Raw genomic sequence first — 57,070 nt, forward strand, 5'->3', positions numbered from 1 at the left:
GCAGCCAGTTCGACCTTGTTGGCGAACGTGGCCTGGGGCAGGTCGGCCAGGGCCGCCAGCATCTGGCCGGTCTGGTTGGCGTCGTCGTCGATGGCTTGCTTGCCCAGGATGATGAGACCGGGCTGCTCTTTGTCCACCAGGGCCTTCAAGAGCTTGGCCACGGCCAGGGGCTGCAGTTCGGCATCGGTCTCGACCAGGATGGCGCGGTCGGCGCCGATGGCCATGGCAGTGCGCAGGGTTTCCTGGCATTGGGCCACGCCGCAGGAAACAGCGATGACTTCGGTCACCAGGCCTTTTTCTTTCAGGCGCACGGCCTCTTCAACGGCGATTTCGTCAAAGGGGTTCATGCTCATCTTCACGTTGGCGATGTCCACACCCGTGTTGTCCGACTTCACGCGGACCTTCACGTTGTAGTCCACCCGTCAAAGGGGTTCATGCTCATCTTCACGTTGGCGATGTCCACACCCGTGTTGTCCGACTTCACGCGGACCTTCACGTTGTAGTCCACCACGCGCTTGACAGGGACCAAGACCTTCATTGCTGCGGCTCCTAGAGAGTTGGTTGAATTGACGTTTACGTAAACTAGAACATTCTATGTCGCACTGCAGCGAAAGCGCTACGGAGCCACCACACAGACGGCACAATCACAAAAAAAGAACGATCGTGCTTTTTGTGAATTATAGGCGAGTGCACAAGGCCAGTGTCTAGAGTGGGCTGTCGCCTGCGCTACCGGGCACCCACGAGGACATCGGCGTGCCCCCGGCTCAGCCCGCAGAAGCGGGTGCTGGCGCGGGAGTCCCGCCCGGCGACATCGCAGCCGGGACTGCGCCATCGACCTGGACATGCATGACCCGCTGGGGATAGGGAATTTCGATCTGGTGGGCCCGCAGCGCACTCAGGATGGCCCGGTTGATGTCCGAGCGCAGTCCCAACGACCCATTTTCAGGGTCCGCAATCCAGAACCCCACGGTGAACTCCAGCCCATCAGCACCGAAGGCTGACAACGCCGCACTGGGGGCCGGGTCACGCAGCACCCGCGGGCTGGCCAGGGCGGCGTTGGTGAGCAACTGGGCCACCTGGTCCACATCGCTCTCGTAGGCCACACTGACCACGGTGGACATCCACACGCGCGGGTCCGACAGCGACAGGTTTTCCACCCGCTGGGTAATCAGGAGCTCGTTGGGCACGATGGACTCGCGGCCCGACGGCGAACGGATGACGGTATAGCGGGCATTGATCTGCGTGATGCGCCCCTCGAACGTGTCGAGCTTGACGTTGTCTCCAATGCGCATGCTGCGCTCGGCCAGGATCACAAACCCGCTCACATAGTTGGCCGCCAGCTTCTGCAGGCCAAAGCCGATGCCCACGCCGACCGCACCACCCAGCACCGACAGCGCAGTCAGGTCGATGCCCACCGACGACAAGGCCACCAGCAAGCCCACAAACACCAGCAGCGCCCGCACCGCATTGCTCACTGCCTTGCGCAGCGACAGCTCGGCCCCCGTGGCCGAGCGCAGCAGGCGCGACTCGATGGCCGCCGAGATCCACAAGGCAATCAGCAGCACCGCTGCGGCGGTGACCGCCCCTTCGATGATGGTGCGCACCGACAGCGTCGCCCCGCCCACCTTCCAGTGGATCTGGTCCAGCTCGTCCAGCACCAGCGGCAGCAGCCCGGTGACCCACAGCACCATGCCCAGCCACGCCATCCAGGAGATGGAGCGCTCGATGGGCCGCACCCAGGCAGCGTCCGGGTAGGCCACCTGCAGCACCTTCACGCCGATGCGAATGACCACCAGCGCTACCAGCACGGGGATCGCAATCTTGAATGCCGCCAGCGCCACCCAATGGTGCAGCAAGGTGCGCGCGATGTAGGCCAGGCTCAGCAGCACCAGCGGGAACAGCGCGCCGTCCACAATCCGCACCCCAAACAGGATCGAGCGCGGGTCGCCTCGGCGCAGGCCGCGCTGCAGCAGCGCCACCAGCCCCCAAGCCAGGCCCACGCAGACGGCCAGAACGGCCAGCTCCACCAGCACCGTGGGGCTGAGAAAGGCCTGCACCCACAGGCCCACGTCGTCGAGCATCGGCTTGTCCATCGTACGAGGCCTCAACGCTTCCAGGCGGGCTGGCGCTTCTCGGCAAACGCACGGGCGCCCTCCTGGGCGGCCTCGTCCATCATGTTGGTGGCCATCGTCTGGCCGGCCAGCTGGTAGGCGGCATCGATGCCCAGCTCGCGCTGCTGGTACACCAGCGCCTTGCCCATGGCCACAGCCACGCGCGGCTTTTGGAGGATGGATTGCACCAGTTGCTCGACTTCGGCATCCAGCGCGTCGGCGGGCACCACGCGGTTCACCAGCCCTTGCGCCAGCGCGGTGGGCGCATCGATGAAGTCACCGGTGAGCAGCATTTCCATTGCCCGCTTGGCAGGCACATTGCGCACCAGCGGCACGCTGGGCGTGGCACAGAACAGACCGTAGTGAATACCGCTGGTCGCAAAGCTCGCGCTGTCGGCCGCCACGGCCAGGTCACACTGCGCCACCAGCTGGCACCCCGCAGCCGTCGCCATGCCCTGCACCCGCGCAATGACAGGCACGCTGAGCTTGTGGATGGTCAACATCATGCGGCTGCATTGTGCAAACAGCTTCTGGTAATACGCCAGCTCCGGGTGGGCCGCCATGTCCTTGAGGTTGTGGCCCGCGCAAAACGCCTTGCCGGCTGCCGCCAGCACCACCACACGCACCGACTCGTCGCGGCCAGCATCGTCCAGCGCCTGCTGCAGGGCTGTGAGCATCTCGCTGCCCAGCGCGTTGAAGCGGGCAGGGTCGTTCAGGGTCAGGGTGACTACGCCGCGTGTGTCGCGGGCAATGTGCAGCAGATCATTGGAATTCGTCATCATTCTTCTCCAGTGTTTTGCATGACCGGCACCGCCGAAACCGGCAGGCCTCCAGGCCAGCGCTGCCGTGGAGGCAGTCTTGCCAGAGCACCGGTAGCGCCCTCCGTCAGGGGGCTCACAGATCCGCCAGGACTCGCAGATGCGCTTCCACACTGCGCGCCAGGGGCCCCATCACATAGCCACCCTCCAGGCACGACACGATGCGGCCTTTGGAGTAGCGCCGGGCCACGTCCTTCACGCGCTGGGTGATCCAGGTGTAGTCCTGCTCGGTCAGGCCCAGCTGGCCCATGTCGTCCTCGCGGTGGGCATCAAAGCCCGCGCTCACAAAAATCATCTCGGGCTTGAAGGCCTCCAGCCGGGGCATCCACATCATCTCGATGATCTCGCGGATGTCCATGCCGCGCGTGTAGGCCGGCACGGGCACGTTGACCATGTTGGGGGCGGGATCGTGGTCGCCGCTGTAGGGGTAGAACGGGTGCTGGAAGATGCTCACCATCAGCGCACGCGGGTCATTGGCCAGGATGTCTTCGGTGCCATTGCCGTGGTGCACGTCAAAGTCCACCACCGCCACGCGCTGCAGGTTGTAGCGCTGCAGCGCATATTTCACCGCCACCGCCACGTTGTTGAAAAAGCAAAAGCCCATGGCCTTGTCGCGGCAGGCATGGTGCCCTGGGGGGCGCACGGAACAGAACGCATTTTCGACCTCGCCCGCCATCACCGCATCGGTGGCAGCTAGCGCGGCACCTGCGGCACGCAGGGACGCCTTCCAGGTATGGGCATTGATGGAGGTGTCGGTATCGATCTGCGCGTAGCTCGGGCCGCCAGCCATCAGCTCTTCGTTGAGCCGGTCGGACAGGCCACGCAGTGCCGCAATGTGCATGCGGCCGTGGGCCAGCTCGATGTCGGCCAGGGAGGCCTCAGGGGCCTCGTAGCGCTCCAGCGCGTCACCCACGCCGGTGACCAGCAAACGGTCTTCAATCGCATCCAGCCGCTCGGGGCATTCGGGGTGGCCCGGGCCCATCTCGTGCTTCCAACAATCCCGGTGGGTGAAATAGCCCGTCTTGCTCACAGTCTTGTCCCCGCGTCTCGCATTTTTTGCCGTTTTTCGGATAACGTCGTGCCATGAATGCACAGCACAAGATCAAATCGCTCCTAGATCAGCTTAACACGGTGATCGTGGGCAAAAAGGCCCAGGTTCAGGACTGCGTGGCCTGCCTGCTGGCGGGGGGCCACCTGCTCATCGAAGACGTGCCTGGCGTGGGCAAGACCACACTGGCGCACGCGCTGTCCCACACCTTCGGGCTGCAGTTCTCGCGCGTCCAGTTCACTGCGGACCTGATGCCCAGCGACCTGACCGGCGTGTCGGTATACGAACGCGGCAAGGAAGCCTTTGTGTTCCACCCCGGCCCGGTGTTTGCCCAGGTGCTGCTGGCCGACGAGATCAACCGCGCCAGCCCCAAAACGCAGAGCGCCCTGCTCGAAGCCATGGAAGAAAAGCAGGTCTCGGTCGAGGGCGAAACCCGCGCCCTGCCCCACCCCTTCTTCGTGATCGCCACCCAGAACCCGCACGACCAGCTGGGCACCTTTGCGCTGCCTGAGTCGCAGCTTGACCGCTTCTTGATGCGCATCTCCATCGGCTACCCCGACCGCGCCGCAGAGCGGCTGCTGCTGTCGGGCGACGACCGGCGTGACATGGTGAGCAGCCTGCTGCCCCTGCTGTCCGCCGAGGAGCTGGCCGAACTGCAGCGCCAGGTGCAGGCCGTGCACACCGCCGATCCGCTGCTCAACTATGTGCAGGACCTGATCGCCGCCACCCGCTCGGGCCGCTGGTTCTTGCAGGGCCTGTCGCCCCGCGCGGGCATTGCGATGCTGCGCGCGGCCAAGGCCCAGGCCCTCATCAGCGGGCGCGACTATGTGGCGCCGGACGATGTGCAGGCCGTGCTGCCGCAAACCATTGCCCACCGCCTGGTGCCCGTGGGCGACGCCGGGCGCGGCGCGGTCGAGCAGGTGCGCGCCATGGTCGACGCCGTGCCGCTGCCCTGACCAATGGAATCCGCCGCCCACCCATCCCTCGCAACGCCCACGGGCTGGCGCAGCCTGGCCGCGCGGCTCAGCCCCGTGGCGCGCCTTCGCAGGCGCTTCCAGCGCTGGTGGCAGGCACGCCTGCCGCTGTCCGACACGCTGCAGCTCACCCAGCGCAATGTCTACATCCTGCCCACCGGCTCGGGCTGGATGCTGGCGCTCACGCTCGTGGTGCTGCTGGTGGCCTCCATCAACTACCAGCTCAACCTGGGCTACCTGCTGACCTTTTTGCTGGCGGGCAGCGCGGTGGTGGGCATGCACATCTGCCACGCCAACCTGCGCGGGCTGACGCTGCACCTGAAAGCGCCCGAGCCGCATTTTCTGGGCACCAGCACGGCGTTTGAGATCCAGCTGTCCAGTGATCGCAAGTCGCCGCGCTATGGCATTGCCCTGGCGGTGCACGGCGCCGGCAAGGCCGAACACCACTGGGCCTGGACCGACGTGCCTGCCCAGGGCCAGGCCAGCGTGCAGGTCGCCTTCCAGCCGGGTCGCCGGGGGCTGCACCGCGTGCCCACCTTGACGGCCGAGACGCGGTTTCCGCTCGGCACCTTCCGCGTGTGGACCTACTGGCGCCCCGCTGCCGAGGTGCTGGTGTACCCGGCACCCGAAGTGCCGCCGCAGCCCCTGCCACCGGGCGAGCCCCGCGCCGGGGGCACGGGCAATGCGCCGTCGCAGGGCATTGGCGAATTCGACGGTGTACGGGCCTACCGGCGGGGCGACCCGCTCAAGCTGGTGGTCTGGAAGAAGGCCGCCAAGTCGCTGGCCACCGGCACCGACGATCTGGTGAGCCGTGACGCGCAACAGGCGCAGCGGCACGAGCTGTGGCTGGACCTGGCCCACGCCGCCCTGCCCAACCACGAGGCACGCGTGTCGCGACTGACGGCTTGGGTGCTGCAGGCCGACCGCCTGGGCCTGGACTATGGCCTGCGCTTGCCCAGCACCGAGATCGCGCCCGACACCGGTGCGGCCCACCGCCGCCGCTGCCTGGAGGCATTGGCCCTGTGTTGACCCGCTGCCGCTTAATTCAGTCCATATTGGCCACAAGCGCATGTTCATATTGCCTTAATAGCTATCAAATTAGTAGCAAAATGAAATCCATCGCCCTCCACACCGCCGCGCAGCCATGACCCTGCGTCAGACGCTCAACGCACTGCCGCGCGACGCGCGCGACACGCTGTTCCTGCTGGTCGTGATTGCGTGGGTCATCGCCCCGCAGGTCAACGTGTTGCCCGCCTGGGCGAGCCTGCTGGCGGCCGGATTGATGCTGTGGCGCGGCTGGCTGGCCTTCAAGGGCCGCCCACTGCCCGCACGCTGGGTGCTGGCCATTCCGCTGGTGCTGGCTGTGGCAGGCACGCTGTACACGCACCGCACCATCCTGGGCCGCGACGCGGGAGTAACGCTGATCGTGATGCTGCTGGCGCTCAAGATGCTGGAGCTGCGCGCACGGCGCGATGCGCTGGTGGTCTTCTTCCTGGGCTTCTTCACGATGCTCAGCAACTTCTTCTTCTCGCAGTCGCTGTTCACGGCCGCCGCCATGCTGGTGGCGCTGCTGGGGCTGCTCACGGCCCTGGTCAACGCCCACATGCCCGTGGGGCGGCCTCCCCTGTCGCAAGCGCTGCGCACGGCGGGCACCATGGCGCTGCTGGGCGCGCCCATTATGGCGGCGCTGTTCATGCTGTTCCCACGCATGGCGCCGCTGTGGGGCATGCCCAGCGACACCATGAGCGGGCGCAGCGGCCTGTCGGGTGTGATGAAGGTCGGCAACATTGCCGAGCTGGCGCTGGACGACACCGTGGCCATGCGCGTGCGGTTTGACACTCCTGACGGCGCCGCGCCTCCCCAAAGCGATCTGTACTTCCGCGGCCCGGTGTTCGGTACCTTCGACGGTGTCGAGTGGCACCCGGTATCGCCCCGCCCGGGCGACTTGTCGCAGGCGCGCGCCAGCACTGCGGCCAACCTGCGCGTGCGCGGCCAACCCGTGCGCTACGAAGTGACGCTGGAGCCTCACCAGCGCCCCTGGCTGCTGCTGCTGGACGCCGCCGTGGACAAACCTGCCGTCGCGGGCATGGACACCTTCATGACGCAGGACCTGCAGTGGCTGACCAGCCGTGCCATCAACGACGTAGTGCGCTACAAGGCAGAAAGCTATACGCAGTTCGAGCATGGCCCCAGTGCCCCCAACGCGGCTCTGCGCGTCTACACCGAGCTGCCTGCGGGCTTCAACCCCCGCACGCTGGCGTTGGCGCAGGAGCTGCGCAGCAACCCGCAGCTCAACCCCAACCCTTCGCAGGACAACGCCGAGGCGCTGGTCAACGCCGCCCTGACCCGCCTGCGCACTGGCGGATACGTGTACACGCTGGAACCCGGCGTGTACGGCCAGCACACAGCCGACGAGTTCTGGTTTGACCGCAAGGAGGGGTTTTGCGAACACATTGCCTCGGCCTTTGTGGTGCTGATGCGCGCGCTCGACATTCCGGCCCGCATCGTCACCGGCTACCAGGGCGGCGACCGCAACCCCGTGGACAAGCTCTGGACCGTGCGTCAGAGCGACGCCCACGCCTGGGCCGAAGTCTGGCTCTCCGGCCGGGGCTGGGTGCGGGTGGACCCGACGGGCGCGGTGTCGCCCGGTCGCACCGGCGCCTTCCAGCGGCTGCGCGCGCCCCAGGGAGCCTTTGCCACTGCCATGGGCACGGTCATCAGCCCGGGCGTCGCGCAGAACCTGCGCGCCGTGTGGGAGGCCGTCAACAACAGCTGGAACCAGTGGGTGCTCAACTACACCCAAAGCCGCCAGCTGGACCTGCTCAAGTCTCTGGGCTTTGAGTCGCCCAGCTGGCAGGACCTGACCATGGTGCTGGGCATCCTGATCATCGTGGCAGCGCTTGGGGGCATGGGCTGGAGCCTGTGGGAGCGCAGCCAGCACGACCCCTGGCTGCGACTGCTCTCCCGAGCGCGCCAGCGCCTGGCTCGCGCCGGGCTGGTGGTGCCCGACACCCTGCCGCCGCGGGCCATGGCTGAGCGGGTGCAGGCACAATTCGGCGCACCCGCTGCGCCGGTAGCCGACTGGCTGCTGCGGCTGGAGCGCCTGCGCTACGCCCCCCACCCCGAGGCCGCCCTGGGCGATTTGCGGCGGGAATTCCGCAGCATTGCCTGGCCGAAGCAGTGAAGCATCCCCCTGAGCGGCTGCGCCGCCTCCCCCTTCTCTCGCGCTTTGCGCGGGAAGGGGGACGATGCCCTCGCTGCGGGGCGGCCCTTGCTTGGCATCCCTGGTCTTGGAGCGCGCCGGTATCGGACGCTCGAGGGAGCCACAACATGACGAACCATTGACATGAAGAAGACAGCACCATGGACCGCAGCAGCTATTTTTTTGATAGCTGCCTGTGCATTACCCGCTAGCGCAAAGCCCGAAAACCAGTCCAAACCAGCAGCCCAGAAGGCTCATGCCAAAGCCGGCCAGGCCCACCAGGGGCGGGCCAGTGCCAAGGCCCCGGTGCTCTATGCATCGCGCCCCGAGGCCATGGACTTTGCCGACGACCTGGCCGCGCGCCGCGACCTGGACCGCGAATGGGTGCGTCAGGCCATCGGCCAGGCGCATTTTCTGCCCCAGGTGCCGCGCCTCATGCTGCCTCCGGCCAAGGGCACGGCCAAGAACTGGCGTGTGTACCGCAGCCGTTTCATCGACCCCATTCGCATCCGTGCAGGCGTGCGTTTCTGGCAGGAAAACCAGGCCACGCTGGAGCGTGCCGAACGCGAGTTTGGCGTGCCCGCCGAGATCATCGTGGGCATCATCGGGGTGGAGACCATCTACGGCCAGCAGATGGGCACCTTCCGCGTGATGGACGCACTGGCTACGTTGGCGTTTGACTTCCCCTCGGCCCACCCGCGCGCCAAGGAGCGCACCGAGTTCTTCCGCCGCGAGCTGGAGCAGTTCCTGAGCCTCACCAACCGCAGCAATACCGACCCCTTCGAGCCACGCGGCAGCTACGCTGGCGCCATGGGCCTGGGTCAGTTCATGCCATCGAGCTGGGTGCGCTACGCGGTGGACTTTGATGGCGACGGCCGCGTGGACCTGTTCAAAAGCCCGGCCGATGCCATTGGCTCGGTGGCCAACTACTTCCGCGGCCACGGTTGGACGCCCGGCATGCCCACGCACTATGGCGTGCAGTTCGACAATGCGCGCCTGCAGCTGGACGACCTGCTCGCGCCCGACATCCTACCCACCTTCAGTGCCGCCAGCATGCAGGTCAAGGGCGCCGTGCTGGATGCCCAGGGTGCGCAGCACACGGGCCCGCTCGCACTCGTGGAGCTGCAAAACGGCAGCGAGCCCGCCAGCTATGTGGCGGGCACCGAGAACTTCTATACGGTCACGCGCTACAACTGGTCCAGCTACTACGCCATGGCCGTGATCGAGTTGGGGCGCGAGGTGGCGGCGGCGCGCTGACCGCTAACCCACTGCCGCGAACCACTCGCTAAACGGCTGAACCCGGGGAGGCTCTGCGGGCACGGAGCCCGCGCCCAGCACGCTTGCGCAAGTCAGTCCACAATGCCCGGCTTTGACCGCTTGCACAGCGGCCCGGCCAAGGCGGCGCGCCCTGGTCCTCCAAGAGAACCTTCCCCATGCCTGCATCACCTTCTCCAGCACCCGACCCGGACGCCATCGTCCGCGTACGCGGCCTGAGCAAAACCTACGCCGGCGGCTTTCAGGCACTCAAGAACATCGACCTGGACATCCGGCGCGGCGAGATCTTTGCCCTGCTGGGCCCCAATGGCGCGGGCAAGACCACGCTGATCAGCGTGATTTGCGGCATGAGCAATGCCACGGCAGGGTCCGTCACGGCAGATGGGCACGACACGGTACGCGACTACCGCGCAGCACGTGCTGCGATTGGCCTGGTGCCCCAGGAGCTGCACACCGACTCGTTCGAGACGGTGTGGGCCACGGTGAACTTCAGCCGTGGGCTTTTCGGCAAGGCCCCCAACCCCGCGTACATCGAGAAGATCCTCAAGGACCTGTCGCTGTGGGACAAGAAGGACAACAAGATCCTTGCGCTGTCGGGCGGCATGAAACGCCGCGTGCTGATCGCCAAGGCACTGTCGCATGAGCCCAAGATTTTGTTCCTCGACGAACCCAGCGCGGGTGTGGATGTGGAGCTGCGCCACGATATGTGGCGCCTGGTGCGGGCGCTGCGCGACGCGGGCACCACCATCATCCTGACCACCCACTACCTGGAAGAAGCCGAGGACATGGCCGACCGCATCGGCGTGATCCGCAAGGGCGAGTTGATCGTGGTGGAAGAAAAGGCCGTGCTGATGCGCAAGCTGGGCAAGAAGGAACTTGCCATCACACTGCAGCAGCCCATGGAGCAGGTGCCCGCAACGCTCGCCCGCTGGCCGCTGTCTTTGAGCCAGGGCGGCACCGTGCTGACCTACACCTTCGACACGCAGCGGGAAAACACCGGCATCGCCGCCCTGCTGCGCGCCCTGACGGAGCACGGCATCGACTTCAAGGACCTGCATTCCAGCGAAAGCTCGCTGGAGGACATCTTCGTGAGCCTGGTGCACCAGGACAAGGCCCCCACCCCTTCGGCCCAGAAAGCGATCCCAGCATGACCGGTGTGAACCTGCATGGCGTGCGCGCCATCTACCGCTTTGAGATGAACCGTGCCTTCCGCACATGGATGCAGAGCCTCATTGCGCCGGTGCTCACCACCGCGCTGTACTTCATCGTCTTCGGCTCCGCCATCGGCTCGCGCATGGGCGACATCGGCGGGGTGAGCTATGGCGCCTACATCATCCCCGGCCTGCTCATGCTGTCGCTGCTTTCCGAGAGCATTTCCAACTCGGCCTTCGGCATTTACATGCCCAAGTGGTCGGGCACCATCTACGAGCTGCTGAGCGCGCCCGTCAACTGGGTGGAGGTGCTGCTGGGCTACGTGGGCGCGGCAGCCAGCAAGTCGCTGCTGGTGTCGGTGCTCATCCTGTCCACCGCCCGGGTGTTCGTTCCGTACGAGGTGGCGCACCCTGTGTGGATGGTGGGCTTTCTGGTGCTCACGGCCGTCACGTTCTGCCTGTTCGGCTTCCTGATTGGCCTGTGGGCCGATAGCTTTCAGAAGCTGCAGGTGATCCCGCTGCTGGTGATCACGCCGCTCACCTTTCTGGGCGGAGCGTTTTACAGCATCAGCATGCTGCCGCCTTTCTGGCAGACCGTGTCGTTGTTCAACCCGGTGGTTTACCTCATCAGCGGGCTGCGGTGGGCGTTCTATGGCCACGCCGACGTGCACATTGCGGTGAGCACCAGCATGACGCTGGTGTTCATGGCCCTGTGCCTCACCGTGGTGTGGTGGGTGTTCAAGACCGGACACCGTATCCGGCGCTAAGCGCCGTCGCCCCGGTCGCCCCGGCCGCCCGGGGCGGACCCACGCATCAGTAGCGCTGCATCAATAACGCTGCATTTGGCAGCTGTGCGGCTGCTGCGCCTTGGCCGCTGCAATCTGCCGCACCACGCGGAAGCCGTAGCCCGAGCCTTCCACGTCGAACTTCACGCCAGGCGCGCCTTTCTTGTCCATCACGCCCACCGCCAGCGCCTGCTGGAACTGGTGGTCAGCCGCGCGCATGGTGCCGCCCTGGCCGGCCAGCTGCACGTTGGCCGACTCCATCTGGCGCGCAACGGCCACTACATCGGTGCTGCCCGCACGCTCGATGGACTGGGCCAGCGCCTCCACCATCAGCTGCATGCGCATGTGCACATAGTCGTCCTGCGGCTTGGGAAAGCGTGTACGAAAGGACTGGTAGAACGCCTCGCTCTGCGCCCCTGGCACATTGGGCAGCCAGTCAGCAACGGCCACCACCTTGCCGATGCCTGCGTCGCCAATCGCAGCGGGCGCACCCAGCGCGTTGCCGTAGAAGGTGTAGAAGCTGCCCTCGTAGCCCACGTCCCGCGCGGCCTTGACCAGCAGCGTGAGATCGTTGCCCCAGTTGCCGGTGACCACGGCCTGCGCGCCACTGCTCTTGATCTTGACAGCGTAGGGGGCAAAGTCCTTCACGCGGCCGATGGGGTGCAGCTCTTCGCCCACCACGGCCACATCGGGGCGCTGGACGGCCAGCTGCTTCTTGGCCTCGCGCAGCACGGCCTGGCCAAAGCTGTAGTCCTGGCCGATGAGGTACACGCTCTTCAAGGCCTTGTCCTCACGCATCACCTCCATCAGCGCGGCCATGCGCATGTCGGCATGGGCATCAAAGCGGAAGTGCCAGAAGCTGCACTTCTCGTTGGTGAGGATGGGGTCCACCGCCGAGTAGTTGAGGAACAGCACGCGCTTATTCGGCTCACGCTCGTTGTGCTTGTTGATGGCCTCGATCAGCACGGCGGCCGTGGACGACGAGTTGCCCTGCAGGATGACCTGCGCACCATCGTCGATCGCAGCGCGCAGCGCGGACAGGGCTTCTTCGTTCTGGCCCTTGCTGTCATAGCGCTCCAGCACCAGCGGGCGGGGGCCACCGCTACCGGCAGGCAGCTGCACGCCGCCGCGCGTGTTCACGCGCTCCATGGCCCAGTAGATGTTGCGGTACACGGCCTCGCCGGTGTTGGCGAACGGGCCCGAGAGGCTTTCGATGAGTGCCAGCTTGACCGGCTTGGCCTGGGCCACGGCGGCGGGGGCTGGCGCCTGCGCCTGCGCGGCGGGCGCCAACGCCACGGCACCGGCGAGGGCCACTGCGGCCGCCCAAACGGTGTGACGTAATGCCGCAGCGCCTGATTTCAAGCCCACGGATTGCAATTTATTCATGGCATTTTTCCCTTGAAATGCGGCGTGGCCGCACACACCTCTCTGCCATGCGGCGACCACGTCGAGAGCCGCGCAGTGTATAGGAGTTACCCATGATCTTCGCCCCCGTGATCCGCCGCGCCGCTTATGCCCAAGCCCCCCGTTCCGCCGACCTGGCGCTGCAACGTTTTCTGATGGGCGCGCTGGCACAGCCTGCATCCGCAGCGGTAGCACCCGCCGCCGGCTGCACCGTGACGCAGGACGAAAAAGCCACCACCCTGCAGCTGGACGTGCCCGGCCTGGCCCGCGAACAGCTCTCAATCAGCATTGAAGGCCAGGTGGTGCAGGTGCAAAGCGTGGACGGCGCACCGCGCAAGGTGCAGCGTGCGTGGGAGCTGCCCACCGAGATCGATGCCAGCGCCAGCACCGCCAAGCTGGAAAACGGTGTGCTGACCCTGACGCTGGTCCGCCTGGAGCCCGTGAGCAAGGCCACCACGCTGACCATTCACTAAATCTGGCCGTTCCCCAAGCGATGGCGCGTGACGGCCATCGCTATATTTTCAATAGCAATCAAGGCATGATGCACTGGCGCTTCATGCCTTTTTTGCTTGTATTTCCGCTCAGAACTCCCTGCAAACGCCCTCACTCATGCCGCAGCGCATCGATGGGGTCCATGCGCGCCGCACGCCGCGCCGGGAAATAGCCAAACACCACACCAATACCGGCGGAGAACAGGAACGACAGCAGGTTCACCCCCGGGTTGAACAGGTAGGGCACCCCCATCAGCCCCGACAGCGCGAGCGACGCGCCCGTGGCCAGCACGATGCCGATGAGCCCGCCCAAGGCGGCCAGCACCACGGCCTCGATCAGGAACTGCAGCAGCACCTCGCGCTCCAGCGCGCCAATGGCCAGGCGCAGGCCGATCTCGCGCGTGCGTTCGGTCACGCTCACCAGCATGATGTTCATGATGCCGATGCCGCCCACCAGCAGGCTCACCGCCGCCACCGCGCCCAGCAGCGTGGTCAGCACCTTGGTGGTGCCCGAGAGCGTGTCGGCCAGCTGCTTGGTGTCGAGCACGTTGAAGTTGTCTTCGTCCGAGTCCGACAGTTTGCGCAGCTCGCGCAGCAGTTGCGTGAGGCTGGCCTTCACCCGCTCGGGGTCGCTGCCATCCTTCATCGACACCAGCAGCGTGTTCACCCGCGTGTTGCCGGTCACACGGCGCTGTAGCGTGCGCAGGGGCACCAGCACAGTGTCGTCCTGGTCGTTGCCAAACGCGCCCTGCCCTTTGGACGCCAGCACGCCCACCACTTCGCACGAAAACGCCTTCACGCGCAGCTGGCCGCCCACGGGATCGGCGGTGCCAAACAACTCCCGCCGCACGGTCTCGCCGATCAGGCAGACGGCAGCGCCCGCGCGCAACTCAGCATCGGTAAAGACGCGGCCAGTGCGCACCGTCCAGTTGCCGGTCTCCAGCCAGGCGTTGGTGCTGCCGATCACACTGGTCGTCCAGTTGCGCCCGCCCACCACAGCCGTGGCGGCAGCACGCGCCTCAGGCGCCACGGCCAAGATGCCGCCGATCTGCTGCGCGATCACGTCGGCGTCGGTGTCCTTGAAGGCCGGGGCGCCCGTGCCGCCGCCGGGCCCCATGCGCTGGCCGGGGCGCACCTGCAGCAGGTTGGTGCCCAGGCCCGAGATCTGGTTCTGGATGGCCAGCGTGGCGCCGTTGCCCAGCGTGACCATAGTGATCACGGCGCTCACGCCGATCACGATGCCCAGGATGGTGAGGAACGAGCGCATGAGGTTACGCCGGATGGAGCGTAGCGCCAGCAGCAGGGTGTTGAGCAGCATCAGTGGCCTCCTGCATCCGAGCTGACCACAGCCGCTGCGGTCGATGCCTTCGATACCGCATCCGCGTCCAGCCCCTTGGGGTGCGGGTTGGCCGCATCGCTGTCCACCACCCCATCCACAAACCGCACGATGCGCCGCGCATACTGCGCCATGTCGGGCTCGTGCGTGACCATCAGCACGGTGATGCCGTGGTCGGCGTTCAGGCGCCACAGCAGCTCCATGATCTCGACGCTGCGTTGCGTATCGAGGTTGCCGGTGGGCTCATCGGCCAGCAGCACATCGGGCTCGGTGACGATGGCGCGCGCAATGGCCACGCGCTGCTGCTGCCCGCCCGACAGCTCGGCGGGCGTGTGGTGCTCCCAGCCCTTGAGGCCCACCGCATCCAGTGCCCGGGCCGCAGCCGCATGGCGCGCCGCGGCCGACTCGCCCCGGTACAGCAGGGGCAGCTCCACGTTCTCTTGCGCCGAGGTGCGCGCCAGCAGGTTGAAGCCCTGGAACACAAAGCCAAAGTAGCGCCGTCGCAGCCGCGCCCGCTCGTCGCGCGAGAGCGATTCCACATGCACGCCCTTGAACAGGTATTCGCCCGTGGTGGGCCGATCCAGGCAGCCCAGCGTGTTCATGGCCGTGGACTTGCCCGAGCCGCTGGGGCCCATGATGGCCACGAAGTCGCCCTGCGCAATGTCCAGGTCCACGCCCTTCAGGGCCTGAAAGGCCAGCGCCCCTTCGCCATAGACCTTGGTCACGCCGCGCAGGCGGATGATGGGGGTGTCGCCCGCCACGCTCATGGCTTGGCCCCGGCTGCGCGCTGGTCGGTGATCACGGCCATGCCGGGCGTGAGGCCGTCGCCCGTGACCTCGGTATGGCGGCCATCACTGATGCCCACCTGCACGTCAATGGGCTTGGCCGTGCCCTCCTGCAGCACCCACACCTGTCGCGTCTTGCCCGCGCCATCACCTGCCTCGCCCCCCGCACCCGGTTTGCGTGGGCCCGAGCCCGAGCGGGGCATGCGCGGCATGAGCTGCGACATGATGCCGCCACCACTGCCGCTGCCCGATGCGGCAGGCTTGGCGCCAACCGCCCCGGGTTTCGCATCGGCCCCGGCAGCCTGCGCGGGCGTGAAGCGCAGCGCCGTGTTGGGCACCAGCAGCACGTCCTTGCGCTCGGTGGAAGTGATGGTGGCCGCCGCCGTCATGCCGGGGCGCAGGCTCATGTCGCTGTTGTTCACCTCCAGCCAGGTGATGTAGGTGACCACGTTGTCCGTCTTGGTGGAGCCAAACGACACGCGCGTGACCTGGGCCGGGTAGCGGCGAGAGGGGTAGGCGCTGACCGTGAAGCTCGCGTCCTGCCCCACCTTGACCGAGCCCACATCGGCCTCGTCCACGCTCACATCCAGCCGCAGCCGCGTGAGGTCTTCGGCCACGGTGAACAAGGTCACCGCCTGCAGCGATGCGGCCACCGCATTGCCGGGTTCTACCGTGCGGGTCAGCACCACGCCGTCGATGGGCGAACGGATGGAGGCCTTGGACAAATTGGTTTCGTCGGTGGACAGCGCGGCGCGTGCGTCTTCCACCGTGGCACGCGCACTGGTTTCGTCGGCGCGGGCGCGGTCCAGCGTGGCGCGGCCTGCGTCCAGCTCGGAGGCTGAGGGCACCTTGCCGCCGGACAGGCGGGCGACTTCTTCGAGCCGACCAAAGTTGGCAATGGCTTCCTTGGTGGTGGCCACGGCCTGGGCCAGGCGGGCCTGCGCCGACGCGAGAGAGGCACGCGAGCGCAGCACCTGCGCTTCGAGCTTGGCGGTGTCCAGCTCTACCAGCAGCTGCCCCTTCTTGACCTTGTCGTTCACATCCACCAGCACATTGCGCACCGTGCCCGACAACTCGCTGCCAATGGTGACCGAGCGCGTGGGCTGCAGCGTGCCATTGGCCGACACAGTGAGTGTGAGATTGCCCCGGCGCAGCTCTTCGGTCACATAGGTGGGTGCAGTGCTGGCGCTCTGGCGCGATTGCCAGGCGTACAAGCCACCGCCCACCACGACGAGCGCCGCCACCCCCAGCCACACGGTGGTGCGCTGCCACCAACGGCGGGGCCGGTCGGCGCCCAGCAAGGCGCTCAGGTCAGCGGGTGCCGTGTTGGCGGGCGTAGCGGAGGTAGAAGTCACGGAGGTTTCGGTATTGGGCATGGGAGGTGATTCAGAAAATGGGGCAGGCAGCGGGGCGACGGGGCTATGGGGCCGGCTGCCATCCGCCCCCGAGCGCCTTGTAGAGGCGCACATGGTCTGCCGCGACAGCAGCCGTGGTGGTGGCCACGCTCTCTTGGGTGGACAGCAGCGTGCGCTGGGTCTCCAGCACCGCCTGAAAGTCGATGAGCCCGCTGCTGTAGCGCTGCTGCGCCAGCAGGGCGGCGTTGCGAGCAGCGTCTGCGGCGGCCGTGAGGCGTTCCAGCTTTTCGCGGTCGCCGCGCAGGGCCACCAGCGCGTTCTCCACATCCTGCAGGGCCGTGAGCACCGTGGATTCGTAGGCCACGCGGGCCTGCTCCAGCGCGGCAGACTGCACCCGCACCTGCGCGCGGGCGGCGCCACCGTCGAGCAGCGGAATGGATACGCTGCCCAGCAAGGCACTGGTCACCGCACTGCCACCCGATAACGCCCCGAGCGTGAGGGCACGCAGGCCCAGCGAGCCACCGAGGGAGAAGCTGGGGTAGCGCGCCGCATCGGCCTGCGACACGCGCGCCAGGGCGGCGGCAATGCGTTGTTCGGCAGCCCGCACATCGGGGCGCTGGCGCAGCGTCTCGGCCGGTATCGCCAGCGCCAGTTCTGCCGTGGGCTGCGGCACGGGCGCGCTGGCGGCTAGGGTGGCGTCGAGCGCCCCAGGCACCTGGCCGGTCAGCACAGCCAGGCTGTAGCGCGACTGCGCCAGGCTGGCTTCGAGCGAGGGAATCTGCGCGGCCGTCTGCTCGGCCGCTGCGAGGGCCTGCTCGGTGACGAGCGAGGTGGTCAGCCCCGCCTGCAGGCGCCACTGCGTGAGCTGCAGGGTCTCCTGCTGGCTGGCCAGGTTGCTGCGCGCAATGGCCAAACGCTCCTGCAGCCCGCGCAGCTCGATGTAGTTGACGGCCACCTCGGCAGCCAGCGACACCTGCACGTCGGCCAGGCTGGCCTCTGCCGCGCGCGCATCGGCCTCGCTGGCGCTCACGCCGCTGCGCACGCGGCCAAACACATCGGGCTCCCAGCTTGCGTCAAAACCGGCCTGGAAGGTGTTGCCTGTGCTGTTGTTCGCCCGGCTGCGCTGTGCCGAGGCAGATGCACCCACGCTGGGCAGCAGGCCAGCCGATTGCACGTCCACCTGAGCACGCGCTTGCTGCAAGGCGGCCTGAGCGGTGCGCACGCTAGTGTTGGCCTTCAAGGCCTGCTCCAACAGTGTGGTGAGCAAGGGGTCATTCAGGCGCTGCCACCATTGCGCAAGATTGAATCCCTGCGGGGTGGCTACGGCGCCTTGTGGACCACTTGTGCCCGCTGCCGACCAGGCCGCGGGAACGGCCACCACGGGCGGGGTCCCGTCCAGCGGGGCGAGGCTGGCGCATCCGGTGGCGGCCAGCACGACGCACAGCGTCAGGGCCATGTGCCGCCAGGGCACATCGTGCGATGGACTCAGGGGACGCTGAGGGCGCAGGGGGCGCGCTGCCCGGGCAGTGGGCGCAGCGGCTGGAGAGGCCGGGTGGATAAAACGCATGGGCTGTAGCGGCGCAAGGGAAAACCCCATTGTGAGCAGCGATTGCGCACAAAAGGTACCCCGTGGGTCAAGCCAGCGTAAAGAAATGATGCAACGCACCAACCACCGCGCCGCGCCGCGCCCGCGGGCGGCTACGCCACCGGCCCCGCATCCACCGCTCAATGCGCAAGCAGCGGTGGATCGAGCAACACCATGGAGGGCCCCCACGCCCTGGCGCGGTACTCACTGGGGCTGCAGCCCACATGCGCACGAAACGCCCGGCTGAAATGCGCGCTGTTGCTGAAGCCCCAGGACAGCGCAATGTCGGTGACGGAGCGCTGCGCGTGCGCCGGGTGGCGCAGGTCGCGCAGGCAGGCCTCCAGGCGGCGACGCTGGATCATCGCGGCCAAGGTTTCTTCGTCATCCGACACCGCGTTGTACAGGTGCCGCTTGCTGCAGTTGAGCGCCTGGGCCATGCGGTCGATGGTGAGGTCGGGGTCACCCAGGTGGCGGTCAATGTACTGGCTGATGCGGTCGCGCAGCGCCTCGCGCTGCGACAGCAGGCTTTGCTGGCCATTGCGCTCCAGCAGCGACAGCTGCACCAGGTGCGTAATCACATCGGCCACGCCGTCGGCGGCGGCGTCGGACATGGTGGGCAGTTCACAGAAGGCGGCGCGCATGGTGTCCCACGCCAGACGCGATACGCCCGATGTGCCCGAAAAGCGCTGCACCATGAGGTCGTCGAGCTTGAGCTTGCGCTCGGGCAGTTGCTCCTTGGGGATCATCAGCACCATCTGGCGCACGGCTTCGGGGTTGCTCACCGCGTAGGCGCGCGTGGTGTCGTACACGCTCCATTCGCCGGGCGACAGCCACACCTGGCGGCCGTTCTGCTCAAAGCAGGCGCGCCCTTCGAGTTGGGCCACCACCTTGATGTAGGCGCGGTCGCTGCCGCGGATGAGGCTGGGCGTGCGCACCACGCGGTGGCGGCTCACGTCCAGCTGGCACAGGTTCACGTACCCCGCCTGGCCCGAGGTGATGTGGCCCGCAAACGCCTCGTCGCCAAACGCATCGGACTCCAGCCCGCCAATGAGGCGCCATACCGCATCGCCCCACAGGTGCAGGCGGTCGCGCGGTGCCACGGTATCGGTGGATACCTCCATCAGGGGGTGGGCCATGGTGTCTCCAGGTCAGCGGCTGGCGCCACTGGTCGTGCAGCGATTATCGGACGCACGCTTTGTCCCGCGCCCACTGTGGAAATCCGGGTAAACCCGCTGCCGCCTGCACGCTGAGGCAAGCGTTTTGTGCACGCTGAGCGCAGCAGGCGCCAGCCCCTCTGCCTACGATCCCCGCACGGTCTGCACCACGCAGGCTCCATCCGAGGAGACACACAATGACAGCACACCAACCCTCCAAGCGCCAGTGGATCAAAGGCGCCGCCGCTACGGTCGGCACCCTGGCCGTGGCCCCCCAGCTGTGGGCTCAAACCGGCAGCGCAGCCCCCATCCGCATCGGCTATGCCATCGCCCGGACAGGCCCGTGGGCGGCCGGCGCGCAGGTGAGCCAGGAGCCCAACTACCTGCTGTGGGCAGAGCAGGTGAACGCAGCGGGTGGCCTGAGCGTCAAGGGCACCAAGCGCCCCATTGAACTCATCGGCTACGACGACCGAAGCGAGACGGAGACCTGCGTGCGCACCTACGAAAAGCTCATGGGCAGCGACAAGGTGGACCTGATCCTGCCGCCCTGGGGTTCGGGCGCCAACTTCGCCATTGCACCGCTGGCCAACCGCTTCGGCTACCCGCTGCTGGCGCCCACGGCGCTGTCGCGCAAGCTGATCGACATGAACCTGCCCTACTTCTTCTCGCTGCTGCAGCAGCCCGACAAGATGATGGGCGCGCTGGTGGAGATGCTGGTGGCCAACAACGTCAAGACCATTGCCATCGTCTACATGGACGACCTGTTCGGCCTCGAAAACTTTGCCGCGCTGAACAACGCGCTGAAGAAGACCAGCATCCAGGTGCTGGAGCGCAAGAGCTACCCGCTGGGCGTGAAGGATCTGGCGCCCGTGCTGCGTGGCATCAAGGACCAAAACCCCGACGCCTTCATCGGCATCACCTACCCGCCCGACACCATCCTGGCCAGCCGCCAGGCACGCGAAGTGGGGCTGAACCCCAAGTTCTTCTACGCCTCGGTGGGCACGGCCTTCCAGCTCTACAAGAACGTGATGCAGGCCAACACCGAGGGCGTGATCGGCATGGGCTCGTGGAGCGTGAAGGCCAGCCCCGAGGCCAAGGCGTACTTCGACGCCCACGTGAAGAAGTTCAACAAGGAACCCGACCGCTGGGCCAGCGGCCACGCCTGGGCGGGCCTGCAGATCCTGCAACAGGCCGTGGAAAAGGCGGGCCTGGACCGCAAGGCGCTGCGCGAGCACATCGCCAAGAACGAGTTCCAGACCATCCTGGGTGGCATTCGATTCCAGGGCAGCGAGAACGCGTCCATCCCAGGAACCGTGAGCCAGTGGCAAGGCAGCGATTTCGAGGTCGTGTGGCCTAAGGACCGTGCCACAGCGCAGCTGAACACATCCAAACCAGCCTGGAAATAACACTGTGTCTCTGACTTCCTGGGCCGAACTGGTCGCCAGTGGCCTCATTACCGGCGGTATCTACGCGCTGGTGGCCATGGGCCTGAATCTGCAGTACGGGCTGATGCGCATCATGAACATCTCGCATGGCGAGTTCCTGATGCTGGGCGCCTTCCTCACCTGGTCGGCGCACAGCCTATGGGGCATCTCGCCGCTGCTGCTGATGCCGCTGGCTTTCATCGCGCTGTTCGCTCTGGGCGTGGTGGTGCATGCGCTGTGCTTCAAGCGCTTGGCCGCCCGCGCGCCCAATGTGGACGTGTTCGAGGCGCGCAGCCTGATGGTGGGCTTTGGCCTGATGTTCCTGGTGCAGAACACCGCCCTGCTGATCTGGGGCGGCGACCTGCGCGGGTACGAATACCTGGCCGACCCGGTGCAGATTGCGGGCATGCGCTTTACTGAAAACAAGCTGGTGCTGTTCGGCGTGGCGCTGGCGCTGTCGGCCGGGTTGATCGCGCTGCTCAAGCTCACGCTGCTGGGTAAGGCCGTGCGGGCGCTAATGCAGTCGCCCACGGGCGCGCAGCTGGTGGGCATCAACACCCGGCGCCTGCACCCCATGATGTTTGGCATTGGCCTGGGCCTGTCGGGCGTGGCGGGGACGCTGCTGTCCATGACGTATGAGATTTCGCCATCCATGGGCGAGCCCTATACCGTCACGGCGCTCATCGTCATCACGCTGGGCGGCTTTGGCAGCCTGGCGGGCAGCCTGGCCGGGGGCCTGCTGCTGGGCGTGGTCGAAGCCTTGGGCATGCACTTCAGCAGCCCGTCTCTCAAGATGCTGCTGAGCTATGCAGTGTTCATCGGCGTGCTCATCTGGCGCCCCAACGGACTGTTCTCGAAAAAATGACTTCCTTACATTCCAACAAGCCCTGGCTGGCGCTGGCTGCGGGGGTGGCGGTGGTCGCCACCCTGCCGTGGCTGGTGTCCGAGTTCATGGCCTCGGTGCTGCTCAGTTGCTTGATGTACATCGCGCTGGCGACCAGCTGGTCCTTGTTCTGCGGTGCCACGCGCTACCTGTCGCTGGCCACCTCGGCCTTCTTTGGTGTGGGTGCGTACACCAGCGCGATGCTGCTGGGCGTGCTGCCCTGGCCGCTGGTGATTCTGAGCGGCGCGCTGATCGCCACCATCGTGGCCGTGGTGATGGGCGCAGCGGTGCTGCACCTGCGCGGCACCTACTTTGCGGTGCTGACCTTCGGCATGACGGAGCTGATCCGCCACGCTGTGACCTTTGTCGAAAAGCAGGTGTCGGGCACCGTGGGCCGCGTGCTCACGGTGGTGCCCAGCAACGAGACGGTGTACCTCACGGTGCTGCTGATTGCGGCGGGCGCCATTGCCACGGCGATTGCCATCCAGCGCAGCCGCTTTGGCCTGGCGCTCTCGGGCATTGGTGCCGACGAGCAACGCGCACAGACGCTGGGCGTGGACACGCGCCTGGCAAAGATCATGGGCTTTGGCATCACCGCCGCCTTTGCAGGCGCCGTGGGCGCGGCCATGGCCGTGCGCTGGACGTACATCGAACCTGCGGCCGTGTTCAGCCCCTTCATCGGCTTCCAAACGGTGCTGATCGCGCTGATCGGCGGCGCCACCAGCCTGGGCGGCCCCATCCTGGCGGCCATCGTGTTCAGCCTGCTGGCCGAAACGCTGCGCCTGCAGCTGCCCTACGGCTACATGATGGTGCTGGGACTGCTGCTGATTTTGTGCGTGATGTACCTGCCCAACGGCCTGGCCACGCTGTGGCAACGGCGCAAACCTGCGGCGGAGGCACGCCATGGCTGAAGCCCTGTTGACCATCGACGCCGTGACCGTGCGCTTTGGCGGCCTGACTGCTGTGGATGGGGTGAGCGCCACGCTGCACACGGGTGAGCTGATTGGCATCATCGGCCCCAACGGCGCGGGCAAGACCACGTTCTTCAACGCCATCTCGGGCGTGCAGCCGCCCACCTCGGGCACGTTGGTGAGCGGCGCCGACAACCTCACCGGCAAGGGCCCGCACCACTATGCGGCCCACGGCATTGCGCGCACCTTCCAGACGCCGCGCGTGTTCCCCGACATGACGGTGCGTGACAACGTGCGCTTTGGCATGCAGTTCGCAGGCCGCCACCGCCAGGGGCCCGAAGGCCTGCGTAGCGAGGAGGAAATTCTCTCCATGTTGGGCCTGGCGCACCTGGCCGACCGCCCCGCCGCCGACGTGACACCGTCGCAGCAGCGCTTGCTGGAGATCGGCATGGCCCTGGGCACGCGCCCGCGCCTGCTGCTGCTCGACGAGGTGGCTGCGGGCCTGACCGAATCCGAAGTAGATGCCATGGCCCAGCGCATCCGCCGCCTGCGGGATGACTGGGGGCTGACGGTGGTGTGGATCGAGCATGCGGTGACCACGCTGCTCAAGTATGTGGAGCGCGTGCTGGTGCTGCACCAGGGCCGCAAGATTGCCGACGGTACACCCGCCGAGGTGGTGCGCGATCCGCAGGTGATCGAAGCCTATCTGGGTGACGAAATGGCCAGCGGCAAAGAACAAGGAGCCACGGCATGAGCGGCGCCCACCTCACCGTGCAGAACCTGACCACGGGCTACCACGGCTTTCAGGTGCTGCAAGACCTGTCGCTGCAGGCCGCGCCCGGCATCACCGTCATCGTCGGTCCCAACGGCGCGGGCAAGACCACGCTGCTCAAGGCGCTGGCCGGGCTGCTGCCGCGCACAGGCACCGTGGCGCTGGACGGCAGCGATCTGCCCGCGATGAACGCCACCGCCTGCGTGCAGCGCGGCCTGGCCCTGGTGGCCGAGGGCCGCCAGCTGTTCCCCCAAATGACGGTGACCGAGAACCTGGAGCTGGGCGGCTGGCTGGCGCCCTCACGGGTGCGTGCCGAGCGGTTGCACCGGGCGTTCGAAGACTTCCCTCGCCTCAAGGAACGCGCCACGCAGCTCGCGGGCACCATGAGCGGCGGCGAGCAGCAAATGGTGGCCGTGGCCCGCGCCATGATGAGCGGCCCGCGCCTGCTGATGCTGGACGAGCCCTCGCTGGGCCTGGCACCGCGCATGGTCGATGAATTGCTGGCCATCGTGCAGCGCATCGCCGCGCAGGGCGTGACGGTGCTCATGGTCGAACAGAACGTGCGTAAGGCGCTGCAGATTGCGCAGCGCGGCTATGTGCTGGAGCGCGGACGCATCGTGGCCTCAGGCGAAGCATCGACCCTGCTGCAATCCGACGTGGTGCGCCAGGCCTATCTCGGCGTCGCTTGAATACCTCTTCCGACCCTTTTTCATCTGTTCTTTTTCAGGAGCTTTCATCCATGACTGCCATTTCCATGCTGATCAACGGCGAGCGCGTGCAAGCCACCGGCGGCGCCACGTTTGAGCGCCGCAACCCGCTCGACGGATCGGTCGCCACCACGGCCCCCGCCGCCAGCGTGGCCGATGCCAAGGCCGCTGCCGACGCGGCTGCCAAGGCCTTCCCGGCCTGGTCCGCCCTGGGCCCCAACGCCCGCCGCGCGTTGCTGCTCAAGGCCGCACACGCGCTGGAGGCCCGCACGGCCGACTTTGCGGTGGCCATGGCGGCCGAGACCGGAGCATCCGGCATGTGGGCCGGCTTCAACGTGCACCTGGCCGCTGGCCTGCTGCAAGAAGCCGCCGCGCTGACCACGCAGATTGCGGGCGAGGTGATTCCGTCCGACGTGCCCGGCAGCCTGGCCATGGGCGTGCGCCAGGCGGCGGGCGTAGTGCTGGGCATTGCACCGTGGAACGCCCCGGTCATCCTCGGCGTGCGCGCCATCGCCACGCCACTGGCCTGCGGCAACACGGTGATCCTGAAAGGCTCGGAGCTGTGCCCTGCCACGCACGGCCTCATCATCGAGGCACTGCAGGAAGCCGGTCTGCCCGCTGGTGTGGTGAACTTTGTGACCAACGCCCCGGCCGACGCCGGTGCAGTGGTCGAGGCCATCGTGGCCCACCCGGCGGTGCGCCGCATCAACTTCACCGGCTCTACCAAGGTGGGCCGCATCATTGCGCAGACCTGCGCCAAGTACCTCAAGCCCGTGGTGCTGGAGCTGGGCGGCAAGGCGCCGCTGCTGGTGCTGGATGACGCGGACATCGACGCCGCCGCGGCGGGCACCGTGTTTGGCGCCTTCGCCAACTCGGGCCAGATCTGCATGTCCACCGAGCGCATCATCGTGGACAACGCCGTGGCCGACGAATTTGTGGCCAAGCTGGGCGCGCGCGCGAAGGCACTGCCCCTGGGCGACCCGCGCAAGGGCCCGGTGGTGCTGGGTTCGGTGGTGGACATGGCCACGGTGCACCGCTGCAACGCCCTCATCGACGATGCACTGGCCAAGGGCGCGAAGCTGGTCTGCGGCGGCAAGAGCGACAGCACGCTCATGCAGGCCACGGTGCTCGACCATGTGACGGCCGAGATGGACATCTACCGCGAGGAATCGTTCGGCCCCGTCAAGCCTGTGGTGCGCGTGAACGGTGTGGAAGAAGCCATTGCCTGCGCCAACGACAACGAGTTCGGCCTGTCATCCGCCGTGTTCAGCCGCGACGTGGCCAAGGCCTGGAACGTGGCCGCGCGCATCGAGTCAGGCATCTGCCACGTCAACGGCCCCACGGTGCACGACGAAGGCCAGATGCCGTTTGGGGGCGTGAAGAGCTCGGGCTACGGCCGCTTTGGCGGCATGGCCGGGGTGCGTGAGTTCACCGAACTACGCTGGGTGACGGTGCAGACCACGCCACGCCACTATCCGTTCTAAACATCAAAAAAGATAGCAGCTAGCGCATGATTTACCTGCGCTAGGGACCCTCTGCACGAATCTCGCTGGCCAAGTGAGCGCAGCGGATCGGGAGGGTCTGCAAGGCGCAAAACACAGCAATAGCCGTAGCTATTGCGAGTATTTGCAACGCGGCAGACCGCCCGAGGCCCCTGATGCACACGGCGCGCTGATTCGTGCAGAGGGTCCCTCGCTGCCTTTTTTATTCAGAATCACACCGTGATGGCATCCAGCGGCCAGCGCGGCTTCACGTCAAAGGCGTACTCGGTGCTGGCCTGCTGCTGCCCGGCCTGCAGGCGCATCGCAGCAGCCATGGCGATCATGGCGCCGTTGTCGGTGCACAAGTGCAGTTCGGGGTAATGCACGCGCACCTTGGCCGCCGCGCAGGCGGCGTTGAGCTGGGCGCGCAGGTGCCGGTTGGCTCCCACCCCACCGGCCACCACCACGCGCTTGAGGCCCGTCTGCTTCAGAGCGGTCAGCGTCTTCTTCACCAGCACGTCGACAATCGCGGCCTCGGTGCTGGCCGCCAGATCAGCCTTGCGTGCTTCCAGCTCATCGCCCAGCTTCTTGGCCTGCGTGAGCACCGCCGTCTTGAGCCCGGCAAAAGAGAAGTCGAGGTTGCCGCTGTGCAACAGTGGGCGCGGCAGCTTGAAGGCCGCCGCATCGCCTTGTTCGGCCAGCCGGGACAGCGCCGGGCCACCGGGGTAGCCCAGGCCCATGAGCTTGGCAGACTTGTCGAACGCCTCGCCTGCCGCATCGTCAATGGTTTCGCCCAGAATTTCGTAGCGGCCCACGCCGTCCACGCGCATCAGCTGCGTGTGGCCGCCTGAGACCAGCAGGGCCACAAAAGGGAATTCAGGGGGGTCGGCGCTGAGGAAGGGCGACAGCAAATGCCCCTCCAGGTGGTGCACGCCCAGCACCGGCTTGTCCAGCGCTGCGCCCAGCGCGCAAGCCACACCCGCCCCCACCAGCAGCGCACCGGCCAGGCCCGGGCCGCGCGTGTAGGCCACCACGTCCACGTCCGCCAGCGTCTGGCCGGACTCAGCCAGTACCTGTGTGGCCAGCGGCAGCACGCGGCGAATGTGGTCGCGGCTGGCCAGCTCGGGCACCACGCCGCCATAGGCCTGGTGCATCTCGATCTGGCTGTGCAGCGCGTGCGACAGCAGCGTAGGCACGGCATTGCCCGTGGAACGGACCAATGCCACGCCGGTTTCGTCGCACGAAGATTCAATACCCAGGATCAGCAAGCTCATGCCCCGAGTGTAAAACCCGGGGCTGGCCTGCCATGGCAACGCGGTTTACCAGCGGTCGGACCGCATGCGCAACTCCCAGTTGCCGCTGCGCAGTTCGTACACCCCCACGGCGCCATAGCGCTGCTCGCCCTTGTCATCCCAGGTCATGGTGCCGATCACCGGGGCGTAGCCGTTGATGCTGTGCAGGGCCTTGGTGATGTCCTTGGGGTCAGCAGACTTGGCCTTCTGGATGGCGGCCGAGAGCACGTAGGTGCTGTCGTAGCTGTAGTGGCCGCCATAGGCCGGGGGCTTCTTGAAAGCGGCGATGTACTTTTCAAGGAAGGGCTTGCCGGTGGTGAACTCCTTGGCCTCCAGCACGGGCGATGTGGCATACACGCCCTGCACGATGCCTGCGCCCTTGGTCATGTCGGTGGTCTTGATGGTGTCGCCCCCCAGCAGGCTGACCTTGGTGTGGCCCACCTTCTGCAGGGCTTCGAGCAGTGCCAGCGCCTGGAAGTCGTTGAGGGTCGAAACAATCACCTCCACATTGGCGGCCTTGAGCTCCCCGGCCAGGCCATCAAAGGCCACGGTCTTGTCGTCGAACGACTTGCGCACCACCACCTCTTTCTTCTCGGCCTTGAGCTGTTCGGCCGCGCCGTCGGCCAGGCCCTTGCCATAGGGCGTGCCATCGTCCAGCGCTGCATAGCGTGCGGCGCCCAGCTGGGTGGCGGCAAACGAGCCAATGGCGCGGGCCTGCAGGGTGTCGTTGCCCACCATGCGGAAGGTGGTCGGAAACCCGAGCTGTGTGAACTTGGGGTTGGTAGAGATGGCGATCTGCGCGATGTCCTTGGCAGCGTAGATGGGGGCGGTCTCGATGCTCACGCCCGAGTTGAGGTGGCCCACCACCGCGACCACGCCCGCATCCACCAGCTGCTGCGCCACGGCCTTGCCGGTGGTGGCGTCGGCCTTGTCATCCACGGACACGACCTCCAGCGTCACGCGCTTGCCGTCCACCGTGTAGCCGGACTTGTTGAGTTCCTCCACCGCCAGCTTGACGCCATTGAGCAGATCCTGCCCCAGCGCACCCAGCGGGCCAGAGAGAGGCTGAGCCACACCAATTTTGATGGTGTCCGGCACTTTGCCGCATCCGGTCAGGAGTGCGGCAGTCGCCACTGCGGTCAAGGCCAGGCTGGCCGAGAAGCGGCGCCGGTTGATGTGCTTGTTCATGCAAAAAACTCCATTTCAGTGTGTCTGTGTGACCAGATGTATATGCGACGCCCTACCGGGCGAGCTACCGGGTATGCCCTCCCACGGTGTCAGTATTAGCAACTTTCAGGCCCCGCAACGCAGAGCACGGCACCCCGACCTGGCGGGCTTGGGATGGGTGCAGCCCCGGAGCGAGGGGACATCGCCGGGCCTTCAAAGGCCGTGCACCACCCCGGCGCACCAATTTGTGGCGTAAAAATTGCTTATGCTCACGGGTATGAATGAGGCTTTGCGCATCGTGGTGGTTGCCCCGGATCTGGCAGTCACCGACCCCGACGACGACCACGCTGTGGAACAGGCGGAGCGGTCGCGGGCGCTGCGCATCGGGCTGCTGGAGAACAACTTCAACCTGGTGGCCACGCTGCCGGCCGACGTGTTCCTGAGCGAGCGCATCGCGCAGTTGCAGCCCGACCTGATCATCGTGGATGCCGAGAGCGAGGCCCGCGACGCGCTGGAGCATGTGGTGATGGCCACGCGCGACGAGCGCCGTCCCATCGTGATGTTCACCAACGACGAGGACACCTCGCACGTGAAGGATGCAGTGGCGGCAGGCGTGTCTGCCTACATCGTGGCGGGGCTGGCACCGCAGCGCATCCGCCCCATTCTGGATGTGGCCATGGCCCGCTTCCAGCATGAACAGGCCTTGCGCGCCGAGCTCGCCGACGCCAAGACCGAACTGCAAGGCCGCAAGACCATCGACCGCGCCAAGGGTTTGCTCATGCAGCGCCAGGGCCTGACCGAACAGGCCGCCTACGAAAAGCTGCGCAAGACGGCCATGGACAAGGGCCTGAAGCTGGTGGACGTGGCCCAGCGCATGCTGGACGTGATGGACCTGCTGGGGTAACCCTCACCCTCTCCCATCGCGGGGCCCACGCTCCGCGCAAAACACGGCCCACCCGCCTCATTCGCGCAGCGACGCCGCTGCGATCCCATGCACAGTGGTACCGCATTACCCCCTGCAACCCGTTGGCACGGACCACCATGCGCCTGCCGCGTGCACGGCGGCCCCGATGCCTGGACTGCGATGGTGCAGCGCACAACGGCAGTGCAATGCACCGCACCGACCAAGCAGGGGCGAATTGAAACCAAATCGCCTTGAAGCGCCAATCCAATATGCCTTCTTTGCTATCAAATTTGAATAATTCATTCATCCCAACCCCATAAAAAAAAGGCTGGCACGCGCTTTGCATTGCTCAGTGCAAGACCAATGCAGGTCTGACCACTGACAGCACTGACCCAACGGCGGGCCGGTGCTGACAAGGAGCCCCGGACCCGTTCCAGGCTCCACCACGGACAAAGGCGTCCCCACCCGCATCCGGCGTTGCTTTGCTGCAGCCCGGCGCGGTGTGAGGACGCCTTTTTTGTTTTTCACGCCACCAGGGATGCCCCATGACCGATCTGTTGAAAACCAGCCTCAATCGCCGCACCGTGCTGCAGGCCGCCACCGTGGGCGCTGTGGGTGTGAGCCCCGCGCTGCGCGCGCTCGTCCACGCAGCCGGCTCCGACGCCCCCGAGAAGAAGGAAGTCAAGATCGGCTTCATCCCGCTGACCGACTGCGCCAGCGTGGTCATGGCCTCGGTGCTGGGCTTCGACAAGAAATACGGCGTGACCATCGTCCCCAACAAGGAAGCCAGCTGGGCCGGCGTGCGTGACAAGCTGGTCAACGGCGAGCTGGACTTCGCCCATGTGCTCTACGGCTTGGTCTATGGCGTGCACCTGGGCACCGCCGGTCCCAAGAAGGACATGGCCGTGCTGATGAGCCTGAACAACAACGGGCAGGCCATCACCCTCTCCAAGACGCTGGCCGACAAGGGCGCGGTGGATGGCCCGTCCCTGGCCAAGCTCATGGCCAGCGAGAAGCGCGAATACACCTTTGCGGGCACCTTCCCCACCGGCACCCACGCGATGTGGATGCACTACTGGCTGGCAGCGGCGGGCATCAACCCGCTGTCGGGCGCCAAGCTCATCACCGTGCCCCCGCCGCAGATGGTGGCCAACATGCGCGTGGGCAACATGGACGGCTTTTGCGTGGGCGAGCCCTGGAACCACCGCGCCATCATGGACGGCATCGGCATCACGGCCAACACCACGCAGGACATCTGGAAGGACCACCCCGAAAAGGTGCTGGGCACCACGGCAGAGTTCGTCAAGAAGTACCCCAACACCACGCGCGCAGTGATGATGGCCGTGCTCGAAGCCAGCCAGTGGATCGATGCCAGCCTGTCCAACAAGATGAAGATGGCCGAAACCGTGGCCGGCAAGGCGTATGTGAACACGGGCGTGGACGCCATCAACCAGCGCATCCTGGGCCGCTACCAGAACGGCCTGGGCAAGACCTGGGACGACCCCAACCACATGAAATTCTTCAACGACGGCGCGGTGAACTTCCCCTACCTGTCGGACGGCATGTGGTTCCTGACCCAGCACAAGCGCTGGGGCCTGCTCAAGAGCCACCCCGACTACCTGGCCGTGGCCAAGGAAGTCAACCAGGTCGAGCTGTACAAGTCGGTCGCCAGCGCCATGAAGATCAGCGTACCCAAGGACGTGATGCGCACCAGCAAGCTCATCGACGGCGTGGTGTGGGACGGCAAGGACCCCGCCAAGTACGCCGACGGCTTCAAGATCAAGGCCTGACGGCGACCCTGCTCCAGCGCCCGCCCGACCACCCAGCCAGCAAGCCCTGCACAGGAGAAAACCATGGTCAGTGCCGTCTTTCACTCCCCGTTGGATGCAGCCCCCGTGGCCGCACAGAATGCTATGAATACTGCAGCTGCAAGCGCAACATCCACCAGCGCAAGAAGCCAAAAGGCTGCGACATCTGCCCCCAAGGCACCTGCAGCGCCCGCCACCACGGCTGCAGGCCGCGACTGGTCGGCCGTCTCGCGCAGCTTCTGGCTGGCCGTGCTGCCGCCGCTGTGTGGCCTGGGCCTGCTCGTCGGCCTGTGGGCGGTGGTCTCCACCACCACGGGCGGCAGCATCCCCAGCCCCAAGGACACCTGGCTGCAGGCGCTGGAGGTGTTCAGCAACCCGTTCTACCGCAACGGCCCCAACGACCAGGGCGTGGGCTGGAACGTGCTGATGAGCCTGCAGCGCGTGGCCATCGGCTTTGGGATGGCAGCGCTGGTGGGCATTCCGGCGGGCTTCGTGATCGGGCGCTTCAGCTTCCTGTCGCGCATGTTCAACCCGCTCATCAGCCTGCTGCGCCCCGTGTCGCCGCTGGCCTGGCTGCCCATTGGCCTGTTGGTGTTCAAGGGCGCCAACCCGGCCGCCATCTGGACCATCTTCATCTGCTCCATCTGGCCCATGATCATCAACACCGCTGTGGGCGTGCAGCGCGTGCCGCAGGACTACATGAACGTGGCCCGCGTGCTGAACCTGAGCGAGTGGAAGATCGCCACCAAGATCCTCTTTCCCGCCGTGCTGCCCTACATGCTGACCGGCGTGCGCCTGGCCGTGGGCACCGCGTGGCTGGTGATCGTGGCGGCCGAGATGCTGACCGGTGGCGTGGGCATCGGCTTCTGGGTGTGGGACGAGTGGAACAACCTCAACGTCAAGAACATCATCATCGCGATCTTTGTGATCGGCATCGTCGGGCTGCTGCTGGAGTACGCGCTCATCAAGCTGGCCACCGCATTTACGTTCGAAGAGGTCAAAACTTGATCCACCCCTGAGCCGCGCCTGCGGCACGTCACCCCCTCAAGGGGGCACCACCCGTGGCCCGGCAAAGCCGGTTCCACGGTGGTCCTCGAAAAAACCAGGAGTTCCTAATGCATGCATCTCTCACCACCAAGTTCATCGAGATCCACGGCGTCGAGCAGACCTTCAAGACGGCCAAGGGCCTTTTCCCCGCGCTGAAGGACATTCACCTGACGATTGCCAAGGGCGAGTTCGTGGCACTCATCGGCCACTCGGGCTGCGGCAAGTCCACCCTGCTCAACCTGATCGCGGGCCTGACCACTCCCACCAACGGCGCACTGCTCTGCGCCAACAAGGAGATCAAGGGCCCGGGGCCGGAGCGCGCGGTGGTGTTCCAAAACCACTCGCTGCTGCCCTGGCTCACCTGCTTTGACAACATCTACCTGGCTGTGGAGCGCGTGTTCGGCGCCAAGGAGACCAAGGCCCAGCTCAAAGCCCGCACCGATGCCGCGCTGGCGCTGGTGGGCCTGACCCACGCGAGCCAAAAACGCCCCGGTGAAATCTCAGGCGGCATGAAGCAGCGCGTGGGCATTGCCCGGGCGCTGAGCATGGAGCCCCAGGTGCTGCTGATGGACGAGCCCTTCGGCGCGCTCGACGCCCTGACCCGCGCCAAGCTGCAGGACGAGCTGCTGGAGATCGTCACGCGCACCCAAAGCACCGTGGTGATGGTGACCCACGACGTGGACGAGGCCGTGCTGCTGTCCGACAAGATCGTGATGATGACCAACGGCCCGGCCGCCACGATTGGCGAGGTGCTGACCGTGGACTTGCCCCGCCCGCGCAAGCGCGTGGAACTGGCCGAGGACCCGCAGTATGTGCACTACCGCAAGGCCGTGATCGACTTTCTGTACACGCGCCAGGGGCACGTCGAGAAGGCGGCTTGAGCGGCCCAGTCGAAAGCAGCGCAGACAACCAAAACAAAAGGGCTCTGACCAGATCGGTCAGAGCCCTTTTTCTTTACGTCCCCATGCCAGGGCCGTAGCACCCGCGCAAGGGCCGCCCCGTCGCGCCGGGTGCGCCCCCATTCGCGAATGGCGCAGCCCTTCGAGAGAAGAAGGGGGAAGGCGCGCCGCGCCTCAGGGGGTTGCCCCTCAATGCGTTCCGGTGATGTAGTTCTCCAACTGCTCAATGATGAATTTCTGCTCGGAGATGATGTCCTTGACCAGATCGCCGATGGAAATCATGCCCACCAGCTTGCCGTTGTCCACCACGGGCAAGTGGCGCAGGCGGTTATTGCTCATGAGCTGCATGCACTGCTCGCTGGTCTGGTCCGGGCGCACAAACATCACAGCCGAGGTCATCACATCCTTGACCTGGGTGACGGCCGACGTGCGCCCCATGAGGGCAATTTTGCGGGCGTAGTCCCGCTCGGTGAAGATGCCGACGATGGACGCGCCCTCAGTCACGATGAGCGCGCCAATGCCCTTGTCAGCCATGAGCTGAAGGGCGTCCAGCACGGATGCGGCGGGGCTGATAGTGTGGACGATGGCGTCGGGTTTGGACTGAAGAATCTTGGCGACTGCGGTCATGGAAACCTCCCTCGTGAAAACGGAAACGGGCACAGAGAGATTTCAGCCCATAAGCCCCGTGCGCGCAACCCACGCAAGCCCGATATGCGGCGCTTTTTGATCATCCTGTTGCAGGGTGAATGCAACTCATGTTTCTGCGCTGTTGCATACCGCCGCACCCGAAACAAACTGAAAAGAAGCGAAACCGCAGCGAGACGACGCCATCTGCCCAGCCCGGCACGATGAAGCCCATGTTCAACGCACCGGCCACGCACTCTTCACCGGCTTCTGTAGCCTGTCGGCGATCAGCGACATTCCAGGCAAAACGCCCTGGCTTCGAGGGCAACCAGGAATCCCAGAGCCCTCGGTCGATTGTTTCCAATACTGGAACAGTTAGTTCGCGACTAGGTGGTTTTTCCCTGAACACCATCGGCGTACAGTTCATCCCATCGATGAGCCGAACCCGCAAGGCGACTCACCGAACCCGGTGCGACGCAAGTTGTTGTGAATCTTCACCCCGGTTTTTTTGAGACGCTTTTTTAACTTCAAGGACTTTCATCATGAACAAGACCGCACGTTTCCTCTCCCTCGCCGCCGTGGCTGCCTTTGCGTCGTTTGGCGCCCAGGCTGACGAAGCCGACGCTTCGCAGTTCGCCACCAAGTTCGAAACCAGCCGCACCCGCGCAGAAGTATTGGCAGAAGCCACCACCGCTGCGCAGATGCGCAGCCAGGAGCCCGCTGGCTCCCGCGTGGTGACCTACAAGTCCACGGCCGACCGCGCCACTGTGCGTGCCGAAGCCGCCGCACAAGCCATGCGCACTGGCCGCGTGGGCCCTGCAGAAGGCGGTTGATTCAACTTCTTGAATCCACGGCTTCACCCCTCGCGTATTCCAGACACCTCGTCCATATTTTTTGAATTTCACAGGAGTTTCATCATGAACAAGACTGCCCGTTTCCTCTCTATCGCTGCTGTGGCTGCCCTCGCTTCTTTTGGTGCCCAGGCTGACGAAGCCGATGCTTCGCAGTTCGCGACCAAGTTCGAAACCAACCGCACCCGCGCTGAAGTGCAAGCCGAAGCCGCTACCGTGGCCCAGACCCGCTCGATCGAACCCGCTGGTTCGCGTGTGGTGACCTACAAGTCCACCGCTGACCGTGCTGCCGTGCGTGCCCAAGCTGCTGAAGCCCTGCGCACTGGCCAGATCTCTTCCGGCGAAATCGGCTCGCTGTAATTCGCTCCGCCTGCGCCACGGTGCAGGTAGAAGATTGCAAATGCCAAAAGGCCGAGGCCCCATTGCGGGGCCTCGGCCTTTTTTTCGCCTGTGTCTTGCGGGTATGGGTAGCACCGGGGCCGCCACCCCCTGACGTCAGAACTTACTTGCCAGCGCGCGCCTGGGCTACCGCTGCCTGCACATCCTTCCACAGCGCTTCGCCTACGTTGGCGGCAATGCTGGCGTTCACGGCGCCCAGCTTTTCGCGCATGCGGTTGGCTTCGGCAGCCGGCAGTTCATTGACCTGCATGCCCTTGCCCTTGAGGTCGGCCAGCGCCTTGTCGGCCTCGGCACGGGTGTCCTGGCGCTCGAAGTCACGGCTCTTCTTGGCGGCGTCGAGCAACACCTTCTGCTCGGCCTTCGACAGGCCATCCCAGTACTTCTTGCTGACCAGCACAATCCAGGGGCTGTAGACGTGGTTGGTCACGGTGAGGTACTTCTGCACCTCATAGAACTTGCTCGACAGGATGGTGTTGTAGGGGTTCTCCTGGCCGTCCACCGTCTTGGTTTCCAGCGCGGTGAAGAGCTCCGAGAACGGCAGCGGCACGGCATTGGCGCCCAGGGTCTTGAAACTGTCGAGGAACACGTTGTTCTGCATCACGCGCAGCTTGATGCCGTCCATGTCTTCCAGCTTGTTGACCGGGCGCTTGCTGTTGGTGAGGTTGCGAAAGCCGTTCTCCCAGTACACCAGGCCCACCAGGCCCTTTTCCTGCAGCTTGTCCATCACCTTCTGGCCCACGGGGCCGTCCAGCACTACGTCGGCTTCCTTGGCGTTGTTGAACAGGAAGGGGGTGTCCCAGATGGCCATCTCTTTGGTGATGCCCACCAGCGTGGCGGTGGAGCCCACCATCATCTCCTGAGCGCCACCGATCAGGGCCTGCTGCATCTGCACGTCCGAGCCCAGTGCGGCTGCGCCAATGGCGCGGAGCTTCATCTTGCCGCCAGAGGCTTTTTCCACTTCTTGGGCAAACAGCTTGGTGGCCCGGCCCTGGTTGGAGTCTTCGTTGAGGCCATAGCCAAAACGGATGATGCGCGGCTTGAAGTCTTGCGCTGCGGCCTGGAACGAGCAAGTGATGGCAGCGACCGACAGGGCGGCCAGCAGGGTGCGACGGAAAGTTTTCATGGTTGTCTCCATTGGCAAGAAAAACGGGAAAGGGGAACAGGCAAACGGCTAGCGCAGCCAGACGACGGGCGCAGTCACGATCTGCGGGAACACGACCAGCAGCGCCAGAATCAGCACATAGGTGATGAGAAACGGGTTCACGCCCTTGATGACGCTGTGCATCGAGATGCGCCCCACCCCGGCCACCACGTTGAGCACCGTGCCCACGGGCGGGGTGATGAGGCCGATGGCGCCGTTGAGCACGAACATCAGACCGAAATACACCGGGTCGATCCCAGCCTTGACCGCGATGGGCAGCATGACGGGCGCAAAGATCAGGATGGTGGGCGTGAGGTCCAGCGCCGTGCCGATCAGCACCAGCACGATCATCATCACGGCCATCAAGAGGCGCGGGTTCTCCACCAGCGGGCCCAGCCAGTTGGTGAGCACGTTGGGCAAGTCGGCCAGCGTGATCATGTAGCTGGCCACCTGGGCGCCAGCGCACAAAAACATCACGATGGAGGTTGTCTTGGCTGCGCGCACCAGCACACCGTAGATGTCGGGCAGCTTCATCTCGCGGTGCACGAACAGCGCCACAACCAGCGCGTAGAACGCGGCGACCACGGCGGCCTCGGTGGGGGTGAACACGCCGGTCTTCATACCGCCGATGATGATGAGCGGCATCAGCATGGCCCAGAAGGCGCGCACCGTGGCGCGCAGGCGGTCCTTGATGGGCAGGGGTTCGCCCTGGGGCAGATCCATGTCCCGCAGCACCCAGCGCCAGGCAAAGATGAGGCCCACACCCATCATCAGCCCCGGCACGATGCCCGACACAAACAGCGCAGAGATCGAGGTGTTGGTCGTCACGCCGTAGATCACAAAGGGCATGGACGGCGGAATGATGGGTGCGATGATGCCGCCCGAAGCAATCAGCCCGGCCGAGGTGTTCATCGGGTAGCCCTGCTGACGCATCATGGGCAGGAGGATGGTGGCCAGCGCGGCGGTGTCGGCCAGGGCCGAGCCGCTCATGCTCGCCATCAGCACTGCGGCGCCGATGGCCACATAGCCCAGCCCGCCCCGGATGTGCCCCACCCAGGCCTGCGCCATGTCGATGATGCGGCGGCTGATGCCGCCCGAGTTCATCAGCTCACCGGCCAGGATGAAGAAGGGCACGGCCAGGAGCGGAAAGCTGTCCACCCCGGCCACCAGGTTCTGGGCCAGCAGCTGCGCGTCCCAGAAGTCGAGCACCCAGGCCATGCCGGCGCCGGTGAGCACCAGGGCCAGACCCATGTTCATGCCGGTGCCCATGAGCACCAGCATGCCCAATGAAAAAACAAGAAAAGCCTGTGCTTCGGGTCCCATGGTCACTCCACCTCAGCGCCATGACCGAGGTCCAGCGGCTTGCGTTGAATCAATTCAATGGTCGCCATCACCCCGATGGCCACCGCACACAAAAAAGCCGGCAGCGGCAGCAGCGCTGCCGGGTAGGCCATGACCACCGAGCGGCTGCCCATGCCCACCACCACCTGCTGCCACGCGCCCCAGGCCAGCATGGTGCTGGCGGCTATCACCAGCAGCCGGATCACGGCCGTCAGCACGCCAAAGGCCACCGGGCGTTTGGCCAACAGGCCCGCCAGGCTGGTAAAGGCCATGTGCTCGCCTGCCGGGTAGGCAGCGGCAGCGCCGATGAACACCATCCAGACAAACAGCAGGCGTGACAGCTCTTCACTGGCCGCCACGCCGCTGCCAAAGCCGTAGCGCAGCACCACGTTGATGAACACGGCGACGGCCATCACGCCCAGGCTCCCGGCCATCAGCATTTGCGAGACTCTGGCAAACCGGCTGAGCGGCTCGTGCGGGTGTGCGGGGGAATTCATACCGTCTCCTGTGTGGCAACCCAGGCCGATGCCTGTTGCTGCAGTGTGGGCAGGTCCAGCAGCGCATTGAGACGCAGCACGCCGGCCTCGCCCACAGGCGACTCCAGCGTGGCGAACTGGCTGTCCACCAGAGCGCTGGAAAAGAAATGGGTATCTGCGCGGGCCGCCACGCGTTGGCCTGCGCTGGCGCGGTCAATCTCCAGAAAGACGAAGCGCAGGCCGGGGCAGGCGTTGCGCAAGCGGTCCCGGTAGGCCCTCTTCAGCGCAGAGCAGGTCAGGACCACGCCATGGGGCTGGGCCTGCAGCAATTGCCCCAAGGTGGCCAGCCAGCCTTCACGGTCTGCATCGGTCAAGGCAATGCCCTGGCGCATCTTTTCGCGACTGGCGGGGCTGTGGTGGTCATCCCCTTCGATCAGGGGCAGGCCCTCGGCCTGTGCCAAGGCCGAGCCCAGGCTGGACTTGCCGCAGCCCGCCACGCCCATGACGACCAAAAAAGTCGGTGACGCTTGAAAACTCATATTGGTAGCGCTATCCAAACAATTCATAAAAAAGGCACCCGGTGTGGATGCCGCACAAACTGTCGCAACTTCTGCAACTTCGTCCAAAATGGCTGCCGTTGCCTTGCCCTTCAGTTTGGACAGCGCTATCCTAATCAAATCAACCCCAAGCCCCATGAGGGTTAACCCTTGAACAAACCTGAGACAAAACGCCGCTCCAGCGGCCGCATCACGCTGAGCGACGTGGCCAAGGCCGCCGAGGTCAGCCCCATCACCGCATCCCGCGCCTTGCGCGGCGAGCGTGGTGTGGCGCAAGAGCTGGTGCAGCGCGTGAAAGCTGCCGCAGAGCAACTGGGCTATGTGCCCGACCCCGCCGCCCGCGCACTGGCCTCGCAACGCAGCGTGCAGGTGCCGGTGCTGGTGCCCTTGCTATCCAACGCGCTGTTTGTGGACGTGCTGGAGGCCGTGCATCGCACCCTGTTTCCTCAGGGTTACCAAGCGCTGATCGGCGTCACGCACTACGACCCGCAGGAGGAAGAGCAACTGCTGCGCACCTACCTCGCACACCGCCCTGCCGGCTTGCTGGTCACCGGTTTTGACCGCACCGAGGCTTCGCGCCACCTGATTGCCGCCAGCGGCGTGCCCTGCGTACACCTGATGGAGATGACCTCGGCCCCCGGCGTGTTCTGCGTGGGCTTTTCGCAGCAGGATGCGGGCCACAGCATGACGGCCCACCTGCTGGCGCGGGGCTACCAAAAGATCGCTTTTGTTGCGGCCCAGCTGGACCCTCGCACCATGCAGCGCGCCGAAGGCTACCGCCGCTGCCTGCGCGAAGCAGGTCGGTACGACCCCAAGCTGGAGCTGCTGAGCCCGCAGCCCTCGTCGATGCGGCTAGGGAGTGAACTGCTGGAAGAGCTGCTGCGCACCCGCCCCGGCGTCGATGCCGTGTTCTTCTGCAACGACGACCTGGCCCAGGGCGGCCTGCTGGCGGCACAGCGCCTGGGCTTGTCGGTACCCGGCCAGGTAGCGATTGCAGGCTTCAACGACCTGGCGGGCAGCGACCAGATGCTGCCACCACTGACCACGGTGCGCACGCCCCGCGCAGCCGTGGGCGAGGCCAGCGCGCGCATGCTGCTGGCGCTGATGCGTGGTGAGGTGCCCGAGCACAACTCGGTGAATCTGGGGTTTGAGCTGACAGTGCGCGAGAGCACATAGCGCCTGCCTCGCCGCATCGCGCCCGGCCCCTGGCAAGACGCCGACCGAGTTCATGGGCCGCCCCCAATGCGGAGCGGCTTCGCAAACTCAGGCCGGCGCCAGCGCCCGGCTGCTGGACGAGGCCTTCATCTCCTTGCGCAGCGCCACCGCATCGCGCGAGTGGGCAGGTGCCGAGGCGTCGATGCGGAACACCTGCACGGTCTCGGTCATGGTCTGCGCCTGGCCGTTGAGCTGCATAGCCGATGCCGCGTTCTCTTCCACCAGCGCGGCGTTCTGTTGCGTGATGGTGTCCAGCTGCGCCACCGCCGAGTTGACCTGCGAGATGCCGCTGAGCTGCTCGTTCGAGGCACTGTGGATCTCGCCGATCAGCGTGTTCACACGGCGCACCAGCTCCAGCGACTCGGTCATGGTTTTCTGCGCAGCGTCGGTTTTTTCATGGCCCTCGGTTACCTTGGTGGCCGAGTCGTCGATGAGCTGACGGATCTCCTTGGCGGCCGAGAGCGTGCGGTGCGACAGGCTGCGCACCTCGGAGGCCACCACCGCAAAGCCCCGCCCCTGGTCCCCGGCCCGCGCAGCCTCCACCGCCGCATTCAGGGCCAGGATGTTGGTCTGGAAGGCGATGGAGTCGATGAGCTGCGTGATCTCGCTGATGCGGCCCGATGCGGCCTGGATCTGCTTCATGGTGCTGGCGACACCGTCCACGGCCGCGCTGCTGCGTTCGGTGACCTGGGTGGCCTGCGTGGCCAGCACCGCCGCCTGGCGCGCGGACTCGGCGGTCTGTTTGACGGTGCCGGTGATCTCCTCCATGGACGCAGCCGTCTGCTGCAGGTTGCTGGCCTGCGCCTCGGTGCGGGATGACAGGTCCTGGTTGCCCTGGGCAATCTCGCGGGTGGAGACCTGCATGTGCTCGCTCTCCTGACGGGCATCACGCACGATGGACAGCAGGTTCACGTTGAGCTGCGCCAGCGCCTTTTGCAACTGGCCCACGGTGTCGCTGCGCGATGCAGAGATCTTCTGGGTGAGGTCGCCCGCCGCCATGCGGTTGGCCCACAGCAGCATCTGCGACAACGGCGCCACCGTGACCTGGTGCAGGTACACCGCCATGCCCAGCGCCAGCACCACCACCCCCAGCCACGCAGCGCCCGAGGCCAGCGACACGGTATGCCCGCCCAGCAGGGCAGCGCACCACGAGGCCACCACCAGCACCAGGGTGCACGCCATCATCTTGCCCAGCGGGCCCAGCGACAGCGCCCGGGCCACGCGGCCCCACAAGGTGTCTTTGACCAGTTGCCCGGCCGACAGCCTGTGCACCAGCGTGCCCGACTGCTTCTCGGCCTGCATCTGCTGGTACAGCGCCTCGGCCGCCTGGATCTGTTCGCGCGTGGCTTCGGTGCGCACCGACATGTAACCCGTGGGCTGGTCGCCCTGCATGAGCGGGGTGACGTTGGCCATCACCCAGTAGAACGTGCCGTCCTTGCGCCGGTTCTTGACCGGGGCCGACCAGGGAACACCTCTGGCAATGGTTTCCCACATGTCGCGGTAGGCCTCCTCGGGCATGTCGGGGTGCCTCACGATGTTGTGGGGCTGGCCCAGCAGCTCTTCCTTTTCGTACCCGCTGACCTCGATGAACATCGGGTTGCAGTAGAGGATGCGGCCCTTGAGATCGGTGGTGGAGACCAGGGTCTGGCCCTTGGGGAACGCATATTCATGCTGACTGACTGGAAGATTCATTCTCATCGGAAAACTCCTAGAAAAAGTCCTACCCCTGCACCGCCGCTGGTCCTGCGTGAGAACCATCTTAAGGACGCAACCGTGACAAAAGCAAACGTTAATTGCGTAATTTCACGAGACCTGGGGGAAAAACAATTCCGCACAATTGATAAATTTTCATCAATTTTACATCATTAATATCATTTATGCAGAATATTCCATTGCGCAATGCTGAGGTAGAAGGTGTGCCCGGCTTTGGCAATGCCCCTTGCGCAGTGCCACGCACCAACACAATGCAAAAAGGCAAGGGCGCAACCGCCTAGCGTTGCGGCATCAGCGCATGCAAGGTATGCCGCCCAGGGGGCTGGCGCACGCGGGCACCGGGTTGGTGCAATCCATCTGGCACAGGCATTGCAAGCACCTCCTGCAGCGGCCTCTACAGGGCTGCGCATGCCCTGTGCAACGGCGCACACAAGGGCGGCAAGGACGAAGGCGTCCCCACCGGCTGTATCGGTTTACCGATTCCGCCTGGTGTGGTCGCCTTTTTTGTTTTATGGCCGACGAAGGCCGTGAACACCGCTACCTTTATTTGTGCAAATCCCATGCTTTCATTCCGCCAGTTCCTCCAATCCGGCCACGCCCCCACGCTGTGGGCGTCGTTTCTGTACTTCGGCTTTTCGTGCGCGGTGTGGGTCATCAACGGTGCGATGGCGCCGTTCATCCGCGAGAGCTTCCAGCTCTCCCCCACCCAGATGGGCATGATGCTGTCCATCCCCATCTTTGCGGGGGCGCTGATGCGGTTTCCGTTGGGCATCCTGGCGCAGTACATCGGCCGCAAGCGCGCCACCCTGGTCGAGATGGCGGGCATCTTTCTGGCCATGGGCTATGGCTACCTGTTCGTGCACACCTTCAACGACCTGCTGGCGCTGGGCATCCTGCTGGGCGTGGCGGGTGCGAGCTTTGGCGTGGCACTGTCGCTGGGCTCGGGCTCGTTTCCGCCTCGCTACAAGGGCCTTGCCATGGGCATCGTGGGCGCGGGCAATGTGGGCACCGCCGTGGCCGCGCTGCTGGCACCTGCACTGGCCCAGAAATTTGGCTGGCAGGCGGTCTACGGCTTTGCGGCCGTCGGCGTGGCCGTGCCCGCCGTGGTGATGGCAGTCTTTGCCAAAGAGCCACCCGACCTGGCGCCCCATGCCACGTTCCGGGAGCACATTGCCTGCCTGTTTGAAAAGGACGGCTGGGCATTCAGCCTGATCTACGCCGTGACGTTTGGCGGCTTCATCGGCCTCACGGCCTTCTTGCCCAGCTACTTCTACGACCAGTTTGGCGTGAGCAAGGTGCAGGCGGGGCAACTGACCATGCTGGCGGCCTTTCTGGGGGCGGCGCTGCGGGTGATGGGTGGCTGGCTGTCGGACCATTGGGGTGGCGTCAACACGCTCACGGGCGTACTGGCCGTCACTGCCGTGAGCATGGTGCTGTGCGGCCTGGCCGAAAACTCCTTGCCGGTGACGATGCTGCTGTTCCTGGTGTGTTTTGCGGCACTGGGCGCGGGCAACGGCGCGCTGTTCCAGCTGGTGCCGCTGCGCTGGCCGCTGTCCACGGCCGTAGCGGGCTCGATGATTGGCGAGATCGGCGCACTGGGCGGTGGCCTCATCCCCAACGGCATGGGCTTCTCGCGCCAGTACACCGGCACCTACCTGTGGGGCTTTGTGGGCATCGCGGTGTGCGCCGCTGCCATGCTGGTGCTGCTGCGGGTGATGCAGATCCGCTGGACCCGCACGTGGGCGGAGAAGGGTGGACGTGCGCGCAGCGCATGACCGGCGTAGCCGGTGAGCGCGCAAGCGCTCGCCACCTTTCCAGCGAAGGCTCACGTTGCGAAGCAAAGTGAAACGAAGTGGGCCGAAGCTAAAAGGGTGGACGCGCACGCAGCGTGAGCGGCGCATGGCCAGTCAACGCACTGCGCCACGGCACATTTCAAGTCCAATCACTGTCCAGTGCTTTTGCCATCTGCACAGATAGCTATATTTTCAATAGCAAATCAACCGCCTCACCTCGGCAAAAACAGCAGCCAGTACACCAGCAACAGGTTCACCAGCACGCTCACCGCCAACGCGATCTTCCACAGCGCCGTGGCATCGCGCTGCATCAGGGGCTGTGGGCCAGGGGCGGACAAAGGGCGTGACGCACCCCGCTCCAGCGCCAGCAGCAGCTCCTCCGCTGTTTCAAAGCGCTGCGACCGCTGGCGGGCCACGGCCTTCAGTGCGATGTGGTCGAGCCAGATGGGCACGCCCGGGTGGTGGCGGCTGGGGGCCACCGGGTCGCGGTGGTAGCGGCCCAGCTGGTAGGGCACCACCTCGCCATAGGGCAGGCGGCCGTGCGTCAACAGCTGGTACAGCGTGACGCCCAGCGCATACAGGTCACTGCCCGCATCGGGCAACTGGCCGGCCGGGTCTCCGTTCTTTTCGTAGCCCGGCCACTGCTCGGGGTTCATGTAGCTGGGGGTGCCCGCGTGCAGGCGGCGCGTGGCCTCGGGCTCGCGGCCCGACAGGGCCACGCCCAGGTCCAGCACCCGCAGCACGCCGTCGTCGCCCAAGTGCAGGTTGTCGGGTTTGATGTCGCGGTGCACCACGCCTTGCCGGTGCAGCCAGCCCAGCACCTGCGCCGCCTGCATCACCACCGACACGACCTGCGGCACGCCCAGGTGCTGGCGTCCGCGCAGGCGCTGGCCCAGGGTCTGGCCCGCATGCCATTCGTACAGCAGATAAAACGCGCTGGCTCCGGGGGCTGTGCCGCCCTGCTCCGGGGGCCAGGTGGTAAGGCGCGCCAGGTGCACGGCCGCGTGGCCGGACTGCATGCGCCGGGCCACCCAGGCCTCATGCGCCAGGGTGGCGCGCTCTTGTGCGTCGTGCGCGCGAGCGGGCACCAGGGTCTTGAGCGCATACAACCGCTGGGTGGCCGGGTCGCGCACCTGGTAGATGCGGTGGATGCCGCTGTCGGCCACCAGCGCCGTCACCACCAAGCCATCCACCGGCTCACCCACCTTGAGCAGCGGCAGCACCGGCAGCTGCTGAGCCCGGCGCGACTCGTCCTGCAAGGTGGCCTCCAGCGCCCCCTGCACCCGCACCACCAGTGCGGTCACGTTGTCGGTGCTGCCCCGGCGCAGGGCTGCCCGCGTGATCTCCTCGCTCAGGGCCTGGGCACTCGCGTCCGCCTGCAGAAGCTGGCGCAGCTCGCGCTCGGGCAGGCTGCCGTGCACGCCGTCGGACAGCAGCACCAGCAGGTCGCCGCTGTGCAGTTCGCCCTGGCTGTAGTCCACCACCACATGGTCGTCCAGCCCCATGGCGCGGGTGAGCTGGTGCGCAAAGTCGCGCTGCGCCATCACATGGTCGGTGGTCAGCAGTTGCAGCCGGCCGCCCCGCAGCAGATAGGCGCGCGTGTCGCCCACATGGGCCAGCGTGTACGACTGGCCGCGCAGCACGATAGCGGTGAGCGTGGTCAGGCCCACGGCAGGCTGGCGGCGCCGGTTCATCGACGCGAGCCAGCCGTTGTGCGCGCTCAGGATGCGATCCAGAGCCACCGTGGTGTCCCAGGTGTCGGGCGTGGCGAAGTAGTCGTTCACCAGCGTGTTCACCGTGGTCTGGGCGGCTTCGCGCCCCTTGCCGCCGCTGCTCACGCCATCGGCAATGGCGGCAATGGCGCCACGCTCTCGGTCGCGCCCCTGCCCCAGCACCAGGGCTGCAAAGTCCTCGTTGACTTCGTTGCGCCCGGCCTGCGAGGTGTGGCCGATGTCCAGTTCAAAACTCATGCACCAGCCCCATGCAGATTCTGTGCCCAAGGTGGTGCATGCAGGCGCCGCCGCACGCAGAGCACGTGATGTCACCCCAGATCAGTGCACAAACCCTGGCACGGGCATTGCTTAACCAGAGCAACGGCCCAGCAGGGCCACGCAATTCAGCGGTGCAACGGCGCACCAAGGGGTTGTATGGACGAAGGCGTCCCCACATGCGGTTTCGATGGAACGTCGGAGCTGCATCGTGTGGACGCCTTTTTTGTTTTCTGCATCGCCCAGGCGATGGAACCGACGGAGTCACGATGAAAAAGCTCAAACTGGTGATGGTGGGGAACGGCATGGCCGGTGTGCGCACGCTGGAAGAGCTGCTCAAGATTGCCCCCGATCTGTATGACATCACGGTCTTCGGGGCCGAGCCGCACCCCAACTACAACCGCATTTTGCTGTCGCCCGTGCTGGCTGGCGAGCAGACCATCGACGAGATCATCCTCAACGACTGGCAGTGGTACGCCGACAACCACATCACGCTGCACACCGGCTTCACCGTGACCGATGTGGACCGCGTGCGCCGTGTGGTCACCGCCACCAGCAAGGACGGTGACGTGATCACCGCCGAGTACGACCGCCTCATCATGGCCACGGGCTCCAACCCGTTCATCCTGCCCGTGCCCGGCAAGGACCTCCAAGGCGTGCTGGCATATCGCGACATTGCCGACACCCAGGCCATGATCGACGCAGCCGCCACCTACAAGCACGCCGTAGTCATCGGCGGCGGCCTGCTGGGCCTGGAGGCCGCCAACGGCCTGATGAAACGCGGCATGACCGTGAGCGTGGTGCACGTGATGCCCTCGCTGATGGAGCGCCAGCTCGATGACGTGGCGGGCAAGATGCTGCAAAAGTCGCTGGAAGACCGTGGCATGCGCTTTCTGATGGGCGCACAGACCCAGGAGCTGGTGGGCAACGCCGAGGGCCGCGTAGCCAGCGTCAAGTTCAAGGACGGCACCGAGGTGCCCGCCGACCTGGTGGTGATGGCCGTGGGCATCCGCCCCAACACCGCGCTGGCAGAAAAGATGCGCCTGCACGTGAACCGCGGCATCGTGGTGAGCGACACGCTGCAAACCACCACCGACGCCCGCATCTACGCCGTGGGCGAGTGCGCCGCACACCGCGGTATTGCCTATGGCCTGGTGGCCCCGCTGTTCGAGCAGGGCAAGGTGCTGGCCAACCACCTGGCCGAGTTCGGCATCGGCCGCTACCAAGGCTCGCTCACATCGACCAAGCTGAAGGTGACGGGCATCGACCTGTTCAGCGCGGGCGACTTCCAGGGCGGCGAGAACACCGAAGAGATCGTGATGAGCGACCCCTTTGGCGGCGTGTACAAGAAGCTGGTGCTCAAGGACGACAAGCTGGTGGGCGCGTGCCTGTATGGCGACACGGTGGACGGCAGCTGGTACTTCAAGCTGCTGCGCGACGGCCGCAGCGTGACCGACATCCGCGACAAGCTGATGTTTGGCGAGAGCAACATCGGTGACGTGGGCCACCAGGGCCAGAGCAAGGCATCGGCCATGGCCGATACCGACGAGGTCTGTGGCTGCAACGGCGTGACCAAGGGCGCCATCTGCAAGGCCATCAAGGACAAGGGCCTGTTCACGCTGGATGAAGTGCGCAAGCACACCAAGGCCAGCGCATCGTGCGGCTCGTGCACGGGCCTGGTGGAGCAGATCATCATGTTCACCGCGGGCGGCGACTACAGCGCCACGCCCAAGACCAAGGCGATCTGCGGCTGTACCGACCACGGCCACCAGGCCGTGCGCGAGGCCATCCGCGCCAACAAGCTGCTGTCCATTGCCGATGTCTTTCACTTCATGGAGTGGAAGACCCCCAACGGCTGCGCCACCTGCCGCCCCGCCGTCAACTACTACCTCATCAGCACCTGGCCCAAGGACGCCAAGGACGACCCGCAAAGCCGCGCCATCAACGAGCGCAGCCACGCCAACATCCAGAAGGATGGCACCTACAGCGTGATTCCCCGCATGTGGGGTGGCGAGACCACGGCCGACGAGCTGCGCCGCATTGCCGATGCGGTGGACAAGTACAACATCCCCACCGTGAAGGTCACAGGCGGCCAGCGCATTGACCTCTTGGGCGTGAAAAAGGAAGACCTGCAGGCCGTGTGGAAGGACATCGGCATGCCCAGCGGCCATGCCTACGCCAAGGCGCTGCGCACCGTGAAGACCTGCGTGGGCAGCGAGTGGTGCCGCATGGGCACGCAGGACAGCACGCAGATGGGCAAGGACCTGGAGCGCGCCATGTGGCGCATGTACGCCCCGCACAAGGTCAAGTTTGCCGTCAGCGGCTGCCCGCGCAACTGCGCCGAGGCGGGCATCAAGGACGTGGGCATCATCGGCGTGGACAGCGGCTGGGAGATGTACGTGGCCGGCAACGGCGGCATCAAGACCGAGGTGGCGCACTTCTTCACCAAGCTCAAGACCGCCGAGGAAGTGCTGGAGTACACCGGCGCGTTCTGCGAGCTGTACCGCCAGGAAGGCTGGTACCTGGAGCGCACCGTGCACTACGTGAGCCGCGTGGGCCTGGACTATGTGAAGAAGCGCATCCTCGAAGACCACGAAGGCCGCAAGGCGCTGTGGGAGCAGCTGCAGTTTGCGCTGGACGGCGAGCCCGACCCCTGGTTCGAGTTCGACAAGGCCGCCGTGGACACGCGCCAGTTTGCCCCGCTGACTGCCGCCTGAAGCGCCCGGAGCCGCACACCATGCAACGCCGCACCTTGCTGACCGCCGCCGGCTACACCACGGCCTGGAGCACCCTGGGCATCATGTCGCTGGGCACTGCCCAGGCCCAGGTCACCGACCTGAACGATGCCATCAACAAGGCAGGCCGCCAGCGCATGCTGAGCCAGCGCATGGGCAAGGCCTGGCTGGCGCTGGCCCACAAGTCCGACACGCCCGCAGCGCGCGCCGTGCTGGACCAGTCGCTGGTGCTGTTCGAGCGCCAGCTGGCCGAGCTCAAGGCCTACGCACCCTCGGCCACCATCCGCGACACCTACACCAAGCTGGAATCGGCGTGGGCCGACCACAAGGCCACACTGCTGGGCACCACCCCGTCGCGCGACGGTGCTGCCGCCTTGCTGCAGGCCGACGCCAAGGTGCTGGCGCTGGCCCACCAGGGCACGGTGCAGTACGAAGCCGCCTCGGGCAAGCCCGTGGGCAAGCTGGTCAACGTGGCGGGCCGCCAGCGCATGCTGAGCCAGCGCATGGCCAAGTTCTGCCTGTCGGCCATGCTGGGGGTGGACACCTCCACCGCCACCACAGAAATCGCCAAGGCACGCGACGAGTTCATCAGCGCCACCGAGCTGCTGCGCAACGCCCCGCAGGCCAACGACCGCATCCGCCAGGAGCTGCTGCTGGCAGACGGCCAGTGGGTGTTCTTCGACGCCGCCCTGCAGCGCCTGGGCACCGGCAGCAACACCTTTCGGCAGGTGTCTGAAGTGTTTGTGAGCAGCGAAAACCTGCTGGCCAGCATGGACCGCGTGACAGGCCTGTATGCCGCCCTGGGCAGCAGCTGAGCGCCTGCCTTGCGACGGCCCTGCCCGCACACCAATACCCCACCCCACAAAACCAAGGACCATCCCCATGACCACCACCCCCCGCACCCCTGAATGGAAGCTCATCTGCCGGGTGGACGACATCCCCGTGCTGGGCTCACGCCGCGTGGCGCGTGCCCAGGGCCTGGACGTGGCCATCTTCCGCAACGACGCTGGTGGCGTGTTTGCGCTGCTGGACCGCTGCCCGCACAAGGGGGGCCCGCTGAGCCAGGGCATTGTGTTCGGCACGCATGTGGCGTGCCCCCTGCACAACTGGACGATCGGCCTGTGCGACGGCCAGGCCTCGGCGCCCGACGAAGGCTGCACACCGAAGTTTGCCGTGAAGGTGGAAGACGGCACGGTGTACCTGGATGCGGGAGAGCTGGCAACGGTGGCCACGGATTTGACGCGACCCATTGCAGGGCCTGCGCGCAGGGCGGTGGGTGTGTGAGCGGTGGAAAGTGTTGCGCCCTGGGCGCCGCATGCGTACCCGGCGAGGACACGAGAGCACTATCAAAAATATAGCTAACAGCGCAATATTCACTAGCGCCTGAGGCCAGAACAACCCCAACCACGCCATGCAAGAAACCAAATCCACCTGCCCCTACTGCGGCGTAGGCTGCGGCGTGATCATCGAAAGCACAGGCACCCAGATCACCGGCGTGCGGGGCGACCCCGCCCACCCCGCCAACTTTGGTCGCCTGTGCACCAAGGGCTCGACCCTGCACCTCACCGCCACCAGCCCCGTCACCCTGCAAACGCGGCTGCTGCACCCGCTGCAACGCGCACAGCGCAACGAAGCCGCCCTGCCCGTGACCTGGGACGCAGCACTGACCCTGGCGGCCGACCGGTTCGCCCACACCATCGCCCAGCATGGCCCCGACGCCGTGGGTTTTTACGTCAGCGGCCAGTTGCTCACCGAGGACTACTACGTCTTCAACAAACTCGCCAAGGGCCTGATCGGCACCAACAACATCGACACCAACTCGCGCCTGTGCATGAGCAGCGCCGTGGCGGGCTACAAGCAGACCCTGGGCGCTGACGCGCCACCCGCCTGCTACGACGACGTGAAACACGCGCAGTGCCTGTTCATCGTGGGCAGCAATGCGGCCTGGGCGCACCCCATCCTGTTCCGCCGCATCGAAGACGCACGCGCCGCCAACCCCGGCATGAAGGTCATCGTGGCCGACCCGCGCCGCACCGACACGGCCGGCATGGCCGATCTGTTCTTGCCCATCCAGCCGGGCAGCGACGTGATGCTGTTCAACGGCATGCTGCACATCATGCTGTGGGAAGGCTGGATCGACGCCAACTACATCGGCGCCCACACCACGGGCTTTGACGAGCTCAAGGCCCTGGTGCGCGACTGCACGCCCGAGCGCGTGGCGCAGACCTGCGGCATCAGCGTGGCCGACCTGACCACTGCCGCAAGGTGGTTTGCTGGCCTTGACGGCCAGGGGTTCGCCACCCGCAAACCCACCCTGAGCCTGTACTGCCAGGGCCTGAACCAGAGCAGCAGCGGCACGGCCAAGAACGCCGCGCTCATCAACCTGCATCTGGCCACAGGCCAGATCGGCAAGCCCGGTGCCGGCCCCTTCAGCCTGACGGGCCAGCCCAACGCCATGGGCGGGCGCGAAGTGGGCGGCCTGGCCAATTTGCTCAGCGCCCATCGCGACCTGGCCAACCCGCAGCACCGCGCCGAAGTGGCCGCGCTGTGGGGCGTGGCCGATGTGCCCAGCCAACCCGGCAAGACGGCCGTGGAGATGTTCCAGGCCGCCGCCGACGGCGAGATCAAGGCCCTGTGGATCGCCTGCACCAACCCCGCGCAGAGCATGCCCGACCAAGCCACGGTGCGCCGCGCGCTGCAACGCGCCGAGTTTGTGGTGGTGCAGGAGGCCTTTTCCACCGCCGCCACCTGCGCCTATGCCGACCTGCTGCTGCCCGCCACCACCTGGGGCGAGAAGACCGGCACCGTGACGAACAGCGAGCGCCGCATTTCGCGCGTGCGCACGGCTGTGCCCGCACCCGGCCTGGCGCGGCACGACTGGGCCATTGCGGTGCAGTTTGCGCACCAACTGGAGGCACGCCTGCGGCCCGGCATGCCGACGCTGTTCCCTTACGCCACCGACGCTGCCGATGCAGGCGCAGAGGCCGTGTGGAACGAGCACCGCGAAAGCACGCGCGGACGCGACCTCGACATCACCGGACTGTCGTGGGAAACGCTCGAATCCGAGGGCCCCCAACAGTGGCCGCTGCCAGAGGGCGCCACCACCGGCAAGGCCCGCCTGTACGAAGACGGCATCTTCCCCACCGCCGATGGCCGCGCGCGTTTTGCTGCGCATGCGTGGCAGCCCACCGCCGAGCCCCGCGAATCGCGCTACCCCTTCAGCCTGACCACCGGCCGCCTGCGCGACCAATGGCATGGCATGACGCGCACCGGCACGCTGGGCCGCCTGTTCGGCCATGTGGCCGAGCCCAGCCTGCAGATGCACCCGCAGGACATGGAGCGGCGCAAGCTGGCCAGCGGCGACCTGGTGCACGTGACCAGCAAGCGCGGCTCCATCGTGGTGCCCGTGCAGGCCGACACCACGCTGGGCCTGTCGCAGGTGTTCATGGCCATGCACTGGGGCAGCGAATTCCTCAGCGGGCTTTCGTCCACGGGCGAGCGGCTGGCGGGCGTGAATGCGCTCACTACTTCGGCCTTCTGCCCCAGCTCCAAACAGCCCGAGCTGAAACACGCGGCCGTCAAGGTGCTCAAGGCCGAGCTGCCCTGGACGCTGCTGGCCATGGCCTGGCTGCCTGCCGAGGGCGCGCTGGCGGCGCGCGAAGCCTTGTCTGCACTGATGTCGCAGTTTCCGTTTGCCAGCTGCGTGCCCTTCAGCAACAACACACCGCTGGACGAGCCGGGGCGCGAACGCACCGGCGTGCTGCTGCGCGCCGCCGCCCACGAGGCGCCGCCCGACGCGCTGATCACGCAGATCGAAGCCCTGCTGGGCATGGTGGGTGCCGACACGCTGCGGTATGCCGACAAAAAACGCGGCCAGCGCCGCGCCGCGCGGCTGGCGCGCAAGGGCGACAACACCACGCTCGAAGGCATCGTGCTGGCGGGCGACACCAGCGCCGAAGGCTGGCTCAAGACCCTGCTGCAGGAAGAGCTGCCCGCACAGACCTACGGCCGCCTGCTGCTGGTGCCCGGTGCCAAGGCCCCCCTGGCCGTGCAGTCGCGCGGCAAGCCGGTGTGCACCTGCTTCAACGTGACGGACGCCGCCATCACGGCCGAGCTGGCGAAGTGCCACGGCACCGATGACGACCGCTTGGCACAGCTGCAAGGCCAACTGCGCTGCGGCACCAACTGCGGCTCGTGTGTGCCCGAACTCAAGCGCATGGTGCGCAGCACAGGGCCGCTGGCATCCAAGCCGCTGGCTCAGGCCGCCATATAACCAAAAGTTCTCTGAGCTAAAGGAAAATGGCGGGAATATCCAAAAACGCATCAGGATGGGTGCAACAGGGCTCCAGCTAGGCATCTCGGCGCAGACAGTACTTGCGTACGGCAAGCCGAGATAACGACGCTGGAGGCCTGTTTCACCCATCCCGCCAACAAAGACCATGGGCATTAGCCAGTACATCAAAGAAATTGGCCGCGGCGCGCGCGGCGCCAAGCCGCTGTCGCGCGAGCAGGCTGCAGACCTGTTCGGCCAGGTGCTGGACGGCGCCGTGACCGATCTGGAGATTGGCGCCTTCTGCCTGGCCATGCGCATCAAGGGCGAGACCCCAGAGGAGATGTGCGGCTTTCTGGATGCCACGCACCAGCGCCTGGCGCTGCTGCCCGCCACCGACCGCCCGCTCATCGTGCTGCCCAGCTACAACGGCGCGCGCAAGCTGCCCGTGCTGACGCCGCTGCTGGCGCTGCTGCTGGCGCGCAAAGGCCTGCCCGTGCTGCTGCACGGCATGCGCACCGAGGCGCGGCGGATTCTGGCATCGGATGTGCTGCTGGCGCTGGATGTGCCTGCGCTGACAGCTCCTGAAAAGATAGCTAACGGCTCTGTGCGACACATCCACACGCAGCACCTGCACGCGGGCCTGGCGCGCCTGCTGTCTGTGCGCGAGGTGGTGGGCCTGCGCAACCCGGGGCACAGCGTGGTCAAGCTGATGAGCCCCTGCGCGGGCGCCTCGGTGGTCGTTACCGCCTACACACACCCCGAATACTTCGAGATGCTGCAAACCACCTTCCGCACGCTGGGCATGAGTGCCCTGCTCTCGCGCGGTCTGGAGGGCGAGGTGGCCACCGACCCACGCCGCACGCCGCGCTACGACGGCTTTGTGCGCGGCGTGCACGCGGTGCTGGAGGCGCAACAGCCAGGCACCGCCAGCGAGGTGCCCGGCCTGCCCGCCGAGATCGATGTGGCCACCACGGCCGCCTACACGCGCCAGGTATTGGCCGGCGAGTTGCCCATTCCAGCCGCGATTGCGCGCCAGGTGGAACATATCTTGCACATCGCTGATCGCACTGCAGATCAAACCGCTTCGGAGACATCCCCATGAGCCGCCCCACGCCGTCCACCACCCCGTCCGCCACCGAACCCCACCGGGGGACCAGTGGCAGTTGCACATTGGTGGGCGCGGGCCCGGGCGACCCGGAGCTGCTCACCCTCAAGGCACTCAAGGCCATCCAGGCCGCCACAGTGCTGCTGGTGGATGACCTTGTGAGCGACGCCATCGTGGCGCACGCATCGCCCACGGCGCGCATCGTCTATGTCGGTAAGCGCGGTGGCTGCAAGAGCACACCCCAGGCCTTCATCGAAAAGCTGATGCTGATGGCCGTGAACGAGGGTGAGAACGTGGTGCGTCTCAAAGGTGGCGACCCGTTCATCTTTGGCCGGGGCGGCGAAGAGGTGGACCACCTGCGTGCCGCCGGCGTGCAGGTCACCGTCATCAACGGCATCACTGCGGGCCTTGCAGGCCTGACCTCGCTGGGCGCACCGCTCACGCACCGCGAGCATGCCCACGGCGTGGTGTTTGTCACCGGCCACGCCAAGCCCGGCGATGCGGGCACCGACTGGCGCCAGCTGGCCCACACTGCGCGCGACGCCAAGCTCACGCTGGTGATCTACATGGGCGTGAGCGGCGCCGCCACCATCGAACAGGAGTTGCTCACGGGCCTGCCCGCCAGCACGCCCGTGGCCATCATCCAGCACGCCAGCCTGCCCCACCAGCGGCATGCCGTCACCACATTGGGCGAACTGCACGCCACCATCGAGCAAGAAGGGCTGGCCAGCCCCTCGGTGATTGTGGTGGGCGATGTGGTGCGGGGTGTGGCCCTGGCCTCACAAGACACCGCAGCACAGCCCTTGTTGGCGCGCCGCGCCGGCTGAACCTTCCGCACGCCGCAACGGCGCACCGCGTGACGCGCGGTGTGGGGCCGCGCCTTGCTCCAAACCCCATCGCGCCCGTCGTTTTCAGCACCCACATTGGCCCAGGTATTGCTTGAAGACTGGCATCTGAATGCAACCGCACAAGGAACACCATGGCAGCCTTCCCCCTCTCCGCACGCACCTCCAGCATGCCCACGCTGCCCCCTTCGTCTGCACCGGTCGCCTCCCGCGACAGCGGCATGTCTCTGGTCAACCTCGCTGCGCGCCAGCGCATGCTGTCGCAACGCATGGTGCTGCAGACCGTGCTGGCCGCACGCGGCAGCGATCTGCATTTGAAGGCCGCGCGCGGCACCCTGGCGCTGTTCGCCGACAGCCAGGCCCGCCTGGTCGAAACACCGCAGCATCTGGACACGGCCAGTGCCGAAGTCATCCGCAAGGTGTACCAGGGCCCCTCGGGCGTGCGCGCCACCATCGATCACTTTGCGCACCAGGTGGAGACGGCCCTTGACCTGACCGAGCGCCAGAGCCCCCGCGTTGAAGACGCCCTGGCCCGGCTGGTGGAATCCACCGACGGCGTGCTGGAGGCCCTCAACACCGCCACCACCGCGTTCGATCAGGTCAGCAAAACCAAGTCCGAAACGCTGATGAAAGAACTCGCAGGCATTGTGGAGTCCATCCAGACCGTGGCACGCGAGGCCAAGGTGGTCAGCTTCAATGCCCAGGTGATGGCCGCGCGTGCGGGCCAACACGGGCGCGAATTTGCGGTGGTGGCGAATGTGCTCTCAGGCATCACCAACGAGATCGATGGCCTGTCGCTCCAGGCCGTGTCACTGGCCGGGCGCAGCCGGAGCGCGGCCTGAAGGATCAGGCAAACCCCAGGCGAGATGCCCTGGGCCTCGGGTTGCCAGGCGGGCTATTGCCCGGCGGTTTCGCGCACCTGCTGAAACCGCTGCGCCAGCTCCTTGCGCAGCGTCTTGCGGATCAGCGCAGCGTCCCAGCGGCGGCGCTCGTCGGGGGTAGAGGGTGTCAGTGGCGGCACCTGCACGGGCTTGCGTGCCTCGTCCACTGCCACCATCGTGAAGAAGCAGCTATTGACATGCCGCACCACCTGCGAACGGATCTCCTCGGCCACCACCTTGATGCCGACTTCCATCGACGAACTGCCCGTGTAATTCACGCTGGCCAGAAAGGTCACCAGCTCGCCCACATGGATGGGTTGCAAAAACATCACCTGGTCCACACTCAGCGTCACGGTGTAGCAGCCCGAATAGCGGCTGGCGCACGAGTACGCCACCTGGTCCAGCAGCTTGAGGATGGCGCCGCCGTGCACGTTGCCCGAAAAGTTGGCCATGTCGGGCGACATGAGCACGGTCATGCTCAGTTGGTGTGAAGGGATGTTCATGCAGTGATTTTAGAAAGCCATGTGCGCTGCGTCGCGTGCAAGTTGAGCCCCTGGCACTGCGGGTGGCAGCTTCGCTACACTCGCGCAGCGCCTGCTGACCGGGTGCGAGGAGGAACCGATGATCGAACTAGAAAAACTCAACGAATTCACCGAAAGCCACGGCGCATTGCGCACCGGCAAGGGACTGGTGTCGGGCGTGATTGCGCTCACGCTGGCCATCCTGTGCCTGCTGGGCGTGCTGGCCTTCCACTTCCCCGAGTACCTGACCACGCCCCAGCTGCGCAAGAGCTACGACGTGACGGTCATCCGCAACATCATGCTGGTGGCCATGGCGATTGCGGGGGGCATCTCGCTGGTCAACATTCTGTTCAACCGCGCACGCTGGCTGGCTACCTTTGCGTTTGCCATCGTGGTGATTGCCGCGCTGCTGGGCGGATACAAGGTGGAAGTGGACCCCAACTTCCCCGACAACACGCCCTACATTGGCCTGGACTGGTTCATCCTCGACCTGCTGGGCAGCTCGCTGATCTTCATCTTCATCGAGAAGCTGTTTGCGCTGCGCAAGGACCAGCCCATCTTCCGCGCCGAGTGGCAGACGGACTTTCACCACTTCATCGTCAACCACATGGTGGTGGGCTTTGTGCTGCTGGCCACCAACCTCATCGTGCACAAGTTCTTTGGCTGGGCGGCGAGCGACGGCATTCGCGGCTGGGTGCAGGGCCTGAACTTCTGGGTGGCGCTGTTCCTCATCATTCTGGTGGCCGATCTGGTGCAGTACTGGACACACCGGGCCTACCACGAGGTGCCGCTGCTGTGGCGCTTGCACGCGGTGCACCACAGCGTCAAAAGCATGGACTGGATGGCCGGCTCGCGCCAGCACATCCTGGAGCTGCTGATCACCCGCACACTGGTGCTGGCCCCCATCTATGTCTTCGGCTTCAGCAAGGAAGTGATCGACGCATACATCGTGGTGGTGGGCTTCCAGGCCGTGTTCAACCACGCCAACGTGAGCGTGCGCCTGGGGCCGCTGCGCTACGTGCTGGTCACGCCCAACTTCCACCACTGGCACCACAGCCAGGACCAGGAGGCGCTGGACAAGAACTACGCGGCGCACTTCGCGTTTCTGGACTACCTGTTTGGCACCGCCGTCAAAAGCACCAAGCTCTGGCCCGAGCACTACGGCGTGCTGGGCGACTACGTGCCCAACGGGTTTGTGAAGCAGTTCAAGTTTCCGTTCACCTGGAAGGGGTGATCGAACGGCAGACAAGGGGCTGCCGCAGCGTGACGGGCTAGGGGGCGGCCAGCTCTCTCTCCAGCACCCGCAGCTGCTCGCGCAGCGCTTCCGTCCGCGCTTCGCACGCGGCCTTGTCGTCGGCGGCCTTTTCCGCGCCCTCCTGCACAAACTGGTTGCCCGACGGCAGGTTGCCGCGCCGCAGCGGGCCCGCCGTGGCCACAGCGTTGTTCTGGGCCGTGCATTCGCGCTGGTTGCGCTCGATGGCTGCACGCGCCTGGGGGATGCCCTGGGTCTGCAAGTAGTTCTTGCGCTGCCACGCGGGGCCGAACGCGCCCTCCGCCACCGGTGCCGCGGGGGATTGCACGGGGGTCGCACCGCGCGTGGTGGGCCGCACGTCGATCTTCTCGCCCTCCCCCACGCAAGGCGCGTCCTGGAACGACACCTTGCCATTGGCGTCCGTGCATTTGTTGATGGCCCAGGCCGGGGCCAGGCAGCCCAGCGCCAGGGCACAGAAGGCGTAGCGGATCAAAGTCATGGGGTGGGTCCTTAGAACGTGTTTACGACCTTCACAGGTGCATACCGCATGCTACCGCGCCGCATGGGACGGGCTGGCCCCCAACCGCTTTG

Annotated in this window: 50 protein-coding genes and 1 pseudogene; 29 read left to right on the top strand and 22 right to left on the bottom strand. The window is 66.0% G+C overall.

Annotated elements, in window-relative coordinates; translation table 11 throughout:
- The 5 genes and pseudogenes from ASD94_RS07230 to ASD94_RS07245 all read right to left on the bottom strand — a co-directional run.
- A pseudogene (locus ASD94_RS07230) lies at positions 1-419 on the bottom strand (electron transfer flavoprotein subunit beta/FixA family protein); the annotation flags it as partial.
- Positions 404-538: a hypothetical protein gene (locus ASD94_RS23485; protein ID WP_369818047.1), complete on the bottom strand. Its 135-nt coding sequence runs from the start codon at positions 536-538 to the stop codon at positions 404-406. The gene ASD94_RS23485 and the pseudogene ASD94_RS07230, both read right to left, overlap by 16 nt.
- Positions 539-764: 226 nt before the next feature.
- On the bottom strand, positions 765-2,093 hold the full coding sequence (locus ASD94_RS07235; protein ID WP_056640670.1) for a mechanosensitive ion channel family protein: 1,329 nt from the start codon (positions 2,091-2,093) through the stop codon (positions 765-767).
- 11 nt (positions 2,094-2,104) lie between these two features.
- Complete coding sequence (locus ASD94_RS07240; RefSeq protein WP_056640671.1) at positions 2,105-2,890, bottom strand: enoyl-CoA hydratase; 786 nt, start codon at positions 2,888-2,890, stop codon at positions 2,105-2,107.
- 115 nt (positions 2,891-3,005) lie between these two features.
- Complete coding sequence (locus ASD94_RS07245; RefSeq protein WP_199226310.1) at positions 3,006-3,959, bottom strand: histone deacetylase family protein; 954 nt, start codon at positions 3,957-3,959, stop codon at positions 3,006-3,008.
- A 53-nt stretch (positions 3,960-4,012) separates the two neighbouring features.
- On the opposite strand from ASD94_RS07245, the gene ASD94_RS07250 reads away from it, so the two are divergent.
- The 6 genes from ASD94_RS07250 to ASD94_RS07275 all read left to right on the top strand — a co-directional run bounded on the left by ASD94_RS07250 (position 4,013) and on the right by ASD94_RS07275 (position 11,346).
- Complete coding sequence (locus ASD94_RS07250) at positions 4,013-4,933, top strand: MoxR family ATPase (RefSeq protein WP_056640673.1); 921 nt, start codon at positions 4,013-4,015, stop codon at positions 4,931-4,933.
- Between the two features lie 3 nt (positions 4,934-4,936).
- Positions 4,937-5,980 carry a DUF58 domain-containing protein gene (locus ASD94_RS07255; RefSeq protein ID WP_056640674.1) on the top strand — a complete coding sequence of 348 codons (1,044 nt, stop codon included), beginning with the start codon at positions 4,937-4,939 and terminating at the stop codon, positions 5,978-5,980.
- 115 nt (positions 5,981-6,095) lie between these two features.
- Positions 6,096-8,135, top strand: coding sequence for a DUF3488 and transglutaminase-like domain-containing protein (locus ASD94_RS07260; protein ID WP_056640677.1), 2,040 nt, complete (start codon positions 6,096-6,098; stop codon positions 8,133-8,135).
- A 162-nt stretch (positions 8,136-8,297) separates the two neighbouring features.
- The gene (gene mltB, locus ASD94_RS07265; RefSeq protein ID WP_056640680.1) at positions 8,298-9,410 is read left to right on the top strand and encodes a lytic murein transglycosylase B; all 1,113 of its coding nucleotides are present in this window, start codon (positions 8,298-8,300) and stop codon (positions 9,408-9,410) included.
- Positions 9,411-9,586: 176 nt separating this feature from the next.
- Positions 9,587-10,579, top strand: coding sequence for an ABC transporter ATP-binding protein (locus ASD94_RS07270; protein ID WP_056640685.1), 993 nt, complete (start codon positions 9,587-9,589; stop codon positions 10,577-10,579).
- A 5-nt stretch (positions 10,580-10,584) separates the two neighbouring features.
- Positions 10,585-11,346: an ABC transporter permease gene (locus ASD94_RS07275; protein ID WP_056640850.1), complete on the top strand. Its 762-nt coding sequence runs from the start codon at positions 10,585-10,587 to the stop codon at positions 11,344-11,346.
- Between the two features lie 60 nt (positions 11,347-11,406).
- Here ASD94_RS07275 and ASD94_RS07280 read toward each other — a convergent pair whose 3' ends face one another.
- Positions 11,407-12,750, bottom strand: a complete 1,344-nt coding sequence (locus tag ASD94_RS07280) for a branched-chain amino acid ABC transporter substrate-binding protein (RefSeq protein ID WP_056640688.1) — start codon at positions 12,748-12,750, stop codon at positions 11,407-11,409.
- 92 nt (positions 12,751-12,842) lie between these two features.
- Between ASD94_RS07280 and ASD94_RS07285 the strand changes: the two genes are divergently transcribed.
- A complete protein-coding gene (locus ASD94_RS07285) occupies positions 12,843-13,241 on the top strand; it encodes an Hsp20/alpha crystallin family protein (RefSeq protein WP_056640689.1) in 399 nt (132 codons plus the stop codon).
- A 130-nt stretch (positions 13,242-13,371) separates the two neighbouring features.
- On the opposite strand, the gene ASD94_RS07290 is transcribed toward ASD94_RS07285, so the two are convergent.
- From ASD94_RS07290 to ASD94_RS07310, 5 genes are all read right to left on the bottom strand, one after another.
- Complete coding sequence (locus tag ASD94_RS07290) at positions 13,372-14,577, bottom strand: ABC transporter permease (RefSeq protein ID WP_056640690.1); 1,206 nt, start codon at positions 14,575-14,577, stop codon at positions 13,372-13,374.
- Positions 14,577-15,362, bottom strand: coding sequence for an ABC transporter ATP-binding protein (locus ASD94_RS07295; RefSeq protein ID WP_056640693.1), 786 nt, complete (start codon positions 15,360-15,362; stop codon positions 14,577-14,579). The genes ASD94_RS07290 and ASD94_RS07295 overlap by 1 nt, the downstream gene beginning before the upstream one ends.
- Positions 15,359-16,756, bottom strand: a complete 1,398-nt coding sequence (locus ASD94_RS07300) for an efflux RND transporter periplasmic adaptor subunit (protein ID WP_056640696.1) — start codon at positions 16,754-16,756, stop codon at positions 15,359-15,361. Before ASD94_RS07300 ends, ASD94_RS07295 begins: the two co-directional genes overlap by 4 nt.
- Before the next feature lie 43 nt (positions 16,757-16,799).
- Entirely contained in the window at positions 16,800-18,191 is a 1,392-nt protein-coding gene (locus tag ASD94_RS07305; RefSeq protein WP_056640699.1) for an efflux transporter outer membrane subunit, read from the bottom strand.
- A 269-nt stretch (positions 18,192-18,460) separates the two neighbouring features.
- On the bottom strand, positions 18,461-19,456 hold the full coding sequence (locus ASD94_RS07310) for a helix-turn-helix domain-containing protein (protein WP_056640703.1): 996 nt from the start codon (positions 19,454-19,456) through the stop codon (positions 18,461-18,463).
- Positions 19,457-19,671: 215 nt separating this feature from the next.
- Here ASD94_RS07310 and ASD94_RS07315 point away from each other — a divergent pair, with 215 nt between their 5' ends.
- Genes ASD94_RS07315 through ASD94_RS07340 form a run of 6 tightly spaced genes read left to right on the top strand, consistent with a single transcriptional unit; the run spans position 19,672 to position 25,655 of the window.
- Entirely contained in the window at positions 19,672-20,880 is a 1,209-nt protein-coding gene (locus tag ASD94_RS07315) for an amino acid ABC transporter substrate-binding protein (protein ID WP_056640706.1), read from the top strand.
- Between the two features lie 4 nt (positions 20,881-20,884).
- Complete coding sequence (locus ASD94_RS07320) at positions 20,885-21,763, top strand: branched-chain amino acid ABC transporter permease (protein ID WP_056640709.1); 879 nt, start codon at positions 20,885-20,887, stop codon at positions 21,761-21,763.
- The gene (locus ASD94_RS07325) at positions 21,760-22,692 is read left to right on the top strand and encodes a branched-chain amino acid ABC transporter permease (RefSeq protein ID WP_056640712.1); all 933 of its coding nucleotides are present in this window, start codon (positions 21,760-21,762) and stop codon (positions 22,690-22,692) included. Before ASD94_RS07320 ends, ASD94_RS07325 begins: the two co-directional genes overlap by 4 nt.
- Entirely contained in the window at positions 22,685-23,446 is a 762-nt protein-coding gene (locus ASD94_RS07330) for an ABC transporter ATP-binding protein (RefSeq protein ID WP_056640715.1), read from the top strand. The genes ASD94_RS07325 and ASD94_RS07330 overlap by 8 nt, the downstream gene beginning before the upstream one ends.
- On the top strand, positions 23,443-24,153 hold the full coding sequence (locus tag ASD94_RS07335) for an ABC transporter ATP-binding protein (RefSeq protein WP_056640716.1): 711 nt from the start codon (positions 23,443-23,445) through the stop codon (positions 24,151-24,153). Before ASD94_RS07330 ends, ASD94_RS07335 begins: the two co-directional genes overlap by 4 nt.
- Before the next feature lie 50 nt (positions 24,154-24,203).
- The gene (locus tag ASD94_RS07340; protein WP_056640719.1) at positions 24,204-25,655 is read left to right on the top strand and encodes an aldehyde dehydrogenase; all 1,452 of its coding nucleotides are present in this window, start codon (positions 24,204-24,206) and stop codon (positions 25,653-25,655) included.
- Between the two features lie 230 nt (positions 25,656-25,885).
- Here the strand turns inward: ASD94_RS07340 and tsaD are convergent, their stop codons facing one another.
- Together tsaD and ASD94_RS07350 are read right to left on the bottom strand one after the other, a co-directional pair.
- Positions 25,886-26,926 (bottom strand): tRNA (adenosine(37)-N6)-threonylcarbamoyltransferase complex transferase subunit TsaD, encoded by a 1,041-nt coding sequence (gene tsaD, locus ASD94_RS07345; protein WP_056640720.1) that lies wholly within the window; start codon positions 26,924-26,926, stop codon positions 25,886-25,888.
- A 45-nt stretch (positions 26,927-26,971) separates the two neighbouring features.
- Positions 26,972-28,132: a branched-chain amino acid ABC transporter substrate-binding protein gene (locus tag ASD94_RS07350; protein WP_056640721.1), complete on the bottom strand. Its 1,161-nt coding sequence runs from the start codon at positions 28,130-28,132 to the stop codon at positions 26,972-26,974.
- Positions 28,133-28,388: 256 nt separating this feature from the next.
- On the opposite strand from ASD94_RS07350, the gene ASD94_RS07355 reads away from it, so the two are divergent.
- The 4 genes from ASD94_RS07355 to ASD94_RS07370 all read left to right on the top strand — a co-directional run bounded on the left by ASD94_RS07355 (position 28,389) and on the right by ASD94_RS07370 (position 32,751).
- Positions 28,389-29,015 (top strand): ANTAR domain-containing response regulator, encoded by a 627-nt coding sequence (locus tag ASD94_RS07355; RefSeq protein ID WP_056640724.1) that lies wholly within the window; start codon positions 28,389-28,391, stop codon positions 29,013-29,015.
- A gap of 545 nt (positions 29,016-29,560) precedes the next feature.
- Positions 29,561-30,805: a CmpA/NrtA family ABC transporter substrate-binding protein gene (locus ASD94_RS07360; RefSeq protein ID WP_056640726.1), complete on the top strand. Its 1,245-nt coding sequence runs from the start codon at positions 29,561-29,563 to the stop codon at positions 30,803-30,805.
- A gap of 63 nt (positions 30,806-30,868) precedes the next feature.
- Positions 30,869-31,831, top strand: coding sequence for a nitrate ABC transporter permease (ntrB, locus tag ASD94_RS07365; protein WP_056640731.1), 963 nt, complete (start codon positions 30,869-30,871; stop codon positions 31,829-31,831).
- Between the two features lie 107 nt (positions 31,832-31,938).
- Positions 31,939-32,751: an ABC transporter ATP-binding protein gene (locus ASD94_RS07370; RefSeq protein ID WP_056640734.1), complete on the top strand. Its 813-nt coding sequence runs from the start codon at positions 31,939-31,941 to the stop codon at positions 32,749-32,751.
- A gap of 207 nt (positions 32,752-32,958) precedes the next feature.
- Here ASD94_RS07370 and ASD94_RS07375 read toward each other — a convergent pair whose 3' ends face one another.
- A complete protein-coding gene (locus tag ASD94_RS07375) occupies positions 32,959-33,396 on the bottom strand; it encodes a CBS domain-containing protein (RefSeq protein WP_056640737.1) in 438 nt (145 codons plus the stop codon).
- A 539-nt stretch (positions 33,397-33,935) separates the two neighbouring features.
- On the opposite strand from ASD94_RS07375, the gene ASD94_RS07380 reads away from it, so the two are divergent.
- A complete protein-coding gene (locus tag ASD94_RS07380) occupies positions 33,936-34,226 on the top strand; it encodes a hypothetical protein (RefSeq protein ID WP_056640740.1) in 291 nt (96 codons plus the stop codon).
- Positions 34,227-34,310: 84 nt separating this feature from the next.
- On the top strand, positions 34,311-34,604 hold the full coding sequence (locus ASD94_RS07385; protein ID WP_056640743.1) for a hypothetical protein: 294 nt from the start codon (positions 34,311-34,313) through the stop codon (positions 34,602-34,604).
- Between the two features lie 142 nt (positions 34,605-34,746).
- On the opposite strand, the gene ASD94_RS07390 is transcribed toward ASD94_RS07385, so the two are convergent.
- From ASD94_RS07390 to ASD94_RS07405, 4 genes are read right to left on the bottom strand one after another with little or no spacing between them, the layout of a single operon-like run.
- Positions 34,747-35,766, bottom strand: coding sequence for a TRAP transporter substrate-binding protein (locus tag ASD94_RS07390; RefSeq protein WP_056640746.1), 1,020 nt, complete (start codon positions 35,764-35,766; stop codon positions 34,747-34,749).
- Between the two features lie 48 nt (positions 35,767-35,814).
- Positions 35,815-37,107, bottom strand: coding sequence for a TRAP transporter large permease (locus ASD94_RS07395; protein WP_056640748.1), 1,293 nt, complete (start codon positions 37,105-37,107; stop codon positions 35,815-35,817).
- 2 nt (positions 37,108-37,109) lie between these two features.
- The gene (locus tag ASD94_RS07400) at positions 37,110-37,622 is read right to left on the bottom strand and encodes a TRAP transporter small permease (RefSeq protein ID WP_056640751.1); all 513 of its coding nucleotides are present in this window, start codon (positions 37,620-37,622) and stop codon (positions 37,110-37,112) included.
- Positions 37,619-38,140, bottom strand: a complete 522-nt coding sequence (locus tag ASD94_RS07405; protein ID WP_235510597.1) for a gluconokinase — start codon at positions 38,138-38,140, stop codon at positions 37,619-37,621. The genes ASD94_RS07400 and ASD94_RS07405 overlap by 4 nt, the downstream gene beginning before the upstream one ends.
- Positions 38,141-38,308: 168 nt before the next feature.
- On the opposite strand from ASD94_RS07405, the gene ASD94_RS07410 reads away from it, so the two are divergent.
- Positions 38,309-39,334, top strand: coding sequence for a LacI family DNA-binding transcriptional regulator (locus tag ASD94_RS07410; protein WP_056640754.1), 1,026 nt, complete (start codon positions 38,309-38,311; stop codon positions 39,332-39,334).
- Positions 39,335-39,421: 87 nt separating this feature from the next.
- Here the strand turns inward: ASD94_RS07410 and ASD94_RS07415 are convergent, their stop codons facing one another.
- Positions 39,422-41,071, bottom strand: coding sequence for a methyl-accepting chemotaxis protein (locus tag ASD94_RS07415; protein WP_056640755.1), 1,650 nt, complete (start codon positions 41,069-41,071; stop codon positions 39,422-39,424).
- Between the two features lie 575 nt (positions 41,072-41,646).
- On the opposite strand from ASD94_RS07415, the gene ASD94_RS07420 reads away from it, so the two are divergent.
- Complete coding sequence (locus tag ASD94_RS07420; protein WP_056640758.1) at positions 41,647-42,861, top strand: nitrate/nitrite transporter; 1,215 nt, start codon at positions 41,647-41,649, stop codon at positions 42,859-42,861.
- A gap of 230 nt (positions 42,862-43,091) precedes the next feature.
- On the opposite strand, the gene ASD94_RS07425 is transcribed toward ASD94_RS07420, so the two are convergent.
- Positions 43,092-44,849, bottom strand: a complete 1,758-nt coding sequence (locus ASD94_RS07425) for a bifunctional protein-serine/threonine kinase/phosphatase (protein WP_056640760.1) — start codon at positions 44,847-44,849, stop codon at positions 43,092-43,094.
- A gap of 287 nt (positions 44,850-45,136) precedes the next feature.
- Here ASD94_RS07425 and nirB point away from each other — a divergent pair, with 287 nt between their 5' ends.
- The 7 genes from nirB (at position 45,137) to ASD94_RS07460 (ending at position 54,667) form a co-directional block, all read left to right on the top strand.
- Positions 45,137-47,584 (top strand): nitrite reductase large subunit NirB, encoded by a 2,448-nt coding sequence (nirB, locus tag ASD94_RS07430; protein WP_056640764.1) that lies wholly within the window; start codon positions 45,137-45,139, stop codon positions 47,582-47,584.
- Between the two features lie 20 nt (positions 47,585-47,604).
- The gene (locus ASD94_RS07435; protein ID WP_056640767.1) at positions 47,605-48,417 is read left to right on the top strand and encodes a type IV pili methyl-accepting chemotaxis transducer N-terminal domain-containing protein; all 813 of its coding nucleotides are present in this window, start codon (positions 47,605-47,607) and stop codon (positions 48,415-48,417) included.
- A gap of 67 nt (positions 48,418-48,484) precedes the next feature.
- Positions 48,485-48,886, top strand: a complete 402-nt coding sequence (nirD, locus tag ASD94_RS07440; protein WP_056640770.1) for a nitrite reductase small subunit NirD — start codon at positions 48,485-48,487, stop codon at positions 48,884-48,886.
- A 127-nt stretch (positions 48,887-49,013) separates the two neighbouring features.
- Complete coding sequence (locus ASD94_RS07445; RefSeq protein WP_056640773.1) at positions 49,014-51,875, top strand: nitrate reductase; 2,862 nt, start codon at positions 49,014-49,016, stop codon at positions 51,873-51,875.
- Positions 51,876-52,041: 166 nt separating this feature from the next.
- Positions 52,042-52,977: a DNA-binding protein YbiB gene (gene ybiB, locus ASD94_RS07450; protein WP_056640776.1), complete on the top strand. Its 936-nt coding sequence runs from the start codon at positions 52,042-52,044 to the stop codon at positions 52,975-52,977.
- Positions 52,974-53,807 (top strand): uroporphyrinogen-III C-methyltransferase, encoded by an 834-nt coding sequence (gene cobA / locus ASD94_RS07455; protein WP_056640779.1) that lies wholly within the window; start codon positions 52,974-52,976, stop codon positions 53,805-53,807. The genes ybiB and cobA overlap by 4 nt, the downstream gene beginning before the upstream one ends.
- Before the next feature lie 152 nt (positions 53,808-53,959).
- Positions 53,960-54,667 (top strand): type IV pili methyl-accepting chemotaxis transducer N-terminal domain-containing protein, encoded by a 708-nt coding sequence (locus ASD94_RS07460; RefSeq protein ID WP_056640782.1) that lies wholly within the window; start codon positions 53,960-53,962, stop codon positions 54,665-54,667.
- A gap of 53 nt (positions 54,668-54,720) precedes the next feature.
- Here ASD94_RS07460 and ASD94_RS07465 read toward each other — a convergent pair whose 3' ends face one another.
- Positions 54,721-55,209 carry an acyl-CoA thioesterase gene (locus tag ASD94_RS07465; RefSeq protein ID WP_056640785.1) on the bottom strand — a complete coding sequence of 163 codons (489 nt, stop codon included), beginning with the start codon at positions 55,207-55,209 and terminating at the stop codon, positions 54,721-54,723.
- A gap of 118 nt (positions 55,210-55,327) precedes the next feature.
- On the opposite strand from ASD94_RS07465, the gene ASD94_RS07470 reads away from it, so the two are divergent.
- Positions 55,328-56,461 (top strand): sterol desaturase family protein, encoded by a 1,134-nt coding sequence (locus ASD94_RS07470; RefSeq protein ID WP_056640788.1) that lies wholly within the window; start codon positions 55,328-55,330, stop codon positions 56,459-56,461.
- Positions 56,462-56,498: 37 nt separating this feature from the next.
- Here the strand turns inward: ASD94_RS07470 and ASD94_RS07475 are convergent, their stop codons facing one another.
- A complete protein-coding gene (locus ASD94_RS07475) occupies positions 56,499-56,978 on the bottom strand; it encodes a DUF4124 domain-containing protein (RefSeq protein ID WP_056640791.1) in 480 nt (159 codons plus the stop codon).
- Between the last annotated feature and the right edge of the window lie 92 nt (positions 56,979-57,070).

Origin of the sequence: Acidovorax sp. Root70 (assembly GCF_001428225.1) — a bacterium.
In the GTDB taxonomy this organism is placed as follows: domain Bacteria; phylum Pseudomonadota; class Gammaproteobacteria; order Burkholderiales; family Burkholderiaceae_C; genus Acidovorax.

Bases quoted from the DNA above. Each gene is read 5' to 3' on its own strand.
- ASD94_RS07325 (WP_056640712.1), top strand. From the start codon at position 21,760: ATGACTTCCTTACATTCCAACAAGCCCTGGCTGGCGCTGGCTGCGGGG.
- ASD94_RS07255 (WP_056640674.1), top strand. From the start codon at position 4,937: ATGGAATCCGCCGCCCACCCATCCCTCGCAACGCCCACGGGCTGGCGC.
- ASD94_RS07280 (WP_056640688.1), bottom strand. From the start codon at position 12,750: ATGAATAAATTGCAATCCGTGGGCTTGAAATCAGGCGCTGCGGCATTA.
- cobA (WP_056640779.1), top strand. From the start codon at position 52,974: ATGAGCCGCCCCACGCCGTCCACCACCCCGTCCGCCACCGAACCCCAC.
- mltB (WP_056640680.1), top strand. From the start codon at position 8,298: ATGAAGAAGACAGCACCATGGACCGCAGCAGCTATTTTTTTGATAGCT.
- ASD94_RS07360 (WP_056640726.1), top strand. From the start codon at position 29,561: ATGACCGATCTGTTGAAAACCAGCCTCAATCGCCGCACCGTGCTGCAG.
- ASD94_RS07460 (WP_056640782.1), top strand. From the start codon at position 53,960: ATGGCAGCCTTCCCCCTCTCCGCACGCACCTCCAGCATGCCCACGCTG.
- tsaD (WP_056640720.1), bottom strand. From the start codon at position 26,926: ATGAGCTTGCTGATCCTGGGTATTGAATCTTCGTGCGACGAAACCGGC.
- ASD94_RS07240 (WP_056640671.1), bottom strand. From the start codon at position 2,890: ATGACGAATTCCAATGATCTGCTGCACATTGCCCGCGACACACGCGGC.
- ASD94_RS07375 (WP_056640737.1), bottom strand. From the start codon at position 33,396: ATGACCGCAGTCGCCAAGATTCTTCAGTCCAAACCCGACGCCATCGTC.
- ASD94_RS07385 (WP_056640743.1), top strand. From the start codon at position 34,311: ATGAACAAGACTGCCCGTTTCCTCTCTATCGCTGCTGTGGCTGCCCTC.
- ASD94_RS07475 (WP_056640791.1), bottom strand. From the start codon at position 56,978: ATGACTTTGATCCGCTACGCCTTCTGTGCCCTGGCGCTGGGCTGCCTG.
- ASD94_RS07315 (WP_056640706.1), top strand. From the start codon at position 19,672: ATGACAGCACACCAACCCTCCAAGCGCCAGTGGATCAAAGGCGCCGCC.
- ASD94_RS07420 (WP_056640758.1), top strand. From the start codon at position 41,647: ATGCTTTCATTCCGCCAGTTCCTCCAATCCGGCCACGCCCCCACGCTG.
- ASD94_RS07405 (WP_235510597.1), bottom strand. From the start codon at position 38,140: ATGAGTTTTCAAGCGTCACCGACTTTTTTGGTCGTCATGGGCGTGGCG.
- ASD94_RS07235 (WP_056640670.1), bottom strand. From the start codon at position 2,093: ATGGACAAGCCGATGCTCGACGACGTGGGCCTGTGGGTGCAGGCCTTT.
- ASD94_RS07330 (WP_056640715.1), top strand. From the start codon at position 22,685: ATGGCTGAAGCCCTGTTGACCATCGACGCCGTGACCGTGCGCTTTGGC.
- ybiB (WP_056640776.1), top strand. From the start codon at position 52,042: ATGGGCATTAGCCAGTACATCAAAGAAATTGGCCGCGGCGCGCGCGGC.
- ASD94_RS07305 (WP_056640699.1), bottom strand. From the start codon at position 18,191: ATGGCCCTGACGCTGTGCGTCGTGCTGGCCGCCACCGGATGCGCCAGC.
- ASD94_RS07285 (WP_056640689.1), top strand. From the start codon at position 12,843: ATGATCTTCGCCCCCGTGATCCGCCGCGCCGCTTATGCCCAAGCCCCC.
- ASD94_RS07355 (WP_056640724.1), top strand. From the start codon at position 28,389: ATGAATGAGGCTTTGCGCATCGTGGTGGTTGCCCCGGATCTGGCAGTC.
- ASD94_RS07250 (WP_056640673.1), top strand. From the start codon at position 4,013: ATGAATGCACAGCACAAGATCAAATCGCTCCTAGATCAGCTTAACACG.
- ASD94_RS07340 (WP_056640719.1), top strand. From the start codon at position 24,204: ATGACTGCCATTTCCATGCTGATCAACGGCGAGCGCGTGCAAGCCACC.
- ASD94_RS07270 (WP_056640685.1), top strand. From the start codon at position 9,587: ATGCCTGCATCACCTTCTCCAGCACCCGACCCGGACGCCATCGTCCGC.
- ASD94_RS07445 (WP_056640773.1), top strand. From the start codon at position 49,014: ATGCAAGAAACCAAATCCACCTGCCCCTACTGCGGCGTAGGCTGCGGC.
- ASD94_RS07435 (WP_056640767.1), top strand. From the start codon at position 47,605: ATGCAACGCCGCACCTTGCTGACCGCCGCCGGCTACACCACGGCCTGG.
- ASD94_RS07260 (WP_056640677.1), top strand. From the start codon at position 6,096: ATGACCCTGCGTCAGACGCTCAACGCACTGCCGCGCGACGCGCGCGAC.
- nirD (WP_056640770.1), top strand. From the start codon at position 48,485: ATGACCACCACCCCCCGCACCCCTGAATGGAAGCTCATCTGCCGGGTG.
- ASD94_RS07390 (WP_056640746.1), bottom strand. From the start codon at position 35,766: ATGAAAACTTTCCGTCGCACCCTGCTGGCCGCCCTGTCGGTCGCTGCC.
- ASD94_RS07400 (WP_056640751.1), bottom strand. From the start codon at position 37,622: ATGAATTCCCCCGCACACCCGCACGAGCCGCTCAGCCGGTTTGCCAGA.
- ASD94_RS07395 (WP_056640748.1), bottom strand. From the start codon at position 37,107: ATGGGACCCGAAGCACAGGCTTTTCTTGTTTTTTCATTGGGCATGCTG.
- ASD94_RS07415 (WP_056640755.1), bottom strand. From the start codon at position 41,071: ATGAGAATGAATCTTCCAGTCAGTCAGCATGAATATGCGTTCCCCAAG.
- ASD94_RS07380 (WP_056640740.1), top strand. From the start codon at position 33,936: ATGAACAAGACCGCACGTTTCCTCTCCCTCGCCGCCGTGGCTGCCTTT.
- ASD94_RS07425 (WP_056640760.1), bottom strand. From the start codon at position 44,849: ATGAGTTTTGAACTGGACATCGGCCACACCTCGCAGGCCGGGCGCAAC.
- ASD94_RS07335 (WP_056640716.1), top strand. From the start codon at position 23,443: ATGAGCGGCGCCCACCTCACCGTGCAGAACCTGACCACGGGCTACCAC.
- ASD94_RS07470 (WP_056640788.1), top strand. From the start codon at position 55,328: ATGATCGAACTAGAAAAACTCAACGAATTCACCGAAAGCCACGGCGCA.
- ASD94_RS23485 (WP_369818047.1), bottom strand. From the start codon at position 538: ATGAAGGTCTTGGTCCCTGTCAAGCGCGTGGTGGACTACAACGTGAAG.
- nirB (WP_056640764.1), top strand. From the start codon at position 45,137: ATGAAAAAGCTCAAACTGGTGATGGTGGGGAACGGCATGGCCGGTGTG.
- ASD94_RS07370 (WP_056640734.1), top strand. From the start codon at position 31,939: ATGCATGCATCTCTCACCACCAAGTTCATCGAGATCCACGGCGTCGAG.
- ASD94_RS07300 (WP_056640696.1), bottom strand. From the start codon at position 16,756: ATGCCCAATACCGAAACCTCCGTGACTTCTACCTCCGCTACGCCCGCC.
- ntrB (WP_056640731.1), top strand. From the start codon at position 30,869: ATGGTCAGTGCCGTCTTTCACTCCCCGTTGGATGCAGCCCCCGTGGCC.
- ASD94_RS07465 (WP_056640785.1), bottom strand. From the start codon at position 55,209: ATGAACATCCCTTCACACCAACTGAGCATGACCGTGCTCATGTCGCCC.
- ASD94_RS07290 (WP_056640690.1), bottom strand. From the start codon at position 14,577: ATGCTGCTCAACACCCTGCTGCTGGCGCTACGCTCCATCCGGCGTAAC.
- ASD94_RS07310 (WP_056640703.1), bottom strand. From the start codon at position 19,456: ATGGCCCACCCCCTGATGGAGGTATCCACCGATACCGTGGCACCGCGC.
- ASD94_RS07350 (WP_056640721.1), bottom strand. From the start codon at position 28,132: ATGAACAAGCACATCAACCGGCGCCGCTTCTCGGCCAGCCTGGCCTTG.
- ASD94_RS07295 (WP_056640693.1), bottom strand. From the start codon at position 15,362: ATGAGCGTGGCGGGCGACACCCCCATCATCCGCCTGCGCGGCGTGACC.